This window comes from Pseudomonas sp. GW823-FHT02F05, assembly GCF_058797315.1.
The window spans coordinates 112,497-170,167 of the sequence record NZ_JBXAJM010000006.1 but is presented as its reverse complement, the minus strand read 5'-3'; the positions used below and the strand labels follow the sequence as shown (position 1 = coordinate 170,167).

Below are 57,671 nucleotides of genomic sequence, written 5' to 3'. Positions count from 1 at the left end.
TCCCTGGAAGTCTGGGGCGGCGCGACCTTCGACGCCTGTGTGCGCTTCCTCAAGGAGGACCCGTGGGAGCGCCTGCGCCAACTGCGTGCCGCACTGCCCAATACGCGCCTGCAAATGCTGCTGCGCGGCCAGAACCTGCTGGGCTACCGCCATTACAGCGACGACGTGGTCAAAGCCTTCGTGGCCAAGGCGGCGGTCAACGGTATCGACGTGTTCCGCATTTTCGATGCAATGAACGACGTGCGTAACCTGCGCGTGGCCATTGAAGCGGTGAAAGCCGCTGGCAAACATGCACAAGGCACTATCGCCTACACCACCAGCCCAGTGCATACCGTGGAAGCGTTCGTGGCCCAGGCCAAGCAATTGGAAGCCATGGGCTGCGACTCCATCGCGATCAAGGACATGGCCGGCCTGCTCACGCCCTACGCCACTGGCGAACTGGTCAAGGCACTCAAAGCCGAGCAGAACCTGCCGATCTTTATCCATTCACACGACACCGCCGGCCTGGCCGCGATGTGCCAACTCAAGGCCATCGAAAACGGTGCCGACCACATCGATACGGCCATCTCCAGCTTTGCCTGGGGCACCAGCCATCCGGGCACCGAGTCGATGGTCGCAGCCCTTAAAGGCAGCGAGTTCGACACCGGCCTCGACCTGGAACTGCTGCAAGAGATCGGCCTGTACTTCTACGCCGTGCGCAAGAAGTACCACCAGTTCGAGAGCGAATTCACCGCCGTCGACACCCGTGTGCAAGTCAACCAGGTGCCGGGCGGGATGATCTCCAACCTGGCCAACCAGCTCAAAGAGCAGGGCGCTCTGAACCGCATGAGCGAAGTGCTGGCCGAGATTCCACGAGTGCGTGAAGACCTCGGCTTCCCGCCACTGGTAACGCCGACCTCGCAGATCGTTGGCACCCAGGCGTTCTTCAACGTATTGGCCGGCGAGCGCTACAAAACCATCACCAACGAAGTGAAGCTCTACCTGCAAGGCGGTTACGGCAAGGCGCCGGGCACGGTGAACGAAAAACTGCGCCGCCAGGCCATCGGCAGCGAAGACGTGATCGACGTGCGCCCGGCGGATTTGCTCAAGCCGGAAATGACCAAGCTGCGCGGCGAAATCGGCGCATTGGCCAAGTCCGAAGAAGACGTGCTGACCTACGCCATGTTCCCGGACATCGGGCGCAAGTTCCTCGAAGAACGCGACGCCGGCACCCTGGCCCCTGAAGTGTTGTTGCCGATCCCGGAAACGGGCGGCGTGGCCCGTGCTGGCGGTGAAGGTGTACCGACCGAATTCGTTATCGACGTGCACGGCGAAAGCTACCGTGTGGATATCACCGGTGTCGGTGTAAAGGCCGAAGGCAAGCGTCACTTCTACCTGTCCATCGACGGCATGCCGGAAGAAGTGGTGTTCGAGCCGCTAAACGAATTTGTCAGCAGCGGCGGCAGCAAGCGCAAGCACGCGACCGAACCGGGCCATGTCAGCACGGCGATGCCGGGCAATATCGTCGATGTGCTGGTCAAGGTCGGCGACGTGGTCAAGGCCGGCCAGGCCGTGTTGATTACCGAAGCCATGAAGATGGAGACCGAAGTGCAGGCAGCGATTGCCGGCAAGGTCGCCGCTGTTCATGTGGCCAAGGGCGACCGGGTGAACCCTGGGGAAATCCTGATCGAGATCGAAGGCTGATTACTCAGCCTTCCAACTACCGCTTTAACCTCGGGGGGGCATGTGCCCCCTTTTTTTTGCTGATTTTTTGACCATCAGGCGGTGATTGCCGGGCTCTCCTTGCGTTTGAATTCGACAAAAATGCCCTTCGGGGTGTAGATCAATTCAGGTTCCAGGGTGGTCAGGTTACTGCTGATGGCGCCGAACCTCCCATCAATGGTGGTCGCTTTGGCGATGGGTAGCTGGCGCTTGAGCAACTCGTCGCTCTCTGGCTGTACGTCAAGGTGCAGGGTGGGGTTCCCCAACGTTAATGTGTTGCCGACGTTCAGCACGGAGTGCTGTTGATCCACGCCGATTTTGAAATTCACGCTCGATCCTGGTTTCAGATTCAGATCGTTGGTGATCCTTGTCCGCGCCGTAATCGCGGGGTCGAGCAGCAGGGTGCCGGCTACGTTAAGATTGTCGACGTTACCGCCGGAATAGCTCGCGCCCGGCTCGATATCCATTGTGCCCTTGATCCCACTACGGTTGATCAACGTCGCGTCGCTGTACACCTTGCCTTGTCGGTTGGCGTGCAGTGCACCGGTCAGCTCCCAGGAGCCTTTGCCGACCCACAGATGCTGCATTCTTGTCGCCCCTTCAAAAGTCCCTCCTTCAGCGTCGTCGAGAATCACCTGATTGGTGCCACTGCCCCCATCCACTTCGCCGTTGAAACGGCTGCCTTTCTTGATAATCAACAGATCGTCACCGCCTCCCATGTCGAGGGCTACGCCGTTGCCGCCGGTGATAACGCCCTGATTGGTCACTTCATCGGCTTTATTTCCGTCCAGCTTCACACCCGTGCCTGTTGCACCGGTGATGACCCCTCGGTTATCCAGCCAGACGGAGGTGAGCCCGGAGCTGACCAAGCCATGAACAGGCGCCTTGATCTGTACATCCGGGCTGTTGACGATTTCAACGGCTGTCATGAGGTGGGGGTTAGCCAGATTGGCGTCGCTTTGGGTCAGTTTGGCCAAGTGGTCGATATTCATACCGTGACTGCTCGCTGAGCCTGGGGTAGTCATGAGTTTGATGGTATGGGTATTGAGCAAGCCATTGGACGGTTGGCTATGGGCAGTCTTGAGCTCGCCAGACAACGCTGGCGGGTGTGCAGGTGGCTCTGCTGGTGTGGCCGGGGTGACGGCAGCGGCGAGGGACTGGGTGCCATGGGCAAACAGCATGCCCATGGAAGGGATATACGAGAATGGCGAGATCATGGTTTCCGGCCTCTTCGGTGTAGGAGGCCGGAGTGTAGCGAGCACAATCACCGGCTTAATGTCAGGCGTTGTAACCGGCTTGAGCGTGAAGTTTCCTCAGTTGCTGTCTTAAAACCCCATCTTCCATTCGCCTACCAGCCCATGGTTACGGCTGTTACTGCCGACCTCAGCGGTGTACGCGACGCTCAGTGCCTGATGAGCAGAAAGGCCTATGTCCAACCCCGTGCGCAGGGCCAGGCTGTCGCGGTTCAGCGAGACGCCATCGACGGTGAAATCACTCTTTTCTCCGGTCAGGTCAATCAGTCGGGAAGATTGCTTCACGCTGCTTTGCACGTCGCCGTAGAGGTGCTTCCAGTGGGTGCTCAAATGCGGGGACAGGCTCATGTTGTTATCAAAACGATAAAGGCTGCCCAAGCGAAGCCCCAGGGTGCTGCTGAGGTTTTGCTGGGTTTGCGCACCGACATTCAACGCCGCAAAGCCGCCTTTTTCCTTGAAGCCTTCACGATGGTAGCGCTGGTACCCCAAGCCTGCGAACGGCTCGACGCTTAACGTATCCTTGCCCAGCTGGTAGCCCATTTCGCCAAACACGGTTTGGCTTTGGGCCGTGTATTTGCCTTTGAGTTGCTCGCGATAACCCAAGAAGTCGATATCGACACCGCGTTTGTTTTGCCCGTCATGGTTGCTGTAGATGGCACCCAGGCGCAGAGCCAGCGGGCCGTCCTGGCGTACGGCGTATGCGCCCAGATGCCAGCTGTCGAGCGCTGCTTTGAAACGCTTGTGCTCAAACTCGCTTTCGGATTTGCCTCCCACCACACCGGCACGCCAAGCGTGATCGACTGCCCAGTCGGCGCCCAGAACAACGCCCTTGGTGCTTTGCTGCAACCCGACGCTGCCATATTGGCCGTCAAGTTTGCCGTTGTGGCTGAGGCCTTTTACCCAGATGCGGCCATCGGCATCGTCTGCGACGTTTGCTGGCAGGTCGCGCAGGACCGAGAGCAGCGTGTCGCTGACCTGTTGCGTGCTCATTTGGGTGGCTGCGGCAAGGTTGGCGTTCTGGCTGCCCGCGAGTTGTTCGAGGGCCTGAGCGACCTTCCCCGGTGCGAGGTTATTGAGGTATTCGCCGATATTGCCCAGTTCGTACCTGTCCCAGGGGGTGAGTTTGTCTGATTCAAGTAGCGATTTGACCGCCGCGTCAACGGCCAGGGCCAGGCGCTGGCCGTTGCGAGTGTTTGTGTGTTCGGCCAGGTAAAAATCGACGGGGGCGTCTGTCGAAAGGCGATGCAAGACGCCGTCACGATTGATTGACCCGGTCAGTTCTGTGATCCCGGACCGATCGAACACGTGTTCCACGCTTCCCTGCGCTTGGGCAAATTGAATGCTGCTGGCGGCCAGCCCGAAGGACATGACGAGCACGAGTCGCTGTAAGGTGAATGGCATGCAGTCCCAACCTCTTGATTAATGAGGCCGGGAATTTAGGCGAGGTGAGGGGGGGATAACTGTCAGGCCATCGACCCCTGATTTGCGGGAGTTGTCTCTAGTACGGTGCGATTAAAAACTCATCTGCCATTGGCCGGTCAGTGCATGGTTGCGGCTGTTGCCGCCCACTTCGCCTGTATAGCCCAGGCCCAGGCGATGGCGGGCGGATAAGCCCAGGTCCAGGCCCGCTTCCAGCAACAGGCTGTCCCGATCCAGGGCGCTGCCTTGCACATTGAACGCCGTGCCCCCCGCCAGGAAAGCCTGGCCGGTGGTGCTGTCGACATCGCCATAGGTGTGCTTCCAGCCAACGCTGGCGCGGGGTGTGAGGCTGACGCCGTTGTCCAGCTGGCTCAGGTGCGCCAGGCGCAGGCCGAAGGTGCTGCTGAAGTTGTCCTGGGTCTGGCCCTTGACGTGTAACGCAGCGGCGCCTCCTTTTTCTTTATAACCGTCGCGCTGGTAGCGCTGGTAGCCGAGGTTGGCGAACGGCTCTGCGCTCAAGCGACCTGTGCCAAGGGCGTAGCCCAGTTCAGCAAAAGCCTGCTGGCTGTTGGCGTCATAGTCGCCTTTGGGGCGGTCGTTAAAACCGTTGAAGGCCACCGTGCGTTTACTGTCGCCTTGGTGCCCGCTGTAGGCAGCACCCAGGCGCAAGGCCAGTGGGCCACTCTGGCGCAGGGCATAGACGCCGGCGTGCCAGCTGTCGACGCTGCCGTCCACACCGGCGGTGTCCAGGTCGGTCTTGGAATAACCCCCCAGCACACCCAGGCGCCAGTCGCCGTCCAGCGCCCAATCGGCACCGAGCACTGTGCCCTTGGTGCGTTGGGTCAAACCGTTACTGCCGTGCTCGCCGTCGAGCTTGCCGTAGCTGCCGATACCTTGCAGCCACAGGCGGCCGCGGGCGTTCGGGTCATTGAGGTTGCGCACCTCGGCGGGTACGCCGGTGGCCGCCAGTGCGGGTGTGTCTTTGCCGTCCAGCCCCACCAGCAGTCCCGCACCGCCGCCCACCTGGTGCATGGCGGTGAGCATGCTGTTGCCCACTTGAGCACTGGCATTGAGGGTGGCGCTGGTGAGGCTCGCAGTGCTGCTACCCGCCAGTTGTTCGATGGCTGCACCGGCCGTGGCGGTGGTGGTATTGAGCAGGGCGTTGTACAGCGGATTGTTCGTGCCCAGGCCCGCCAGGCTGCTGGCGGCGCTGGCACCGTTGGCGGTTCTGGCGAACTGGTTGAAGGCGATGTCGTTACGTGTGTACGTGAGGCCGACCTGAGTGGCGCTGTAGTCCAGGGTTGGGGTCAGGAAGGCGTAGTCGCTGGTAACCTTGCCAAACGTGCCGTTGATGCTACCGGCTTGCAGCACGCTGTAATGGCTTTGCCACGGGTAGGTGCCTTCGCCGGGGTTGACCGCCAGGGTCGCGCCATTAAGGTAAGCGGTGCCGCCGACCTTGATCGGTGCGCTACTGCCGTCGGCGTTGACGCCATAGGCGAGGGTCGAGCCGCTGCCCATGCGCAAGTCACGGCTGATGCTGGCGGTACCCAATGCGGTGTTGGTCTGCAGGGTGCCGTTCATCAGCAGGCTGCCCACCGAGCCGCCGCCGGCATACACACCGCCTGCATCGACCGTCACATTACCGGCAATGCCGCCTTGGTTGACCAGCTTGGCACCGCTGGAAATCTCGCCGCCGTCGCTGAAATCACCCTGGCCGGTCAACGTCCAGATGCCTTGCTTGACCTCCAGCCATTCAAGGTTGCGGCTGTCGCCAAAACTGCCCCCTGCGACGTCGTCCAGGGTCAGTCGGTCGTAACCGCTGCCGCCGTCCACTGTGCCGATAAAGCGGCTGCCATTGCGCAAGATCACGTGGTCGTCACCGCCGCCCAAGTCCAGGGCCAGGCCATTGCTGGCACTGATCGTGCCGCTATTGATGACTGTGTCGGCGTAATTGCCGACGAACTTCACACCAAAGCCATCCAGGCCTTGAATCGTGCCGTGGTTCTCCAGGGTGGTAGTCGCAAGCCCGGGCCCGTCGCTGCCGTCGTCCACCAGGATGGCATTGTTGGCACCACTGATCAGCGCGCCCTTGGCGTTGTAGATAGCGCCGCCGCCCAGGGCGATCCCGTCGCTGCCGTTGGCAAAGCCGTTCTTGTCGACACCCCCGGCGCCGACACCCTGGATGACGCCGTAGTTTTCGATATGGGCGATCTTGTCGATGTCCACGCCGTCACCGTCGCCATCCGGTTGCAGCCCGGAGAACGCGCCGGTGATGGTGCCGTGGTTGATCACAGTGCCGTCGCCATCGGAACCAAAGCCCGAGCCGTTGCGGCCGATCACCGTGCCGTAGTTGGTCAGCGTGGCGCCCTCGTCCGTGGTGATGCCATGGCGGCCACCGGAAATCAGGCCGTAATTGGTGACCGTTACGCCGCTGGCGGAGTCGATGTCCACGCCATCGAACTTGTCATCGCGGGAGAAGGTGTTGCCGGTGGAAATCTCGCCGTAGTTAGTGATAGTGGCGTTGGCGCCGGTCTTCATGCCGTCGCTGGCCTCCCCGCGAATCAAGCCACCGGCACGGTTGATGATGGTGGTGGTGACGTTGCTGCTGCGCAGCGCATCCAGGTCCAGCCCTTGGCCGGTGGCCGAGCGAATGGTGCCGCTGTTGTCGATCAGCACGCTGCCGCTGGCAACGTTACTGTTGATGCGCAACGCATCATTGGCGCCTTGGATCACCCCGCCGGCAAGGTTGTAAATGCCGTACCTGCGCTCCCCGCTGACACTTCCTGAACTGTCGATACCCCGACCGCCACTGGAGACCAGCTTGCCCGCGTTAGTCACCACCACCCCCGCACCGCGGGTGCCGTCCTTGAGCGTCACCGCCACCCCAGAGGTTGTAATGCTGCCAGGCGCCGACGTGGTCAACGTATCACTGTCCCCCAAGGTTTGCCCCTGGGTGGTAGGCGTGTCGATCTGCAGGGTTTTGGCTGCGGCTGCTTCGATGAAACCACCGCTGGCCAACAGGGTGATGGCGAGCGCGAGGCGTTGAGGAGACGGGGGCATGCTGGGCGACCTTGTTATGGCAAGCGAGTCGACCTGTATAGCGGAGGGGAGTTGCAGGAATGTGTCGAAAAGATGACGACAATGAATATGCAATCTATTGCAGATCCTTGAGCCTATTCAGCCTGAGCGCTGCAATATATTGCACATTCTGCACGTCAACCGCGCCGCACGTAGCCCTTGCCGAAATGCCGCTCCATCCGCGCCTGGATCAATTCGAGCCCCAGGGACATCACCCAATAAATGATCGCCGCCGTCGTGAGCATCTCGATATAGCGGTAGCTTGAGCGGCCATAGGACTGCGCCAGAAACATCACTTCCCACACGCCCATCACGGAGATCAGCGACGAATCCTTGAGCATCGAGATGAACTGGTTAGTGGCCGGCGGGATGATGGTGCGCATGGCCTGGGGCAGGGTCACGTGCCAGAAGATCGCCCTGTCGCGCATGCCCAGGGCCAGCGCTGCCTCGCGTTGACCATGGGGCACGCCGAGGATGCCAGCGCGGAAAATCTCGCTCAGGTAGGCGCCGTAATTCAGTGACAACGCGATGATCCCGGCGACGATGGCGCCTGGCACCAGCCCCAATTGCGGCAGGCCCAGGTAGATCAACAGGATCTGGATCAGTAGCGGCGTGCCGCGAAAGAACGAGGCGTAGAAACTGGCAATGCCGAACGCCACGGCACTTTTGGACAGGCGCCCCAACGCGGTGATAAAGCCCAGCACCGACGACGCGACAATGGCGCACAGGCACAAGAACAGCGTCAGCGCCGCGCCTTGCAGGAAGCCGTTGGGCGCAAGGTGCAGGCCGACCAGGTTGGGCAGCTTGTCGAGGATGATCGAGAACTTCAGGTCAAAGCTCAGGAAAAAACTCGCAAACAGGGCGAACAGCGCCGCCCAGGTCAGGTAAAGCCGTAGGCGAAAACTCATCGGCTTATATCGGCGCCGATCCATTTTTGCGACAGCGCGCTCAAGGTGCCGTCCTGCTTGAGCTGGGCGAAGACCTCACGCACTTTGCTGTCCCACTGCGGGTCGCCTTTCTCGATGGCCACCGAGTTGGGCTCCGAGTACAGCGGCGCACCGGCGAGCTTGAAACGCGTGTCCTGGGTCAGGCGCGGCTGCGCGGTGACCAGGTTGGTGAGGATCGCATCCAGGCGCACGCCAGCGCCCAGGCCCAGATCCTGGAACGCCACGTTGTCGGTGTCGTACGGGGCGATCTGCACCTCCTCGAACGGGTACTGCAACTGCGTGTCTTCGGCGCCTTCGATCACCAGGTTCTTGTTCAGGTAGCTTTCGTAGCTAGAGGCGCTGGTGAGGCCGACTTTTTTGCCGGTCAGGTCCCGGGCGTCGTGGATGCGGTCGTCCTTGGCATTGACCACGATCACGGCGGGCGAAGCGTAGTACTCCACCGGGAAGTCGAACACCTCGGCGCGTGCCTTGCTTGGGGTCATGGAACAGATGCAGATGTCGTAGCGCCCGCTCCAGCGGCCGGCGGCGATCACGTCCCAGGACGGGGTTTCCAGGCGCAACTTCACGCCCAGTTTTTGCGCCACGGCCTTGGCCACGTCCACGTCGAAACCGTCGAGCTGATTCTGGTCATTGAGAAATGAAAACGGCGGATAGCTTTCCATCAGCACGCCGACCAGCTCTTTCTTCTGCTCGACACGATCCAGCGTGGCACCGCCAAAGGCTTGGGTTGAAGCAGCCAACATCGTCAGGCCCAGGGCCAACAGCGGTCTGAATTTCAAAATCGAACACCTGAATAAAAAAGAGGTTGTTATTAACCGAGCGGTACGCATTAAATAGTTATAAGAACGACTCTCATAGTGAGTTATTTTCATAAGCATATGAGTAAAAAGCATATGGGCGCAGTAAGCACAGTAATTCTCGATGGTGGCATGGGCCGTGAACTGCAACGCCGTGGCGCGCCGTTCCGTCAGCCGGAATGGTCGGCACTGGCCTTGAGCGAAGCGCCGCAAGCGGTGGAGGCGGTGCACGCGGCCTACATCGACAGTGGTGCTAATGTGATCACCAGCAACAGTTACGCGGTGGTGCCGTTCCACATTGGCGAAGCGCGGTTTGCCCAAGAAGGGCAGGCGCTCGCCGCCCTGGCCGGTGAGTTGGCGCGACGGGCGGTGCAGGCCTCCGGTAAAGCCGTGCAGGTAGCCGGCTCACTGCCACCGCTGTTTGGCTCTTATCGCCCAGATCTGTTCCAGGCCGAGCGCGTCAGTGAGTTGCTCACCCCCTTGGTGAACGGCCTGGCGCCGCATGTCGATCTGTGGCTGGCGGAAACCCAGAGCTCAATCGCTGAAGCGCGTGCGATCCATGCCGGGTTGCCGAAAGATGGCAAGCCGTTCTGGCTGTCGTTTACCTTGAAAGACGAAGACACCGACGAGGTGCCGCGCTTGCGCTCCGGCGAACCGGTGGCGGACGCAGCCGAGGCGGCGGCGCAACTGGGCGTGCAGGTATTGCTGTTCAACTGCAGCCAGCCGGAAGTGATCGGCGCGGCCATTGATGCGGCGCGGGCAACTTTCGAACGATTGGGTGTAGCGATTCAGATCGGCGCCTACGCCAACGCTTTCCCACCGCAACCCAAGGAAGCCACGGCCAACGATGGTCTGGACCCGTTGCGCGACGACCTCGACCCGCCCGGCTACTTGCAATGGGCGGCCGATTGGCAAGCGCGCGGCGCTAGCCATTTGGGTGGGTGCTGCGGCATCGGACCGGAGCATATTGCGGTGCTGGCCCAGAAGTTGGCTGGCTGAGCCTAAGTTCCGAGAGTCGCCACCCTCCAATGTGGGAGCTGGCTTGCCTGCGATGGCATCAACTGGTTTGCCTGATACACCGAGGTGTCTGTATCGCAGGCAAGCCAGCTCCCACACATGTGAGTATTAATCCCGACACTCTGTGAGTGTCTTCAACTGGCCCGAACCACTCTGGTTCGCCTGCGACAACCACGCCTCAAACCCGGCACCGACCTTCGGCCATTCCGAATCCAGGATCGAATACCACGCCGTATCGCGGTTCTGCCCCTTGACCACCATGTGCTGGCGGAACACCCCTTCAAAACTGAACCCCAAGCGCTCGGCTGCGTACTTGGACCGCGCGTTGCCGTTGTTGCACTTCCACTCCAGCCGACGGTAGCCCTGCTCGAACGCATACTTGGCCAGCAGGTACACCGCTTCGGTGCTTTTCGGCGAGCGCTGCATGGGTGCGCCGAAGGTGACGTGGCCGATTTCGATACGGCCTTGCGCCGGGACGATGGACATCAGGCTGAGGATGCCCTGAACCTGGCCCGTCGCACGGTCGATCACGCTGAAAAAGTACGGGTCGCTGTGGGCGGCGTGATTGTTCAACCATGCGTCGAAGGCACTGCGCTCGGTGAACGGGCCGTAGGGCAAGTAATCCCACAGCTTCGGATCGGCCCCTGGGCCGTCAAGGGCTTGCCACAGTTGATCGGCATGGCGCGCCGGGTCGAGCTTTTCCAGGTGGATAAAACGCCCTTCAAGCAGTTGCGCAGTCGGCGCCGGGACGCCTTTCCAATCAGCGAGGGAATTGATCATGCAGTGCTCCTTAAAGACCTTTGCGAAATTGGATGAAGCCTGGGCGTTCGGCGATGCGCTCATAGAGCTGGATCGCCGTGGCGTTGGTCTCATGGGTCAACCAGTGCACCTTGCAGCAGCCATCGGCCTTGGCGGTGGCGTAGACGAATTCGATCAGCTTGCGACCGACCCCCGTGCCACGTTGGGCTGGGTCAACCAGCAAGTCCTGCAGGTAGCAGGAGTTCTCGATGCTCCAGTTGGAGCGATGGTAGATGAAGTTGACCATGCCCACCGCCTTGCCGTCCTGCCAGGCCAGTGCCGAATGGGTCGGCTCGCTGGGGTCGATCAGGCGTTGCCAGGTGCTTTGGCTGACGGCGTCCGGCAATTCGGTGTTGTAGAACGCCAAGTAGGCCTGCCATAGCGGCAGCCAGGCGGCTTGGTCGGCGGCTGTGACCTGGCGAATGTCGATCAAGCTCATTCTGAAACTCCTTGGGGAATAAAGCGGGCGAGGGTCTGGTCACGCACATCGGCACTGGCGGCCAGGCCGTCACGGACACCGGCCATGTCGGCGGCGCTGCGGTTCTGGCTGAGTTTGCGTTTGCCCACCAGGCGTTCGATCGGCAGGGCAAAGCCGACAATGGCCTTGAGCATGCCGTCGATGTAGTCCGCCGGTGCGTCGCTGACACGCCAGGGTTGGGCGCGGGCGCTTTCATGGCGGTCGGTGAGGGCGGTGACCACCTTGAGCAAGCGCTCGGCGTCGCTGAATACCGCAGGCGTGCCATAGGCGTGCACGGCGATGTAGTTCCAGGTCGGGACCACTTTGCCGTGCTCGGCCTTGGCGGGGTAAAACGCCGGGCTGATATAGGCGTCGGCACCGGCGAAGATCACCAGCGCTTCACCGCCATTTTGCAGCTCGCGCCATTGCGGGTTGGCCTTGGCCAGGTGACCGTACAGCGTGCCATTGGGCCCTTCATCGGGGTTGAGCAGCAAAGGCAAGTGGCTGGCTTGCAGGCCGTTTTCACCCACGGTTACCAACTGCGCCAGACGGGTGTGCTGGATCAGTTGCTGGATTTCGGGCAAGTCATCGAGAGCAAAGGCGCGGGGTGTGTACATGGAGATATTCCTTGGCGAATGCCTGCATCCTAGGCAGGCTATTGGTTCGTTGTAAGAGCCATCTCGCGCTATTTTCATAGGTCCAATATGCCGCCTGTTTCGCCACCGCTGTCCTTCAACCCCGCCGGTATCGAGCTGGACCGCCGCCAGGGCCTCACGCGCCAGCTTTATGAGGCCCTGCGCCAGCGGGTATTGGATGGGCGATTGGTCAGCGGCACGCGGTTGCCCGCAACCCGAGATTTGGCGACAGCCTTGTCGATTTCCCGCAACAGCGTGGTGCGCGCCTACGACCAGTTGTATGCCGAAGGGTTTATCGAGAGCCGGGTGGGTGATGGCACCTATGTTGCCCAATTGCCGATGCCCCAAAAACTATCCACAAAAGTATCCACAGGGTTGTCAACAGGCTTATCCCCAGGGTTATCCACAAAATGGGCAAATTTACCCGAGGATTTGGATGACGAAGTTATCCACAGTGCCGGGTTGGCGCGGGTAAAAGACCACCACCTGCCTCAGCCGCCTTCGGGGCCGCCTCGGGCATTTCGCGTGGGCGTACCCGCCTTCGATCTGTTCCCGTTTGAGGTATGGGCCAAGCTGAATGGGGCGTTCTGGCGCAAACCCGACCTGGAACAGCTGTGCTATGGCGACCCGGCAGGTGATGGCCGCCTGCGCGGTTTGATCGCCGCGTACCTGCGCAGCTCGCGTGGCATGCAATGCACGGCTGAACAAATTGTGATCACCAGCGGCGCACAGCAGGCCATCAGCCTTTGTGCACAGTTGCTGGTGGAGCCTGGGGATGGCGTGGCGGTGGAAAACCCTGGCTATCGCGCGGCCGGCCATGCATTCGCTTTGGCCGGCGGGCGATTGCACGGCGTGCCGGTGGACGGTGAGGGTATGGATTGCCAGGTGCTCAGTACCCTCAATGATTGCCGCGTGGCGTATGTCACGCCTTCCCATCAGTATCCGCTGGGCGTGGTGATGAGCCTGGCACGCCGCCTGGAATTGCTGGCCTGGGCCGAGCGTTCAGGCGGCTGGATCGTGGAGGACGATTACGACGGCGAGTACCGCTACAGCGGCGCGCCGCTGTCACCATTGGCCGCGCTGGATCGCAGTGGCCGCGTGCTGTACGTGGGCACCTTCGGCAAGGTGGCGTTCCCGGCGTTGCGCCTGGGTTACCTGGTGTTGCCACCGGGCCTGGTGCAAGCCTTCACCCGGCGCCGCGCCGTGGACGTGCGTCACTCCGAAGTCAGCACCCAGGCGGTGATGGCCGAGTTCATGGCGGCGGGGCACTTCCAGCGCCACATTCGCCGGATGCGCCGTGCTGCGTTGAGCCGTCGCAATGCCTTGTTGGCTGGATGGTCAGAGGCATTGCCCGGTGTTGGCCCATTGCCCAACGTTGCAGCGGGACTGCACTTGACGGTGCGTGTCGACAGCGTGTCCCGCGAGCAACAATTGCTAAAGCAAGCTCATGCAGTCGGTGTAGAGATCAACGGCTTGAGCACCTATTGGCTGCCAGACTCCAGCACACCGCCGGACCAACGCGCCGGCCTGGTGCTGGGGTTTGCTGCCGTGCCTGAGTCGGGCATTGCGCAGGCGCTGGAGCGTTTGCGTCTGGCTTGGCTGCCATAAGCCGATCAGGTGTTGAAGAACAGCGATTGGGCCAGTTGGGCGCCGATGCTGCTGCGATGGATTTCAATCATGTCCCAGTCACTGGGGCCGGTGCGCTGATAGGCACCGCCTAGACGTTGTTGCTCGCGGGTCTTGAGGTGATCCTTGGTGAAGTTTTCCAGCGCGGCATCTTTTGTTTCATAGTGAAAGTGCGCGTACCACAGCACAGTGCCGTTTTCTTTGTCGCGAATCTCGTACTCGTCCAGATAGTCCTTTTTGGGCCCCTTGAGGGGGCGGCGGCTGATGACCTTGACGATGCGGATCAACCCTTGGCTGTTGAGCCAGTCAACCCGTTCGGCGGTTGGCGCTTGATGCTTGATCATGTCGATGTAGTGTTTTTTACCAAGCCGATAGAGGCGTTGCGCCGCGTCGTTGAGCTGGCGCTTGGTTGAGGCGGCAGAAGCGTGATCGCTTTCAGTAAGATTGCGCTGGGTCAGGGCTTCTTCGATATCGTTTGAGGCTTTTTCCAGCGCCTTTGCATGATCATCGAACATGTCTTGAATATCCTGCGGCGCATGCCAGGGTTTCCTGGAGAAACCCTGGTATTTACGGGTTTCAGCTTGTTCGCCATCCAATAGCGCTTGCCCCGTGTTGATGCTGGTGTCCAGATCCACAGCTACCGGTGCGCTTGGCTGCGATGGGGCTTTCTGCCGTTTAACCCAGACTCCCGGTGCCTTCTCATGAAACGTGGCGAGCACCTTGCCGGTCATGTGTGCCTTGACGTCGACCAACGAACTGTCTGCTTCGCGGGGCTCACCCATCACCAAGCCGTGATGACGTGTCTTGATCACTTTACGCCTTGGGGCGGGCTCGGCCCTGGAGCTGCCGGGCTTGGGCTGCTGGGCTTTTTTCTCTCGCAGCAGGTAGGCCAGGTCGTGGATGGCCCGTTGGCTGAACTCGCTTATTTGCAGGCGAAAACGTTCGAGGCGGGGTTTGAGCAAGTGCTGCGGGTAATCGGCATGCAGATCCAGCAGGCGTTGGTCGGCGCTGGAAAATTGCTCAACGAGGCTGTTGAGCACCTCGATACGATTATCCAGCGAGGCGCCATTACCGCGTTCAATAATCTCACTGAAACTTTCAACGTTGATTTCGGCTGAATCGACGATCTGGCCCATTCGCTCACGCACGGTGGCTGGAACCTGGCTTTGCGTCTCATCGATACACAAGTAACGGCCCAAGCCAATCTCAAGAGATTTGAGTTCAATGAGCGTGAGCTGCGGCAACTCTCGTATGGTTTTACGAATGATCGCCGCGCCTTCATCTCCCAGGGTTTTAAGTTCGTTGAAGCGGTCGTTGATGAATTCCAGCCGCCTGATGATGCCAAGGTTCTGAGTGGACAGGGTTTTTGCGATTTTTGCCTGGTTTTTATAGTCAATGTCTACCTCCGCATCAAGAACCGGCAACGACGCCGTCAAGGCTTTCTTGTAGCTCTTCACCTGTTGCTCCATGGCTATCTGTGTCAGTTGCACCTGTTGTTTCAGGTAACCGCTCATGTTGCTCTGGTAGGTGGGTACGGTGTCGATGATGCTCAAGGACTTCAGCTGGCTGATCGCTTCGTCGTACGCCGCCAGCCGCCTGTCGACCTTGTCGATGAACGCTGTACGCTGCAGGTCCGTGGACGGCCCCGGGGTAGCGTCCAGCGCGGGCTTTGATTCAAGCACGTCCAGTTGTTGACTGGCGGCGACGGCGTCAAAGGCGTTGAGCTGCCTCTTGAGTGCTGCAATGCGCGCAGGCTGATCGACCTTGACCGCCCGCCGGCGGTTTCTAAGACCGCCGCCGCGCAGTCGCAGGCGGATGTCGACAAACCACTGGCCCGCCAGGTTGCCGATCAGCGGCGGGCCTGTACGCAAGGGAGATTTGGAGTCGATGATAATGACACTGTCGTTGTCATCCACGATGACTTCGAACCAGCGCTCACCAACGGGTGCAAACCACCGATCCGCGAGTGGATAGAGATTGAGGTGGCGGCCGGGGGTTTTATTTTGCTCGCCAAGCTTATCGGGTTTGGCAACATTAAAACTGTCGAGTGTTCTGGCCAGTCCCAGGCGACTATGGCTCAGGGCGCCGCGCGTGTGTACGGCACCTTCATGCTTGGCAGGTAGTTGATTGTCGGGAATATCCGGTTGCTGCACGCAGGTATATTTTTTCTCGGCAACCGGCGGTTTGCTCACCGTTTCGATTGTCGTTTGTTCGGATTCAGGCTCAATCCTGGCCGCATCGAACTGCTTTCGAGGTCGCGGATGGCGCAGGGCTATATGCAGAGTCAGCGCCATTCCCAGGTTGAGGAATACATCCACCAACGCAGTCCAGGCCGTTGAGTGGTCATCCTTGTTCACGGCCTCCTCGGCAGCTTGCAGGTCGTCCATGATTTGCCAGATCCAGGCGGCGACTCCCAGGGTGCGGCCCATGAACGGCAGCGCGGCACTGAATATTTGCCAACCTGCATGTCGAAAGGTCGCCCACCGTTTCTGTACGTTGGATACCGACTGGCGTGTTGCCAATTCGACCATGGCATTGGCATTGGCCTTGAACAGCGTCGCTAACGCGTCATTGCCTATTTCTTCGTTGGTCAGCGTCACGGGGCCGCTCATGTACAGCACGGTAAGCGGCTCGACCAGTGCGCGCACCACGGTCCAGGGCGAGGGAAGGGTGTCGGGGAACACATATTGTGCATAGTTGAAGCGTTGCGCGTCGGGCAGCCAGGCCAGCACTGACTCGCGCAAGGTACGGTCATGTTTGATGGCGTACAGCAGGTTTTGCCGCGATGCAAATTGCATCAGCGTCGGTTCGAGCAGGGGCCGATAAAGCACGCAGGGGCCGGCGTCGGAATGCCTCGGGCCGATCACGAACATATTGGCGACCACGTCTTGCTCATGGCCGGGGCGCAAGGTGGGCACAAAGGCCAGGCAGCGAATGACAATGGGCTGCCCATCTACTTTGCGCTCCTGTTCTTCGTTGTGCATCACCGCGGCGATGTAGCGGTAACCGCGTTCATCGACGCCGCCCTGGCCGCGGATTTTCATCTGCAAGGCCAGCAGTGGCAGTTGCACCTGAAGGTGGCGGGTGTAGATCTGCTGTCGATGGCGCGATTGCAGCGGATCATCGAGCAGTTTTTGTTTGACCAGGGCTGGGTAGTTCTGGCCTATATCAATGTCTTCTATGACGTCTTTCAGAAAGCGGTAAGTCAGCCAGGTGGGTACACCGTTGTCCTTGCCGTTGTAGTGCACGGTCGCGTTGCCGGTAGGCAAGCCGGTAAGGTTTTCCAGGGCCAGGTCGATCAGGTCACGACGAGTGATGTCGACGGCACCCGGAATGACAAATGTGCCCCACAGAACCGGGCTTTCAATCACAACCTCGACCTTATCCAGATTCAGACTCACGCCCTTTTCCGGGACGCGGATATGGCTGTGCAACTGAGTCCGGGCATAGTCACGAATAGACGGAATGCCGTCCTGGAATGTTTCGCCGTGGTAATGGGTGTGCAGTTGGGCCAGGTCGATCATATAGCGGCTGTAGGCGGCGGTATCGGAGTCCGTCGCCGAGGTCAGCCAGTCCGGGAGTTGTTGGTGAATCTGGCGAATATTCGACAACTGGTGATCGCTCATCTCTTCGATGCTCGGCACGATCCGGGCGACAGTTGGGGCGGGCGGCTGATCCTGCAGGCCGGCCCCGCCGAGGCTGCCAATGACCTGGATTTGCAGCGAGATCAGCGTGCAGGCCAGCGCATCGAAGAAGTTGCCATCAGGCTCGTACAAGCGCCATTGCAAGGTAGCGTCCTGCTCTGGTGCATTCAGCCTTGCCGGCAGCGAAGCACCGAACTGGGCCAATGACTCGAACGTCTCATACCCGCTCACAAGCGAGTGCGTCAGCACCATCGGGCGGTTCTCGTGTTCGCCCACCAATACGGTAAGGTCCAGGAAGTAGAGGTGGGTAGACTGGCCATCTTCAAGAATATCCACGTCAACCAGGTAGGCATGGGTTTTATAGGGGTCTTTCAGCGAGCGCCTGGCTCGGTCGGGCTCATGAAAAACCGTGCGGGCCATGGCGCATTCGTGCTCATCCAGACCTTGCTCTTCGGTGATGTTCCACACGTTTCTCAACGCGCTGGAGAAGGCCTGCCAGCGTGGGCAGGCTGCGCCATTGGACGCGTTCCAGAAGTCCAGCTGCTGCTCTTGGAACGCGGCGAACAGCAGGTCTGATAACTCGTTGATCAGACGTGCAATGGCATCGATTTTCACCGCGAGGTGTACGGGAGCCGTAGCGTTGGGTTGTAGCGTGAGGAAGTGTTGACCGTCGAGGTAGGTCACCCTGTCGCTGGACAGTGCCTGATGAGCAAGCACCGAGGTGAGTGATTCCACAGTAGCGGGCGCGCGCTCGACGGCGTTACCGACCACCTCCCATTGAGGGCTGACTACCACGGCCAGATCGGGGTCGATATTCAGGTTGGGATACAGCTCTTTGAGTGCAGAGCGCAGTGTGGCGGCGGCAACTTCCCGGGCGGTGGGGCCGGTGGTTAACTGGGTAAGCAGTTCATAGGTACTGGGCGGGCGGTGATTATTAGCGGTGTCATTGGGCATGTGCAGCTCCTCTGCATTCGATGGCCCGGACGGGCTTCGCAAATGAGCAAAGTAGCGAGCTGCGTTGCGTCGAGGGCGGTAGATACGTCGAGGCGCATCTACGCCCGCCAGTGTTTCACGTGCCGGATTTGATCTTGGTCCAGGCTCTGGTCCTGGCGCGCTCCGCATCACGCCCCAGAGGCTTTAACGTATACAACGTCGCCATCGCCGCTTCGGTCGGGTAGAGGTTGGGGTTGTTGCGAATGGTCGGATCGACTCGTTCGGTCGCGTCCTTGTTAGGGTTGGGATAACCGACAAAATCGCTGATGGGCGCAATAACCTCGGGCTGTAGCAAGTAGTTGATAAAGGTATAGGCGTCCTGTGGGTTTTGCGCGCCCTTGGGGATGGCGAGCATGTCGAACCAGATCGGCGCGCCCTCTTTGGGCAGGCGCATGTCCACGGAGACGCCGTTTTTTGCCTCTTTGGCACGGTTGGCGGCCTGGGAGAAACTGCCGGAATAACCCACCGCGACACAGATGTCGCCATTGGCGATGTCGGCCATGTACTTGGACGAGTGAAAGTAAGTGATGTACGGGCGGATCTTCATCAACAGCGCTTCGGCCTCGTCGTAGTCCTTGGGGTTGCTGCTGTTGGGGTCCAGGCCCAAGTGCTGCAACGCCAGGGGCAGGATCTCCGAGGGCGAGTCCAGCAGTGCGACGCCGCATTGCTTGAGCTTGCTGATGTTCTCTTCCTTGAAGATCAGGTCCCAGCTGTCCACGGGGGCGTTGTCGCCCAGGGCCGCCTTGACCTTGGCTGGGTTGAAGCCGATCAGGATGGTGCCGTACATGTAGGGCACGGCGTATTGATTGCCGGGGTCGTTGGCTTCGATCAGCTTCATCAGTTTGGGGTCAAGATGGTTCCAGTTCGGCAACTGGCTGCGGTCCAAGGGCTGGAACACGCCGGCTTCGATCTGTTTGGCCAGGAAAACGTTGGACGGTACCACCACGTCATAGCCGGAGTTGCCGGTGAGCAGTTTGGCTTCCAGGGCTTCGTTGGTGTCGAAGATGTCGTACACCAGCTTGATCGACGGGTGCTGGGCCTTGAAGTCTTCCAGCGCCTTGGGCGTGATGTAGTCGAACCAGTTGTAGACCTTCAGGGTTTTTTCTTCGGCCTGGGCTGCGCCGCTGACAACCACGGCGCACAGGGCGAGCGACTTGAGTATGTTCATTGGGCTGCTTCCTCGAAACCTTCCAGCACGTTGACGGCGTTGATGCCGATTTCTTCCACCGCGTAGCCGCCCTCCATCACGAACAGCGTGGGTTTGCCCAGGCGGGCAATGCGTGCGCCCATGGTCAGGTAGTCCGGGCTGTCGAGCTTGAACTGCGAGATAGGGTCGTCCTTGAACGTGTCCACGCCCAGGGACACCACGATGATGTCGGCGGCGTAGCACTCGATTTCGGCGCAGGCCTGTTCCAGCGCGGCGCTCCAGGCCTGCCAGCCGGACCCGGCCGGCAACGGATAGTTGAAATTGAAACCCGCGCCTTCGCCTTCGCCATGCTCATCGGCATAACCGAGGAAGAACGGAAACTCTGCCTCCGGATGGCCGTGAATCGAGGTGAACAGCACGTCGCTGCGCGCGTAAAAAATGGACTGCGTGCCGTTACCGTGGTGGTAGTCCACATCGAGGATCGCGATCTTTTTGCAGCCCTGATCAAGGAATGCCTGGGCTGCGATGGCCGCGTTGTTGAGGTAGCAATAACCGCCCATCAAATCGCTGGCGGCGTGATGCCCCGGCGGGCGGCACAGCGCGAAGGCACTGTGGGCGCCTTGGGCGATAGCGGCCTGGGCGGTGAGGGCAACTTGTGCTGCGCTGTAGGCCGCTTGCCAGGTGCCGGCTGTAATCGGCGCACCACCGTCGAAGCTGTAATAGCCCAACTGGCCGTGCAGGCTGGTGGGCATCACGCGGCGCAACGTGCGCGCAGGCCAGGTGTAGGGCAACAGATCGCCGTCCTGGCCGTATTCGGTCCAGCGCTGCCAGGCGCCTTTGAAGAAGTCGAGGTAGTCGCGGCTGTGGATACGTTGCAGCGGTGCCAGGCCGAAGTCCAGCGGTGCTTGCACGGGCCCCAGCTCCCGCGCCTTGACCCGTTGCAGCACATGGTCGGCGCGCGAGGGCATTTCGAAGCAGGGCATCAGTTGCCCGTCCATCAGTTCACAGCGGCCATGGTGCAAATGATGATCGTCCGAGTAGATCGTCAGCATGTTGTTGTTCTCCGAAGGCTCTGGGGTATGCCTTGCAGTGTTGCCAGACGCCGGGTTTTGGAGAACGGCAGGAGCGGCCAAAAGGGGATCGATATGGCCAATGTGTCTGTCCGCTATTCGCCCCTTGCTAAGGCCTGAACTGACTCGGTGCCACACCGCTCCAGCGCACGAACGCATGCCTGAAGCTCGCGGTCTCGCTGAAGCCCAGTTGCTCGGCGATCCGGTAGATCGGCAGTTCATCCTCCCCCAGCAAATGTTTGGCGCGTTCGAAGCGTAGTTCGTCGAGCAACTCCTGATAGCTGCAGCCCAAATCATGCAAATGCCGGCGCAGGGTACGTGCTGAACAGTTCATCTGCCCTGCCAGTCCCTCCAGGCCCGGAGCGGCATTCAGTTGCGCGGCCAGTAACAGGCGCACACGCCCCAGCCAGGCCTGGCGACCGGTGAACTCGGCATTCTGCCGCCGGCAGCGTTCCACCATGGCGCAGTGGGTGACGGCGTCGGCCAGCGGCAGGGGTTGATCGAGCCAGTCACGGTCGAACGCAAAGGCATTGCTGGCGGCGCCAAATTGCAGCGGGCAGTCGAAGCGTTCGGCGTAGCGTGCTCGATAGTCGGGCGCTGGGTATTCAAAGCGCGCGCCGAGTAATGGCAGTGGTTGGCCGAGCAGATCGTCGCCGATGACTTTCAGCGAGAGCAGGCAGAACTCGACATTGAAGGCGTGCAGGGCTTGATCTTCGCGATAGTCACTGGCGCTGAACCAAACACGCTCGCCGTCCTCCTCCAGGCTCAGTTCAAAAAGTGTTCCCAACAGCGCCGGGTAGCGCAGGGCCAGGCGCAAAGCGTCACCGAAGGTGGCACTGGTGAGCAGTGCATAACCGAGCATGCCGTAGGATGACACATGCATGCGCCGGCCCAGTTCCAAGCCGATACCCCGGCGCAACGCCACGGCGTTGGCGCATACGCGCATTTCCTGATGAGTGGTAATACGCGTATCGGCGCGGCCCAGGTCGGCACTGCTGATGCCACTGCCGGCCAGAAGGGTTTGGCTGGGTATGCCGTCAGGCTTGAACGTCTCCAGTATCAGCGAGACCGCATTAAGGGTGGTCAGGTGTGAATGCAGCATGATGGGTTCCAGCCTGGGTTTGCCAGGCTGGAGCAAGTTATGTGCCGTTGCGCGAGGGGGAGGTCAATAGACCTCTGGCGGGAAAAACAAGCGCTGGGCTTGCGTCAGGTTGATGGAGCTGCGGTAGTAGTTGAGTTGTTCCTCTGCGTTCAAGTCGGTGATCGTGTCAGCCACCTCTTTGAGCTGTTGTTCTGCTGGTGTTTTCAACCGTGCATGGAGAAATCTGTTAAGTGAAGCGTGGGCGCTCGAGTATTGGAAATGTGCATACCAGAGGGGTTTGCTGGTAGACAGATCAATGACGGCATACTCATCTTGATAGCTCCAAGTGGCGCCCTTGAGGGGCTGGCGGGTCGTGACCTTTTTGATCGCAATTTCGCGGTGGTTAATGAGCCAGTCGACATGGGCAATGGTCGGCGGCTGTTGCTTGATCAGCTTTGCCACGGTTTCAGTGGCTCGTGCGTAAAGTGCTTTTGTGGCAGCCTTGAGTCGTTTGCGCAGGTCTGCGCTGGATTGCTTGGTTTGTGCCGTGACTTTGGCTTTGATCAATGCCTCGTCAATATCTTGCTCGCTGCGCTCGAGCAACCAAGCGTGCTGGTGAAACATGTACTCGATGCCGATGGCCGTGCGCGAGGTATCGTTGGCTTGTTGGCTGGCGCGTTCTTGAAACTTCGGCAATTGGGCAAGTAGTTTCTCGCCCGCGGTGGTGGCGTCGTGGAGCGTGAGCGTTGCGGATGTGGCCTGTGCCGGGGGCGTTTCGATGTGTTCGACCCACATACCCGGAGTCTTCTCATGAAAGGTGGCCAGGACCTGGCCGGTTATCGGGGTCTTGATATCAACGAACCTTGATACGGTCCCTATGGGGTCCAAGCGGGGTTCGCCAATCAACACGCCGTTGTAGCGTGTCTGGATAAATTTTTTCAGCGGCCTGGGTAGCGCAGGGGGAGGGGTGGGCCTGATTCGCGTCAGTTTCTGTTCTTCGTGCAGAGGGACAAGTGCCGCCTTGGCGCGGTTGGCGAACCCTTGCAGCGATCGACTCAGGCGTTTCAGGGGTTGGGCCTGGATCTGTTCGGAGAACTCTTGAGAAAAGTCCTTCAAGCGCTCATCGATGAACTTGAACTGCTCCACTAGATTGCTCAAGGCATCAATGCGCTCGTCCAGGCGATATTCGCTTCGCTCATCCAGGGTGTCACGCAGGGTCTGTACCGCGACGTCGGCACTGTCGAGCGTGTCGTTGAGCATCTCCCAGGCATGGGGTTCGGTTGCGAGGGATTCAGGGGCCAGGCACAAGTGACGCGCCAACGTCACCTGCAGGGCCCTGAGATCGTCGCTCATATAGCGGGGCAGTTTGCGTTTGCTCTCCCTGATCACGTCGAATCCGGCCGGGCCGAATTTGCGTAGTTCGGTGAAGCGTGACTGAGCGTAATCCAGGCGCTTGATCATGCTGTCGCTCATCTCGACGATCTGTTGGTAGTCCGCGATATCGCTGGTATGAGGTGGCGGTGCATGGATTGGGAGCTGTTCCAGAACGGGCGAAAGTTTTGAAGTAAAGGGGACGAGTTCTTCGTTTACCCCTGCTTCATTGAGCGCCAGTTGGGCCTGTAGATAGCCAATGGCTTTTACTTGGAATTCAGGCTCCGAGGTGAAGACGGCGATGGTCATCAGGTGTTGCCGTGCTTGTTCGTAGTCTTCCGATTGGCCATCGAGCGTGTCCAGGTAGGCCTGGCGTTTGGCTTGGGCACTGGTACTGGGGGCCTCGTCCATTGCTTTGCGGGTTTCTTGCAGTAGGCGCTGCTGGGTTTTCTTCGCGCTTTCAAACGCTTTCAATTTACTGCGCGATGCGTCGGCTTCGGTGATCGCAAGGTCCTTGGCGGTATTTTTCAACCGATCGGTACTGGGTTTGCGCAGGCGCACCCGGTGGTCGACGGACCATTCGCCCTGAGCGTTGTGAATCAGTATGGGGCCGATGCGGTTGGCCTGGTTGGGGTCAATGACAACAATGTTTTTATCGTCGTCCACTTTCACCATGAACCAGTTTTCGCCGACGGGAGCGTAGTGCTGCTCTCCTGACTGATACAGGTAGCGGTCAGCAGCCGGCTGGTCTATGACGGCGCCGAGGTCAGCGGGCTTTTCTGTTTTAAAGCTTTCAAGCATCGAGGTTTCCAGCGCTGGCGTGCGGTTGATTGCGCCGCTCGTGTTCAGTGCGATCTCGTGATCGGGAGGCGGGGCCAGCGAGGTTCGCTCAGGCAGTTGCTCGACGGTGAAGCTTATCGTGCTGGAGGGGCCCGGCGTTTCAGGCGCAAGCTCGGTCGTCTTGACTTTGGTGGGCTCGATCCTGGCCGGCTCGAACTTAGGTCTGCTGCGCTGTGCGCTGTGTAAGGTGATCGCCATACCCAGGTTAAGCAGCACATCGGTCAGCGCAGACCATTGTGCAGGCTTGTCGCCCTCCTCATGGGCCTGGGCAAAAGTTTCCAGCTGTTCGACGATTTGCCAGATCCACGCGCTAGTGCTTGCGACGCGCCCCATAAAGGGCAGTGCGGCATTGAAGAGCACCCAACCGGCCTGCTTTAGCGTGTCCCAGCGGCTTTCGGCATTCGATACCGATTGGCGGTCCGCCAGTTCAATCAGCGCTTTGGCGTTGCTCTCGAACAGCGTCTTGAACATATCCCCGTTGAGGCTCTTCTCACCAAGACTCACGGGACCGCTATAGGTCCATAGCTCGATGGGGTTTACCAGAAAGTCGGCGATGACCCACGGCGACGGCCAATGACTGGTAAAGACATAATTGGCGTAGTGGTTACGCACCGCGTCCGGTAGCCAGCTAATCACCGAATCGCGCAACGTGCGCGACTGGCTGATGGCATACAGCAAGTTTGCCGGTGATGGGTATTGCAGCAACGCGGGTTCAAACAACGGGCGGTATAGCAGGCAAGGGCCGTCTTGAGCATTTTCTGGGCCGATGATGTACATATTGGTGACGTCATCGTTGCCGTTGATGAGCCGGCGCTTGGGGTTGAAGCTCAGGCGTCGCACCATGATGGCTTTGCCGTCGACGTAATGGTCGCCGCTTTCAGGCTGCATCACAGCCACAACGTAGCGGTAGCCGCGCTCGTCAATCCCGCCCATGCGGCGAATCTTGTGCTGTAAGGCCAGCATCGGCAATTGGACTCGCAGGTGATCGCGGTACAGTTTTTTGCGACGTGACGCCTCGGCCGGGTCATCCAGCAGTTTGCTGCGGATCAATGCAGGGTACGTGACACCGATATTACAGCGGCTGATCAGTGTTTCGAGGTAAGCCACGGTTATCCGATCCGGTATGGATTGGCGGATGTCGCTCAGCAACGTTTTATTACCGGTGGGCAGTGCAATCAGGTTTTGCAGGGCCAGTTCGGCAAGGCTGAACGTGGTGGTTTCGAACTGCCCGGGCACGGTGAAAAGGCCCCATACCACCAGGCTCTTGACCTGGATTTTCAGCTTGTCGAGCTTCAGGTAATGCAGCGTCGGGTGGTCCTTGAGCAGCTCGATTTTCAACTGGTCCAAGGCGAACTGATGAATGCTGGGAATACCGTCCTCGTAGGTCTTGCCGGCATTCAGGCTATTGAGCGAGGCCAAGTCCTTGAGGTGGCGTGAATAAAGCGACTGATCGCTGGCAGAGGCATCGGTCAGCCAGTCCGGCAGTTGGGTTTGATACCAGCCTGGGCCCGGCCCTTTGGCGATGGCTTTTTCGGCAGGCATCGGGAGTGTTTGCAGGGGCGGGTGTTTCGCGCTGGGCTGTTTGTAATCCCCGGTTTTGAGGTTTTCCACAGTCTCAAGTTGCAGGGCGATCAGCTTGCAGGCAGCGTGCTCGAAAAAATCGCCGTCAGGTTCATAAAGGCGCCACTCCAGGCGATCAAAAGCCTCCGGTTGCTCCAGGTGATCCTTCAACGAATCGCCTAGCTGTTGGTAGGTGTCGTATTTCTCGTATCCCTTGAAGGGTGAGTAACAGAGGATCAGGGTTTTGTCTTCGAGTTTGCCCTCGAGCACGGTCATGAATACTTGGTCGGTGTGCTGCGTCTTGGAACCTTTTACCAGGTCGGCATCAATCAGATAAGCGCGGCTGCCATAAGGGTTATTGTCTTGGCGAGCGGAGCGGGTGGGTGCATGAAACAGCGTTCGGGCCATCGTGCAGTCTTCGTCGGTCCAGGCATCGACGTGTTGCACATTCCAGGCCCCGCGCAGGCTCTGGGTGAGTGTTTGCCAGCGAGGACCGTTGCCGTTGCTCTGGTTCCAGAACGTTACCAACTGTTCCTGAAAGGCCCGGTAGACCACCGGCGCCAGGGTATTGATCAGATTGGCGATTTCGACAATACGCACGGGCAAATGAAGCGGGGAGGTGGTCAACGGCTTCAGGGTCAGGAAGTGATTGCCCTCGACGCACAGCGTCGGCACCTTGAGGATGGCCTGCCGGGCCAGGATGCTGCTCAAGGTTTCATAGCGTGTTGGCCCTGGCACGATCTGGTCATCGATGAGCTCCCAGGTGGGAGTGCCCATCAGTGTCATGGCCGGGTCGATGTCCAGGTCTGGGTCTTTCTCCAGTAAAGACTGGCGCAGCAGTTCGCGAGCGGCTTCACGAAACGAAGGTCCGACGGACAGTTGAGTGGCCAGTTTGTGTGTTTCAGTGTCTGGAGGCGTTTGCTGCGAGGGTGTGGAGCTGGAGGTCGTCATGCGGGCATCCCTGTCTTGCCGATCAATGGAAAAGCCGAGCGCAGGCTCGGGTTTTCCATGTTAGGTATCAGCAAGCAGGGAATAGCAGTGCTTATGTAGGGCTGTCTTGGGCGTTCAGGCTGGGTTGGTACGCAGGTCCAACTCTACCAGGCGCCGCACTTCCTCGACGGCAAGGCCGGCACCGAGCAGGGCGTGCAACTTGCCGAACGCGGCTTCGCGGGTCATGCCTGCGCCGGACAACACGCCGGCGCCCCGCAAGCGGCTGCCGGCCTCGTAGACATCCAGCTCTACACCGCCTTCATGGCACTGAGTGATGGCGACCACCACCACACCTTGATCTTGCGCACGCTGCAAGCTGGCGAGGAACTGCGGATTATCGCTCGGCCCGGTGCCGCTGCCGAAGCACTCCAGCACCAAGCCCTGAATGCCGCTGCTGATGATTGCGTCTAGCTGTGCAGCGTCGAAACCGGGTATCAGCGGCAGTACGCCGACGTTCGCCAAGGCTTTGGGCTGACGGTAATCCAGCGCTGCCGGCAGGGTTTCGACACGGGCGAAGTCATCCTTGCGTTGCAAGGCCGCAAACGGATTGCGCCCAAAACTGCGAATCTTCGCGCAGCGGGTCGGTGCCATCAGCGCGCCGTGGAAGTACAGGTGCACACCCGGCTCCAACCCTTCGGCCAAGGCTGTCAACGCACCGCTGACGTTTTCCCAGGCATCGCTGTCGGGCACACCGGCGGGCAGCATCGAACCGGTGAACACCACCGGTGCCGGCAGGCCCAGCAGTTGGAAGCTCATGGCCGCCGCGCTGTAGGCCAGGGTGTCGGTGCCGTGCAGGATCAGCACGGCATCGCAGCCGGCGTCTACCGCCTCGACCACGGCGCTGCGCAGGCGCTGCCAGTAAGCGGGGTTCATGTTGGCGCTGTCGATCAGTGGTGACATTTCCCGGAAGCGCCACGCGGGCAGGTCTGCGTCGGCGAACTGTTCACGCATGCGTACTTCAAAACCAGACGCGGGTGCCAGGCCATTGGCGCTGGCCTGCATGCCAATGGTGCCGCCGGTATAGAGCACCATCACGTTATTAGCTGATTGCATCGAAAATCTCCTGAACGAAAAACGCCGCCGGGCCCAGAGCATGCCCAAGGCCGGGCGGCGTGTCATCTAGCCGTGATTAACGTTGCGCTTGAGCGCTCAGTTCAACTGCCGGGGCCGCTTCGGTTTTCACCGGGTTGGCCGGCCAGGCCTTGCGGTCCAGGTCCAGGTCGGGGAACTGGCTGGAATCGAACACCGGGGTCTTGATACCCGCCGCGCGCTGGTTGTCGTAGTCGTTGAGGATGCGCATGGCAATCTTGAACAGGAACGCCAGGGCGAACAGGTTGACGAACGCGAGCATGGTCATGGTGATGTCGGCGAAGGCAAACACCGTGCTCAAGTTCTCGATGGAGCCCCAGAAAATCAGCACCAGCACCAAAGCGCGATAACCCATCAGCACCTTGCGGTTGTTGCCGACCAGGAAGCGCAGGTTGCTCTCGCCCAAGTAGTAGTTGTACATGATCGACGTGAACACGAACAACGCCAGGGCCACCGAGATGAACATGCGGCCCCAGTCACCCACTACTGCCGCCAGGGAGTTCTGGGTCAGGGCAATGCCGTCGCCTTCAAAGCCTGGGGTGTAGAAACCCGACAGCAGGATCAGCAACGCAGTACAGGTGCAGATCACGAAGGTGTCGAGGAACACGCTGAACGCTTGCACCACGCCTTGGGCGATAGGGTGTTCTACCGACGCCACTGCCGCCACGTTAGGCGCACTGCCCAAGCCTGCTTCGTTGGCGAACACGCCGCGCTTTACACCCATGATGATCGCGCTGCCCACCAGGCCACCGAAGGCTTGGTCGAGGCCGAACGCGCTCTTGACGATGGTCGCGAGCATGGCCGGTACGTGGTCGAATTGCAGCACGATCACGTACAGGGTCACGGCGATGTAGACCAGGGTCTTGACCGGCACCAGCAGGTCGGCGATCGAGGCGATACGCTTGATCCCGCCGATGAACACCAGGCCCAGCAACACCGCCAGCGCGAGGCCGGTGTAGGTGGTGTCGAGCCCGAAGGCGTTGTTCAGCGAGTGGGTGACAGCGTGTGCTTGCAGGCCGTTGAAGGCAAAGCCGAAGGTCACCAGCAGCAGGAACGCCATGACCATCCCCAGCCAGCGCTTGTGCAGGCCGTGCTGGATGTAATACGCCGGGCCGCCACGGTAGGTGCCTTCAGCGTCGGTGCGCTTGTACAACTGGCCGAGGGAGCACTCGATAAAGCTCGAAGACATGCCCACCAGCGCGGTGACCCACATCCAGAACACGGCACCCGGGCCACCCAACGTCACGGCAATGCCGACACCGGCGATGTTACCGGCACCCACGCGGCCGGCCAGGCTGAGCATCAGCGCCTGGAACGAGCTGAGTTGGCCGGCGCTGCTCTTGAGGCTGTCTTTAAACACCGAGAACATGTGGAAAAAGTGACGCAACTGCACGAAACGCGAGCGGATCGTGAAATAACCGCCGAGCCCGACTATGAGCACGATCAGTACTTTCCCTGAGAGGAAGTCGTTGATGACTTCGAGCATGGAGTGTTCCTCGCTGATTTTTCTAATGGCAAACGCAGGACGGTCCGACGCATCGCTCGGCACCAGGCAGTGCACGACGCTCGATCCCCATCCTTTTGCGGGTGTTGTTATTCATGCGCTTTCGCGTGGTTCCCGGGCCTCGTTACCGACAGCCGCAGACGCGAAGAGGGGCGGCACTATACCTAGGCGAGCGTGATCCGTCTGCACGGGGCGATTAAAGGTTTCAGCGCGGTCGCGGAAGGGGAGGAAGGTTTGCGGTGCGATATTAGATTTTTTATGGGCGTCATGGAGCAACCTCAAGGCAAAAAAAAGGGCCTGAAGAACGAGCCTTCAGGCCCTCAAAAGGTGAGAGGTGTCTAGTCCCTCAACCTGGTGAGCAGTGCAACAAACGCTTAGGCCTTCAGCGGGACCAAGCGTGGAGCGATCATGTTTTCCGGGCGCAGGATGTCGTCGAGCATGGCGTCGTCGAGCAAGCCTTCTTCACGCACCAGTTCCAGCACGCCGCGCCCGCTTTCAAGAGCGATACGCGCAATGCGGGTGGCGTTTTCATAGCCGATGTACGGGTTCAGCGCGGTGACCAGGCCGATGGAGTGTTCCACCAGTTCGCGGCAGCGCGCTTCGTTGGCGGTGATGCCGACGATGCAGTGCTCGCGCAGCATGTCCATGGCGCGTTGTAGCAGGCGGATCGAGTCGAAGATCTTGAAGGCGATCAGCGGCTCCATCACGTTCAGTTGCAGTTGGCCGCCTTCGGCTGCCATGGTCAGGGCCAGGTCGTTACCGATGACCTGGAACGCTACCTGGTTGACCGCTTCCGGGATCACCGGGTTGACCTTGCCGGGCATGATCGAGCTGCCTGGCTGGCGAGCCGGCAGGTTGATCTCGTTGATGCCGGTGCGTGGGCCGCTGGACAGCAGGCGCAAGTCGTTGCAGATCTTGGACAGCTTCACGGCGGTACGCTTGAGCATGCCGGAGAACAGTACAAAGGCGCCCATGTCGGAGGTGGCTTCGATCAAGTCGGCCGCCGGTACCAGCGGCTGGCCGCTGATGGTGGCCAGGCGTTGTACGGCCAGGGCCTGGTAACGTGGGTCGGCGTTGATGCCGGTGCCGATGGCGGTGCCGCCCAGGTTCACTTCGGTGAGCAGCTCCGGTGCCAGGGTCTTCAGGCGCGCCAGGTCTTCGCCCAGGGTAGTGGCGAAAGCGCGGAATTCCTGGCCGAGGGTCATCGGCACGGCGTCTTGTAACTGGGTGCGGCCCATTTTCAGCACATGGCTGAACTCGGCGCCTTTGGCGGCGAACGCCTGGATCAGGCTGTCGAGGCTGGCCAGCAGCGCGTCATGGCCCAACAGCAGACCCAGGCGGATCGCGGTCGGGTAGGCGTCGTTGGTCGACTGCGCCATGTTCACGTCGTTGTTGGGGTGCAGGTACTGGTATTCGCCCTTCTGGTGACCCATGGCCTCCAGCGCGATGTTGGCGATGACTTCGTTGGCATTCATGTTGGTTGAAGTGCCGGCGCCGCCTTGAATCATGTCCACCACGAACTCTTCGTGGAAATCGCCGCGGATCAGACGAGCACAGGCTTCGCTGATGGCAGCGTGCTTGGCTTCGCTGAGCTGGCCCAACTCGCGGTTGGCGTCAGCGGCCGCTTGCTTGACCATTGCCAGACCGACCACCAATTTCGGGTAATGCGAAATCGGAACGCCCGAGAGGCGGAAGTTATTCACCGCTCGCAGGGTCTGGATGCCGTAATACGCTTGAGCCGGTACTTCGAGTACGCCAAGCAGGTCTTTTTCGGTACGGAATGATGCAGCAGAGGACATGACGGAAATCATCTCAATATGGACCCGGAACTGGCCGGAACGCTGCGAATGCTAGGCTTGTAGAACTTTTTGGGCCAATGCTGTTAAACACTGGCCTATGCACAAACGGCATAATGTGGATGTGACCCGGTTATCTTGGCGGGCGTGTGTGCCAAAATGGTGCATTCCGTGGGAGGCAGTGATGAACCTTGAGAGCAAGTGGTTGGAAGACTTCAGCGCCCTGGCGGCGACGCGTAGTTTTTCCCAGGCGGCTGAGCGGCGCTTTGTCACCCAGCCGGCGTTCAGTCGGCGTATCCGCAGCCTGGAAGCCGCGTTGGGCCTGACGCTGGTCAACCGTTCGCGTACACCGGTGGAGTTGACGGCGGCGGGGCAGTTGTTCCTGGTTACGGCGCGCACAGTGGTCGAACAGCTCGGTGAAGTCCTGCGCCATTTGCATCACCTGGAAGGCGGGCAGGGCGAAGTCATGCAAGTGGCGGCCGCCCACTCCCTGGCCTTGGGGTTCTTCCCGCGCTGGATCGCGCAGTTGCGCAACGAGGGCTTGAATATCGCCACGCGGCTGGTGGCCACCAACGTCGGCGACGCCGTGCACGCCCTGCGCGAAGGCGGTTGCGACCTGATGCTGGCGTTCTACGACCCGGACGCGGCGATGCAAATGGACGCCGAGATTTTCCCGTCGCTGCATCTGGGCAACACCGAAATGCTCCCGGTGTGCGCCGCCGATGCCGAGGGCAAGCCGCTGTTCGACCTGGAGGGCGAGGGCAGCGTGCCGCTGCTGGCCTACAGCGCCGGCGCGTTCCTTGGCCGCTCGGTGAATTTGCTGCTGCGCCAGAGGGCTCTGCGCTTTACTACCATCTATGAAACCGCCATGGCCGACAGCCTCAAGAGCATGGCGCTCGAAGGCTTGGGGATCGCCTGGGTACCGCAGTTGAGCGTACGTGCAGAGTTGGCGCGCGGCGAACTGGTGGTGTGCGGCGGGCCGCAATGGCATGTGCCGCTGGAGATTCGCTTGTATCGCTGCGCGTTGGTGCGCAAGGCGAATGTGCGGTTGTTGTGGAGGAAGCTGGAAGGTGGGGCAGCGCAAAGCGCTTGAGCCCAGCGCAGAACACATGTGGGAGCTGGCTTGCCTGCGATAGCGGTGTGTCAGCCAACCTATTTGGCTCTGATCCACTGCTATCGCAGGCAAGCCAGCTCCCACAGGATTTCGTGGTGTATTCGCTGACTCTTAAGTCAATAAAACCGCCACTTTGCGCCGCTAGACAGATGGTCATCCCAGGGGCTGTTTATCTGGATTATTACGGTATACTGCGCGGCCTTCGGCCGGTCCAAACCGGCCTTAATTCGTACACCAAGCCACGCTGGATTTCCCGCGTGGCTTGTTGTTTTTTGACGCGCCTGCGGGCGCCCAGAGAGAAGAGGCACGACGATGAGTGCATTGGTTGGCGTGATCATGGGCTCCAAGTCCGATTGGTCCACCCTTAGCCACACCGCCGATATGCTGGAAAAACTCGGCATTCCGTACGAAGTGAAGGTGGTCTCCGCCCACCGCACCCCGGATTTGCTGTTCCAGTATGCCGATGAAGCAGAATCCCGTGGCATCGAGGTGATCATCGCCGGTGCCGGCGGCGCGGCGCACTTGCCTGGCATGTGTGCGGCCAAGACTCACCTGCCCGTGCTTGGCGTGCCGGTGCAGTCGTCGATGCTCTCGGGCGTGGATTCGCTGTTGTCCATTGTGCAGATGCCGGCTGGCATTCCGGTGGCAACCCTGGCGATCGGCAAGGCCGGTGCGATCAACGCAGCCTTGCTGTCCGCCAGCATCCTGGGCGCCAAGCACCCGCAGTTTCATGCGGTGCTGAAAAAATTCCGTGCTGAGCAGACAGACAGCGTGCTGGACAATCCAGACCCACGCATCGCCTGAGGTTGTTGACGATGAAAATCGGTGTAATCGGTGGCGGCCAACTGGGCCGCATGCTGGCTTTGGCGGGTACGCCGCTGGGGATGAACTTCGCTTTCCTGGACCCGGCGCCGGACGCCTGCGCTGCGGCCCTGGGTGAACACCTGCGCGCTGACTACAGCGACCCGGACCACCTGCGCCAACTGGCCGATGAAGTTGACCTTGTGACCTTCGAATTCGAAAGCGTCCCGGCCGAAACCGTGGCCTTCCTGTCGCAGTTCGTGCCGGTGTACCCGAGCGCCGAAGCCTTGCGCATCGCTCGCGACCGCTGGTTCGAAAAGAGCATGTTCAAGGACCTGGGCATTCCGACCCCGGCCTTCGCCGATATCCAGTCCCAGGCGGACCTGGACGCGGCGGTCGCCAGCATCGGCCTGCCGGCGGTGTTGAAAACCCGCACCCTGGGCTACGACGGCAAGGGCCAGAAAGTCCTGCGCACCGCGGCCGATGTGGTCGGCACTTTTGCCGAGCTGGGCAGCGTTGCCTGCCTGCTGGAAGGCTTCGTGCCGTTCACTGGCGAAGTCTCGCTGATTGCCGTACGCGCTCGTGATGGCGAAACCCGCTTTTACCCGTTGGTGCACAACACCCACGACAGCGGCATCCTCAAGCTCTCCGTGGCCAGCACCGACCACCCGTTGCAGGCCCTGGCCGAAGATTATTCCAGCCGCGTCCTCAAGCAACTGGATTATGTTGGCGTGATGGCGTTCGAGTTCTTTGAGGTCGACGGTGGCCTCAAGGCCAACGAAATCGCCCCGCGTGTGCACAACTCCGGGCACTGGACCACCGAAGGCGCCGAGTGCAGCCAGTTCGAAAACCACCTGCGGGCTGTGGCGGGCTTGCCGTTGGGCTCCACGGCCAAGGTCGGCGAGAGCGCCATGCTCAACTTCATCGGCTCTGTACCGCCGGTGGAGCGTGTGATGGCGATCGACGATTGTCACGTGCATCACTACGGCAAGGCCTTCAAGGCCGGGCGCAAGGTCGGCCACGCCAACCTGCGTTGCAAGGACCGTGCGACGCTGCAGGCGCAGATCCTCAAGGTTGAAGCACTGATCGCCGAACAATAAGCCTGGCCACGGCGGGAACCATTGGGGTTCTGCGTCTCTCTGATTGCAGGATGCCAAAGCCTGACTAGGCTTTGGCATGACTCATACCAATCAGAGGGAAATGCCATGGGTATCATCGGAACCATCTTTATCGGCTTGATCGTCGGCCTGCTGGCGCGCTTCCTCAAGCCTGGCGACGACAGCATGGGCTGGATCATGACCATCCTGCTGGGTATCGCCGGTTCCCTGGCCGCGACCTACGGCGGTCAGGCCCTGGGGATCTACCAGGCAGGCCAGGGCGCAGGTTTCATCGGCGCGCTGGTGGGTGCCATCGTGTTGCTGGTGATCTACGGCCTGATCAAAAAGAAGTAATCAGCCGACAAAGTCCTCTGCGCTGCGCAGGCGCAGAGGGCTAGAATGCTCGGCACTTGTATTTGCCGAGCCTCTCCATGCGCCGTCTTCTGTTAACGCTTCTTCTGCTGGGCTCTGGCCTGGCGCACGCTGGCGAACTGCCGGAAACCGACTGGCTCGACCTGATGCCGCTGTCGGATCAGAAAGCTCTCGAAGCCATGCCCGAGATCGACCACAACTCCCCCGAAGCTCAAGGCACGTTCACCGAAAAGGGTGGCTTGAAGCAGAGCAAGGGCCTGCCTGCGGTGATGTATTCCACCAAGACCGTAGCGGCCATGAACGGCAAGAATATCCGCATTGGCGGCTATCCGGTGCCGCTTGAAACGGACGCCAAGGGCCGCAGCACATTGTTCTTCCTCGTGCCTTACCCGGGCGCCTGCATACACGTGCCGCCACCGCCGCCTAATCAACTGGTGCTGGTGCGCTATCCCAAGGGGTTGAAGCTGGATGATATCTACACGCCGCTGTGGGTCACGGGCACGCTGAAGGTGGAGAAGGTCAATAACGACTTGGCAGATGCCGCGTATGCGCTGGAGGCGGGGAAGGTGCGGGTGGTGAAGGAGTCTGATCTCTAAAGCTCAGAGCATAATCTGTGGGAGCTGGCTTGCCTGCGATAGCAACGCCTCGGTGTTCCTGATACACCCAGTTGCCTGCATCGCAGGCAAGCCAGCTCCCACATTTGATTGGGTTTACAAGGCCAGTGCCGTGATGCTCACGCCTAGAGTGTGGCTTTCGCCGGGCGCCAGGTTCACGACATCGTCCAGCACGTTGGCCGTCTCGATGCACAACATACTCTGCCAGCCGTCATCGGCCATATCGTCGAAAGCCTTGGCGCGTTCGGTCCAGGGGTTCCAGACCACGGTGGATTTCGAGCCTTCGCTGGTGAGCTGGATACGGCGCTGCCAATCGCTATCGACGATGTTCAACTGGGCCGGCGTATTCAGGTAAATGCGGTCTGTTTCGGCGCTGAAGTGCAGCAGCCCGGCTTGCTGTTTCTCGGCCCACCCGTCGGCGGTATCGATGTAAGCCACGCCATCCAGGCCCTCGACCTGCACCTTGCGCACATCGCTCACGGCGAAGTAGGTGTGCAATGCCTGGCTGAGGGTCACGGCGTCGGCGCCGCGGTTGTGGCTGGTCAGGCGGATGTGCAGTTGGTCATCCAACAGCAGGCTCAGCGTCAGGTCTACCTGATGGGGCCAGCCTGGAAAGCCGCCAGCCGGCACCGGCAATACCAAGTCCACTCGCAGCGTCTGGCCGTCGAGTTCGGTGGTGGCCAGTTCCCAGCGGGCGGTGCGCACAAAACCGTGGGCGCCGGCAGGCTGATCACTCTGGCGCATGGCTTTGACGCTTTGCGGGTTGCGGTCGAACACCCCGAACCACGGCCAGCACACCGGTACGCCGGTACGAATGCCTTTGCCCTGCTTGAACACTGCCTCAGGGTTCGGCCAGATCAGCGGCTGTTCGCCCTCGCGCTGGTAACTGAAGATATGCGCACCCTGTTGGGCCACCATCAGCTCGGCGCCGTTGTGGCGGATGCGCCAGCAGTCCAGCTCGTCGATTTTTACCGTCTCAACGTGGGGCGTAGGCATGACAAAGCTCTCTTAGTGGCAGGCAATGGGGCAATTGACCGTTAAAACCCGGCGAGGTTTAACGCGCCCGTGACGGTACCGAGCGCGTGCGGCCGCTGCCATCGATGGCGACGAACACGAATACGGCTTCGGTCACCTTGCGCCATTCGCTGGACAACGGATCGTCGCTCCACACTTCGACCATCATCTGGATCGAACTGCGGCCGATTTCCAGGGCCTGGGTATAGAAGGAAAGCTGCGCACCCACGGCCACCGGCACCAGAAACGCCATGCGATCAATGGCCACGGTGGCCACGCGCCCACCGGCGACCTTGCTGGCCATTGCCGTGCCGGCGAGGTCCATCTGCGCGACCAGCCAGCCGCCGAAGATATCGCCAAAACCGTTGGTTTCACGCGGGAGCGCGGTGATTTGCAGGGCGAGATCGCCTTGCGGGATAGGATCTTCTTGTTCGAGTTCGATCATGCCGAGGGTGCCTCTGACCCGTGACGCTTCATGGGTATTTCAAGTGGATAGCCGTCTTCTCAGAAAAACGTTTCAGCACCAACATACACCGCTCGATGCGTTTCTCGTAAGGCGAACTAAAGGGAAACTCTGCCAAACCGGCTGGACGGCACCCAACAACGTTTTGGCACAGCAGCCCCTCAAGACAGCGGGTCTGGCGCTTGCACCGGCGAGTATATCGAGACCCTGGCGCCACGACGACCTCCCGACGCTCATTTGGTCGGTAAATAGATGCTGTATCGGGGCTTTTGCGCGCAACTGTGCTCCTGGCGCTGTGCTTTTTCGGGCGATTTGCTATCTTGCCAAACCCGCCGCAAGTCACGGGCGTGCAGTCCTTTACGATGATTACTATAAGAGAAGCCTTGCCATGTCCTCCGTGCCCGCAAGCAGTGCGCAACCCTCGCGCCCGCTGACCCGCAACGACTACAAAACCCTGTCGCTGTCTGCCCTGGGTGGAGCGCTGGAGTTCTACGACTTCATCATCTTTGTGTTTTTCGCCACCGTGGTCGGGAAACTGTTCTTCCCTGTGGACATGCCCGAATGGCTGCGCATGATGCAGACCTTCGGCATCTTCGCCGCCGGCTACCTGGCGCGCCCCTTGGGCGGCATCATCATGGCGCACTTTGGTGACCTGCTGGGGCGCAAGAAGATGTTCACCCTGAGCATCTTCATGATGGCCGTACCCACCCTGATCATGGGGCTGCTGCCCACCTACGCGCAGATCGGCCTGTGGGCGCCGGTCCTGTTGCTACTGATGCGCATCATCCAGGGCGCGGCGATCGGCGGCGAAGTACCGGGCGCCTGGGTGTTCGTCTCCGAGCACGTCCCGCCGCGCCACATCGGCTACGCCTGCGGCACCCTGACCAGCGGCCTCACCGCCGGTATTCTGCTGGGCTCGTTGGTGGCTACCGCCATCAATAGCGCCTATACACCGGAACAGGTCTCTGATTACGCTTGGCGGATTCCTTTCCTGCTCGGCGGCGTATTCGGCCTGCTGTCGGTGTACCTGCGTCGTTGGCTGCATGAAACCCCGATCTTCGCCGAGATGCAGCAACGCAAGAGCCTGGCCGCTGAACTGCCCTTGCGCGCCGTGTTGCGCGATCACCGTGGCGCCATTGTGCTGTCGATGCTGCTGACCTGGCTATTGTCGGCCGGCGTGGTGGTAGTCATCCTGATGACCCCGACCGTGCTGCAAACCATCTACCACTTCAGCCCTACGGTTGCGCTGCAAGCCAATAGTCTGGCCATCGTGACCCTGAGCCTGGGTTGCATCGCCTCGGGTGCGCTGGCCGACCGCTTTGGAGCCGGTCGCGTGCTGGTCACAGGTTGCGCACTGCTGCTGGCGACCTCCTGGACGCTGTATCACAGCCTGATGGCCCACCCGGACTGGCTGTTCCCGTTGTATGCCCTGACCGGCTTGTTTGTCGGCACCATCGGCGTGGTGCCCTACGTGATGGTCAAAGCCTTCCCGCCGGTGGTGCGCTTCAGCGGTCTGTCGTTCTCCTATAACGTTGCTTATGCCGTGTTCGGCGGGTTGACGCCATTGGCGGTGTCGCTGCTGATGAAGGAGAGCCCGATGGGCCCGGCTTACTATGTGGCCGTCCTGTGTGTGATGGGGATGCTGGTGGGCGGGTATCTGTGGAAACGCGGCCGCTGAAGCCTGCACATTCAGATAGTGGCCTTTCATCTAATTGTCATATTTCAGACATAGAGTGTTCACACGGCCTGCCGATACTTGGCCCCGATCCAATTATCCCTATCTGCTAGGAGCAAGGCATGAAACTGAAACGTTTGATGGCGGCAATGACTTTTGTCGCTGCTGGCGTTGCGACCGCCAACGCGGTGGCCGCTGGTGTTGATCCGGCAATCCCGGCTTACGTCAAGACCACTGGTGTGTCGGGCAACCTGTCCAGCGTCGGCTCCGATACCTTGGCTAACCTGATGACCCTGTGGGCCGAGGGTTACAAAAAGGAATACCCGAACGTCAACATCCAGATTCAAGCTGCCGGCTCTGCCACTGCGCCACCTGCGCTGACTGAAGGCACCTCCAACCTGGGCCCGATGAGCCGCAAGATGAAGGACACCGAACTGGCTGCCTTCGAGCAGAAGTACGGCTACAAGCCAACGGCAATCCCGGTTGCGGTGGATGCCCTGGCGGTATTTGTGCACAAGGACAACCCGATCCAGCACCTGACGATGGAACAGGTCGATGCGATCTTCTCCTCGACGCGTCTGTGCGGCGCCAAAGCCGATGTGAAAACCTGGGGTGACCTGGGCGTGACCGGCGACCTGGCCAACAAGCCAGTGCAACTGTTCGGGCGTAACTCGGTATCTGGCACCTACGGCTACTTCAAGGAAGAAGCCCTGTGCAAAGGCGACTACAAGCCAAACGTGAACGAACAACCGGGCTCGGCTTCGGTCGTGCAGTCGATCAGCTCCTCGCTGAACGGCATCGGTTACTCGGGCATCGGCTACAAGACCGCCAGCGTGAAGACCGTGCCATTGGCCAAGAAAGGCAGCACTGACTACATCGAAGACTCCGAAGAAAACGCCCTGAACGGCAAGTATCCGCTGTCGCGTTTCCTCTACGTGTATGTCAACAAAGCCCCGAACAAGCCACTGGCGCCGCTGGAAGCTGAGTTCGTGAAACTGGTGCTGTCCAAGCAGGGCCAGGAAGTGGTGGTCAAAGACGGCTACATCCCGCTGCCAGCCAAAGTCGCCGCCAAGGCCCTGGCTGACCTGGGTCTGAAAGAAGGCAACTAAGCCTGCGATACCTGATGTAGACGCATGCTTTTCTGTGGGAGCGGGCTTGCCCGCGATGCTGGCGACGCGGTTTAGCGTTGAAATCGTGTTGATGGCATCGCGGGCAAGCCCGCTCCCACATAAGCAGTCTGCATCCCTAATTTTTATCCGCTGCCAGCCCTGCTTCGCGGCGGATTTGTTGCGTCACTGCACTGTCATCTTTCTGTCATACAGGATCGCTAGGGTGTGCGCATGAATGATCTGGCCAATTCCACCATGACGACGACTTCCCCTCCCAAGCGCATTGATTTCAATACGCCTGAGCTGCAACGCAAGCGCCGCATCCGCGCGCTCAAGGATCGCTTCACCCGTTGGTATGTGCTGGTCGGCGGCCTCGCCGTGCTGGCCGCCATTACCCTGATCTTCTTCTTCCTCGCCTATGTGGTTGCGCCATTGTTCCAGGGCGCCTCGTTGACCAAGGAAGACGCGTTGACGCCCGATTGGATGCAGGACGCCGGCAAGCCGTTGATGATCTCCCTCGAAGAACAGAACCAGGTCGCCATGCGGGTTTCCGACAAGGGCCAGGCGCTGTTCTTTGCCGTGGACACCGGTGCCGAGCTCAAGCGTGTCGACCTGCCGATTCCGGCCGGTACCAGCGTTGCTTCCATTGGTGAAGATCAGCCGGGCAGCCCGCTGGTGATTCTCGGCTTGTCCAATGGCCAGTCTTTGGTGTTTCGCCACACCTATAAGGTGTCGTACCCGGACGGCAAGAAAACCATCACCCCAGCGATCGAGTACCCCTACGGCGAAACGCCGATCGTGCTGGATGACACCGGTCGTCCCTTGGAACACGTTGCGCTCAACGCCACCGATACCTCCCTGGTGGTGGCAGGTTCCGCCGGTTCGCACTTGAACGTGCTGACCCTGAGCCGTGAAGAAAACATGATGACCGGTGAGGTCACCAGCGAGCAGAAGCGCGTCGAGCTGCCGCAGATGACCGAGCCGGTGAAGGCGATCTTCATCGACCCACGCCAGCAGTGGTTGTATGTGATCAACGGTCGTGCCCTGGCCGACGTGTTCAGCCTGCGCGACAAGAGCCTCAACGGTCGCTACAAACTGTTGGAAGACGCCGACACGGAAATCACCGCCAGCACCCAGTTGGTCGGCGGTATCTCGCTGATCCTGGGTAACTCCAAAGGCGGCCTGGCCCAGTGGTTCATGGCCCGCGACCCCGATGGCGAACAGCGCCTGAAGCAGATCCGCACCTTCCAGATGGGCACCGCGCCCATCGTCGAAATCAGCGCTGAAGAGCGCCGCAAAGGCTTCACCGCCCTGGATGCTGCTGGCCAGTTCGGCGTGTTCCACAGCACTGCCCACCGCACCTTGCTGGTGGACCCGGTGGTCGACGGCCAGGGTCTGTTCGGCATGTCGCCACGGGCCAACCGTGTGATTGTCGAGGCGGGTGGCAAGCTGCAACCGTTGTTGCTCGACAACCCGCATCCGGAAGTGTCGTGGAGCGCGTTGTGGAGCAAGGTCTGGTACGAGAACTACGACGAGCCTAAATACGTCTGGCAATCCACGGCCGCCAACACTGACTTCGAACCCAAGATGAGCCTGGCCCCGCTGACCTTCGGTACCTTGAAGGCCGCGTTCTACGCCATGTTGCTGGCGGCGCCACTGGCGGTTGCTGCAGCGATCTACACCGCTTACTTCATGGCGCCGAGCCTGCGCCGCAAGGTCAAGCCGGTGATCGAGCTGATGGAAGCCATGCCGACGGTGATCCTCGGATTCTTCGCCGGCCTGTTCCTGGCGCCGTATGTGGAAGGGCACCTGCCGGGCATTTTCAGCCTGTTGATGCTGTTGCCGATTGGCATCCTGGTCGCCGGCTTTGTCTTCAGCCGCTTGCCTGAGTCGATCCGCCTGCGCGTTCCCGATGGTTGGGAAAGCGCGATCCTGATTCCTGTGATCCTGTTGGTGGGCTGGCTCTCGCTGTACATGAGCCCGTACCTGGAAACCTGGTTCTTCGGCGGTGACATGCGCATGTGGATCTCCCACGATCTGGGCATTACCTACGACCAGCGCAACGCGTTGGTGGTCGGCCTGGCCATGGGTTTTGCGGTGATCCCGAACATCTACTCCATCGCCGAAGACGCCGTGTTCAGCGTGCCACGCGGCCTGACTCTGGGTTCCCTGGCCCTGGGCGCCACGCCGTGGCAGACCATGACCCGCGTGGTCATCCTCACCGCCAGCCCGGGCATCTTCTCGGCGCTGATGATCGGCATGGGCCGCGCTGTGGGCGAGACCATGATCGTACTGATGGCTACCGGTAACACCCCGGTGATGGAGATGAACCTGTTCGAGGGCCTGCGCACCCTGGCGGCCAACGTTGCGGTGGAGATGCCCGAGTCGGAAGTGGGCGGCAGTCATTACCGCGTGCTGTTCCTCTCGGCGCTGGTGCTGCTGTTGTTCACCTTCATCATGAACACCCTCGCCGAGCTGATTCGTCAGCGTCTGCGCAAGAAATACTCGTCGCTTTAAGAAAGGTAGAAGTCTGTGAAACAGAACTCCCTGAATGGATGGTTCAAGAGCGGCGCCCCCGGCGTCTGGATCAGCGGTGGCGCGGTGTCCATCGCGGTCATCATGACCATTGGTTTGCTGGCTGTGATTGCGGTGCGGGGCCTGGGCCATTTCTGGCCGGCCGACCTGATCCAGGCGAACTACAACGTGCCAGGCCAGGCCAACCACATCGTCATCGGCGAAGTGGTCCAGAAAGAAGAAGTGCCGCGCGAGCGCCTGAAAAGCGCGGGCCTGCCGGTGCCGGACCAAGGCCCGGAATTCATGACCCGTGAGCTGATCAAGGTCGGCAACCGCGACCTGAACGGTAACGACTTCACCTGGATTGTCGGTGAGTGGCTGAAGGACCAGACCAAGCCTGCGAACCTGATGGCCATCGAGCGTCGTGAGTGGGGCAACTTCTACGGCACCCTGGTCAACGTCAAGCAGGACGGCAAGGTGATTGCCGAAGGCGAGGCCGCGTGGCCGGAGCTGCAAGCCCGCGTGGACCGCGTGAACAAGCTGGCCGCTCAGCTCAAGAGCCTGGAAAAAACCGATATTGGCGCAATCAACGCAGGGCTGGAGCGCATCCGCCTGCACGGTCGCAAACTGGAACTGGAAGGCAAGCTCGACGCTGCCGCCCAGGCCGACATGGACGCCGACCGCGCCGAGCTGAACGCCCGCTACCAGGACATCGAAGCGCGCCTGGCCGACCTGCATGCCCAGTTCAACCGCGACGCCCTGACGGCGCGTGACGGCAACGGCAAGGAAGTGGAAATCGGCATCGGCAAAGTGGTGCACGCCTACCAGCCGAACGCCATGGGCACGATGACCAAAATCGGCTTCTACTTCAGCAAGGTCTGGGAATTCCTCAGCGATGACCCACGGGAAGCCAACACCGAAGGCGGGATCTTCCCGGCCATCTTCGGCACCGTGATGATGACCCTGATCATGGCAATGATCGTGACCCCGTTTGGCGTACTGGCCGCGGTGTACCTGCGTGAATACGCCAAGCAGAACACCTTGACGCGCATCATCCGCATCGCCGTGAACAACCTGGCCGGCGTACCGGCTATCGTCTACGGCGTGTTCGGCCTGGGCTTCTTCGTGTATGTACTGGGGGGCTCGGTCGACCGTCTGTTCTTCGCTGAAGCGCTGCCTGCGCCGACCTTCGGTACGCCGGGGTTGCTCTGGGCTTCGCTGACCCTGGCGCTGCTGGCGGTGCCTGTGGTGATCGTGGCCACCGAAGAAGGCTTGGCGCGGATTCCTCGCACCGTGCGTGAAGGCTCCCTGGCGCTCGGCGCGACCAAGGCGGAAACGTTGTGGAAGATCGTGCTGCCAATGGCCAGCCCGGCGATGATGACCGGCATGATCCTCGCCGTGGCCCGTGCCGCGGGTGAGGTGGCACCGCTGATGCTGGTGGGTGTAGTGAAGCTGGCGCCGTCGCTGCCGCTGGATGGCAACTACCCGTACTTGCACCTGGACCAGAAGATCATGCACCTGGGCTTCCATATTTATGACGTCGGCTTCCAGAGCCCCAACGTCGAAGCCGCACGGCCGTTGGTGTACGCCACCGCCTTGCTGCTGGTATTGGTGATTGCCACGCTCAACCTGTCGGCAGTGTGGATTCGTAACCACCTGCGCGAAAAATACAAAGCGCTGGACAGCTAATGCGATCCAATGTGGGAGCTGGCTTGCCTGCGATGGCATCACCGCGGTTTTACTGCAATACCGCGCCACCCGCATCGCAGGCAAGCCAGCTCCCACAGGGCTCGGTGTCAGGCACAGAATTTGAGTAAGCCGCCCCGGCGGTTCAACGAAATGAATTGGTAGCACAGGGAGCATCCCATGCAACACGAAACCCAATCCCACGGCATCAACATGTCCGCCCTGGGTCGCGACAAGCAGAGCCTGAGCCTGGCCCAGGAAACCGTGGCCATCGAAGTCCCCGGCCTGAGCCTGTACTACGGCGACAAGCAGGCACTGTTCGATGTCAGCATGAACATCCCCAAGCAACGCGTGACCGCCTTCATCGGCCCGTCGGGCTGCGGCAAGTCCACGTTGTTGCGTACCTTCAACCGCATGAATGACCTGGTGGACGGTTGCCGTGTAGAAGGTGCAATCAACCTCTACGGCACCAATATCTACCGCAAGGGCGAAGACGTGGCCGAGCTGCGTCGCCGCGTGGGCATGGTGTTTCAGAAGCCCAACCCGTTCCCCAAGACCATCTACGAAAACGTGGTCTACGGCCTGCGTATCCAGGGCATCAACAAGAAACGCATCCTCGACGAAGCGGTTGAGTGGGCGCTCAAGGGCGCGGCATTGTGGGACGAGGTCAAGGACCGCCTGCACGAATCGGCACTCGGCTTGTCCGGCGGCCAGCAGCAGCGCCTGGTGATCGCCCGTACCATCGCCGTAGAGCCGGAAGTGTTGCTGCTCGACGAACCGTGCTCGGCGCTCGACCCGATCTCCACCTTGAAAGTCGAAGAGCTGATCTACGAGCTCAAGTCCAAGTTCACCATCGTCATCGTGACCCACAACATGCAACAGGCGGCGCGGGTTTCCGACTACACCGCGTTCATGTACATGGGCAAGCTGGTGGAGTTCGGCGATACCGACACCCTGTTCACCAATCCGGCGAAGAAGCAGACCGAAGACTACATCACCGGTCGCTACGGCTAGTTGGAGCAGCTGCAAGCCGCAAGTTTCAAGCGGCAAGTAAGAGCAGTTCAACGGAACGACACACATCAGCTTGCAGCTTGTAGCTTGCGGCTTACAGCTTTTGCGGAGCAACCCCATGATTAGCAAAGAAGGCCTTACCCACCACATCTCCGCGCAGTTCAATGCCGAGCTTGAGGAAGTGCGCAGCCACCTCCTGGCGATGGGCGGGCTGGTGGAGAAGCAAGTCAATGATGCGGTCACCGCGCTGATCGAGGCCGACTCGGGCCTGGCTCAGCAGGTGCGTGAGATTGACGAGCAGATCAACCAGATGGAACGCAATATCGACGAAGAGTGCCTGCGCATTCTTGCCCGCCGCCAGCCAGCGGCCTCGGACCTGCGTTTGATCATCAGCATTTCCAAGTCGGTGATCGACCTGGAGCGCATTGGCGATGAAGCCACCAAGATTGCCCGCCGCGCCATCCAGCTGTGCGAAGAGGGTGAGGCGCCCCGTGGCTACGTGGAAGTGCGCCATATCGGCGATCAGGTGCGCAACATGGTGCGCGATGCCCTCGACGCTTTCGCCCGCTTTGACGCCGAACTGGCGTTGTCGGTGGCTCAGTACGACAAGATCATCGACCGCGAATACAAGACCGCGCTGCGCGAGTTGGCCACCTACATGATGGAAGACCCGCGTTCGATCTCGCGGGTCTTGAACATTATCTGGGTGCTGCGCTCCCTGGAGCGTATCGGCGACCACGCGCGCAATATCTCGGAATTGGTGATTTATCTGGTGCGCGGCACCGACGTCCGGCACATGGGCCTCAAGCGCATGAAGGCCGAAGTTGAAGGCACTGCTGATCTAATCCCTAATGTTCCGGGCGAATCTGACGATAAGTAAGGTTGCCCGAGAAATTAACGCCCGGCCTCTGGCCGGGCGTTTTTGTTTGCGGCATCTGAATTTTTTGCACAGCAGGCGCCATAAAGTCCTTCTGTGACCCGCGAGTTTTGGCAAAATGCCATCAGTCAGGCGTTTTGCAGACGTTTTTATAGGATGAAGGGTCGATGAGTAAAGTCAGTGTGTTGGTGGTGGATGACGCCTCGTTTATTCGCGACCTGGTGAAGAAGTGCCTGCGTAATTACTTCCCCGGGATCAAGATCGAAGATGCGGTGAACGGCAAAAAGGCGCAATCCATCCTCATGCGCGAAACCTTCGACCTGGTGCTGTGTGACTGGGAAATGCCGGAAATGTCCGGCATTGAGCTGTTGACCTGGTGCCGCGAGCAAGCGCACCTGAAGGCCATGCCGTTCGTGATGGTGACCAGCCGTGGCGACAAGGAAAACGTGGTGCAGGCTATTCAGGCGGGGGTTTCCGGCTACGTCAGCAAGCCGTTCACCAACGAGCAGTTGCTGAACAAGGTCAAGCAGGCCCTGCACAAGATCGGTCGCCTCGATGCGCTGATTGCCAGCGCGCCGACCAAGATGAACTCAGCCTTTGGCAACGACTCCCTGAGCGCCCTGACCGGCGGCAAACCCGAAGCGGTCAAGCCGGCCCCGGTGGCGGCGCCCAGCAAAGGTCTGCTCAATACACCGCCAGCCAAGGCCCCCGCAGCAGCGGCGCCGACGGGCAGTCGCGGTCAGGGCCAGTTGCGCCTCGCAAGTGGCACCCAGCAATGCGTGATCAAGGCCTTGAGCATCAAGGAAGCGTTGCTGGTGGTAAAGCGTGGCGAGGTCCTGCCACAAGTACTGGAAAGCGCCGTGCTCGACCTTGAACAGGGCGACAACGCCGAAGTCGCACGGCTCAACGGCTACCTGCACGCCATCGTCGCCTACGAGCCCAAGCCCGACAGCGACTGGTTGCAACTGACTTTCCGCTTTATCGACCAGGATGCGCAGAAGCTGGACTACATATCCCGCCTGATCGCCCGTGGCACGGCGCAGAAGCATTTCGTGCCGGGTGCGTGAAGCACCGCGACGCCTATCCCCTGTAGGAGCGAGCTTGCTCGCGAAAAACGCCAACGATAACGCGTGCTTCCTGAATAAACGCGGCGCCTGTGAGTTTTTCGCGAGCAAGCTCGCTCCTACAGAGGGCGTCTACAGTCAGTCCAGCAACAACACCTTGGCCAACACGATCTTCGGCCCTTTCATCTTCTTGATGATGATCCGCAAGCCTTCAACTTCCAGCACTTCTTCTTCTTCCGGCACGCGCTTGAGCGTGTCGTAGATCAGGCCGGCCAGGGTTTCGGCTTCGATGTGGTCCAGGTCGACGCCCAACAGGCGTTCCACCTTGAACAACGGCGTGTCGCCACGCACCAGCAGTTTGCCGGGCTGGTAGGCGAGGATGCCGCGCTCGGCCTTGCGATGTTCGTCCTGGATATCGCCCACCAACACTTCCAGCACGTCTTCCATGGTCAAGTAGCCGATGATCTTGCCGTCGGCTTCTTCCACCAGGGCGAAGTGCGCGCCGCCTTTGCGGAACTGCTCCAGCAGTTGCGACAACGGCATATGCCGCGATACGCGTTCCAGTGGGCGGGTCAATTCGGCCAGGTTGAACGATTCGGGGATATGGTCCAGGGCAGCCAGTTCCAGGAGCAAATCCTTGATGTGCAGCAAGCCGACAAACTCGTTGCGCACCGCGTCATACACCGGGTAACGGCTGAATTTATGGCGACGGAACAGCGCGAGGATTTCCTTGAGCGGGGCGTTGAAGTCCAGGGTCACCAGGTCTTCCCGGGAGTTGGCCCAGTCCACTACTTCCAGCTCGCCCATTTCCACGGCGGAGGCCAGTACGCGCATGCCTTGGTCGCTGGGGTCCTGGCCACGGCTGGAGTGCAGGATCAGCTTGAGTTCTTCGCGGCTGTAATGGTGCTCATGGTGGGGGCCAGGCTCGCCTTGGCCCGCGATACGGAGGATGGCGTTGGCACTGGCGTTGAGCAGGTAGATGGCCGGGTACATCGCCCAGTAGAACAGGTACAGCGGCACGGCCGTCCACAGCGACAGCAACTCGGGTTTGCGAATCGCCCAGGATTTGGGGGCCAGTTCGCCGACCACGATGTGCAGGTAGGAAATCACGAAGAAGGCGGCAAAGAACGACACGCCCTTGATCACTTCCGGCGACTGCACGCCGACCGCGCCCAGCATCGGCTCGAGGATGTGCGCAAAGGCCGGTTCACCGACCCAGCCCAGGCCCAGGGACGCCAGGGTGATACCCAGCTGGCAAGCCGACAGGTAGGCGTCGAGCTGGCTGTGCACGGTACGCAGGATCTGCCCGCGCCAGCCGTTCTTATGGGCGATGGCCTCGACGCGGGTGGCGCGCAGTTTGACCATGGCAAATTCCGCCGCAACGAAGAAACCGTTGAGCAGTACCAGGATCAGTGCAAAAAGAATCATGCCGAAATCGGCGAAGAGTGTAGCGAGGGTAATGCCAGGGGAAGGGTCCATGATGGGGTTTTGCAGGTTCCGTGTGTTCAATAAGGGGTGACAGGTAGGCCTGAAAGGCAGGCGCAAGTCGGCCAATGTAGCGGCTGACGGGGCGCTTGCCTAGTGCCCGCTGCCGGGCGGGGCTGCAAAGTCGTGTCGCAGAACCCGTGTGGGAGCTGGCTTGCCTGCGATGGCGGTCTGCCTGCTACCGATAATTTGGCTGACCCGCCGTCATCGCAGGCAAGCCAGCTCCCACAGTGGGCCGTGCTCACTTCCGCTTAATCATCGGCCTCGACCGCTCGCGAACGGTTTACCTGCGCCGGCGGAAAATGACAGGTAAAGGTACTGCCATGCCCCAGCACGCTGCTTATTTCCAGGCGGGCCCGATGGCGCAGCAGCACATGCTTGACGATGGCCAGGCCCAGCCCGGTGCCGCCGGTGTTGGAGTTGCGGCTGGAGTCGACACGGTAGAAGCGCTCGGTCAGGCGCGGCAGGTGCTTGGCGTCGATACCGATACCCGAGTCCTGCACACTCAGGTGCGCGCCGTGCTCGTCGGCCCACCAGCGAATGCGGATATTGCCCTTGTCCTGGGTGTACTTCACCGCGTTGAACACCAGGTTGGAGAATGCACTGCGCAATTCGCCTTCACTGCCCTTGAGCAATACGGTTGGGTCGGCCTCCAGCGTGATCTGCTGCCCGCGTTCGCCCGAGAGGGCCTGGGCATCGTTCTTGATCGTCTGCAACAGGCTCTGCACCGCCACGGGGTGGTTGTCCGAGGGGTAGTCCGTGGCTTCAAGCTTGGCCAGCAACAGCAGGTCGTTAAGCAGGGTTTGCATGCGCGAGCCTTGCACTTGCATCTGCTGCAGGGCGCGGCTCCAGCGCGGGTTGATCTCATCGACATTGTCCAGCAACGTCTCCAGGTAGCCGCAAATCACCGTCAAGGGCGTACGCAGCTCATGGGAAACGTTGGCGACGAAGTCTTTGCGCATCTGTTCCAGCTGGTGAATACGGGTCACATCACGTACCAGCATCAAGTGCTCGTTGTTGCCGTAGCGAGTCAGGTACAGTTGGATGCGCACGCGGTCGTTGGTGGGCGAGGGGATTTCCAGGGCTTCTTCGTAGTTGTCCTGCTCGAAGTATTCCTTGAAGCGCGGGTGACGCACCAGGTTGGTCACCGGCTGGCCGCTGTCCTGGGGCGTCTTGAGGCCCAGCAGAGTCTCGGCGGCACGGTTCCACCATTCCAGGTTGCCGTCGCTGTCGAGCATGATCACCGCGTCCTTGAGCGCGGCGGTGGACTCCTGCACCCGGTCGATCACCGCTTGCAGGCGCCCGCGTACCCGTTGGTCGCGGCGCTGCAGGTGGTAGATGCTGTCGAACACCTCGCCCCACAGGCCATAGCCATCGGGGGGGGCCTCATCGGGTTTGTGCTGGCGCAGCCATTCATGCAGGCGCAGCAATTGTTTGAGGGTCCAGCCCAGGTACAACGCGATGCCGGCGGCCAGGCTCCAGCCGTAATAGCCACTGATCAGCCCGACCAGCAGGCAGGCAGTGATCAACAGAAGCATGTGGCGGATCAGGGTGCCATGCCAGTTCTGGTTCACTTAAACATGCGTCCTTGTCAGCTGTTAAGGGAGGAGGACTGGCTCAGCCTTTGGTAGAAAACCGATAGCCGGTGCCGCGCACGGTTTGTACCAGATTCTCGTACGCGTCGCCCAAGGCTTTGCGCAGGCGGCGGATATGCACGTCCACAGTGCGCTCTTCCACATAGACGTTGCCCCCCCATACCTGGTCGAGCAGTTGGCCACGGGTGTAGGCGCGCTCCTGGTGAGTCATGAAGAATTGCAGCAGGCGGTATTCGGTCGGCCCCATCTCCGCGGGCTTGCCGTCGATGGTCACGCGGTGGCTGATCGGGTCCAGGATCAAGCCGTCGACTTCGATAGGCGCTTCGCCATCGGTCGGGCCGGCGCGGCGCAGCACGGCTTTGAGGCGCGCCACCAGTTCCCGTGGGGAAAACGGCTTGGTGATGTAGTCATCGGCGCCCACTTCCAGGCCCTGGATCTTGTTGTCCTCTTCGCCCTTGGCGGTGAGCATGATGATCGGGATATCCCCGGTCAGCTCGTCACGCTTGAGACGGCGGGCCAATTCGATGCCCGAGGTGCCGGGCAGCATCCAGTCGAGCAGGATCAGGTCCGGCTTGCGGTCGACGATAATGGCGTGGGCCTGCTGGGAGTTCTCCGCCTCCAGGCAGTCATAGCCGGCCATTTCCAACGCGACGGCGATCATTTCGCGAATGGGCGCTTCGTCGTCAACGATCAGAATGCTCCTGCCAACCATGCTCAATCCTCTTGTCATTTAACTGTCTTGCGCCGCATTAGATAACGGAATTATTGCAGTCGTGTGACAGTAATTTAGTCGCTTGGGCAATTAACGGCACTCTGGGCTACCCTTTGGGTCCGAATCCTGACAACCACAAAAGGAAGGTTCCGATGACTTACAGCACTGTTTCCTGGAAAACCCTGCTGGTATCTGCGGTGTTGGCGCTGCCAGGGCTGGCGTTTGCGGCAGAGCCGGCGATGACCCAAGACGGGATGTTGGTGGATCACAAGGGAATGACGCTCTATACCTTCGACAAGGACGCTGATGGCAAATCAGTGTGCAAGGACCAGTGCGCGACCAACTGGCCACCGCTGAAGGCAGAGTCCACCGACACCAAGACCGGCGATTGGACGGTGATCACCCGCGACGACCAGACCAGCCAGTGGGCCTACAAAGGCAAGCCTGTCTACACCTACAAGGACGACAAGAAAGCCGGTGACAAGACCGGTGATGGCAAAGGTAGCGTCTGGCACATCATCAAGCCTTAAGTCTGCGGCGCTGCTGAGTCCATCGAGGGCAAGCCCCTCCCACATTTTTTTGATGTGCGAATACAATCAAAATGTGGGAGCTGGCTTGCCTGCGATGGCGCCCCAACAATCACCACAGAATCCTCAGCGAACCGCGTAATCCACCACGATCCCGACAAAAATCGCCAACCCCGCCCAGTGATTATGCAAGAACGCCTTGAAGCACTTCATGCGGTCCCTGTCCCGTGTGTACCAGAACTCCCAGACAAAACAGCCCGCTGCCGCCAGCAACCCGAGGTGGAACCACCCGCCCAGCTCGAACCGTGCGCCGGCCAGCAACAGGCACGCCAGCGCCAGGCCTTGCAGGGTGAGGATGATCACGCGGTCAGCGTCACCGAACAGAATGGCGGTGGATTTCACCCCGATCTTCAAATCGTCATCGCGGTCGGTCATGGCGTAATAGGTGTCGTAGCCCACCGTCCACAACAGGTTGGCGATGTACAGCAGCCACGCGGTGGCAGGCAAATGGCCGGTCTCGGCGGTAAACGCCATCGGCATGCCCCAGGAAAACGCTGCGCCCAGCACCACTTGGGGGTAATAGGTGTAGCGCTTCATGAACGGGTAGCTTGCCGCCAGTGCGAGGCCGCCCAGGGACAGCAGGATGGTGCTGGCATTGGTCAGCAGCACCAGCAGGAAACTGATGCCCATCAGCACGGCAAAAAACACCAGCGCTTCCTTCGAACTGATCTTGCCGCTCACCAGCGGACGTTGCTCGGTGCGTTTCACATGGCCATCGACCTTGCGGTCGGCCCAGTCATTGATCACGCAGCCGCCGGCCCGGGTGAGTACCACGCCCAGCACGAAAATCACGATATTGATCAGTGACGGCGAACCCTTGCCGGCGATCCACAGGGCCCACAGCGTCGGCCACAGCAGCAGGTAGATGCCGATGGGCTTGTCCATGCGCGTCAACTGAATGAAATCCCAGGCCCTGGGGTTCAGGCGGTTCAAGGACTTGAGCAGACGTTGGTACATCAGCAGTTCTCCGGATGATCTTGCAGCGCGTGCCAGAAACTCGGCAGGAAGACTTCCGCCACCAGCACGCTCAGCGCCCCGCGGTCGAAGCGCGAGCGGCGCGCCCACAGATTATCGGCCTGGTCCGCTGTCGGCAGCCAGGCACGAGGGTAGTGACACACTTCGATGGCCTGGCGGGTAAAGGCGCGGTCGCAGAACAGCAACTCGCCCAGCGAGCGGCTGCCCAGTTCGTCCATGTGCAGCCCGTCGCCCTGCAAGGCACTGCGGGCCGCCACGCTGCGGGCGAACACCCAAGGCTGGCCGTGCCCGCGCAAATACACCTCGCGTACCCAACCGATACTGGCCGGCGGCAGGTCCAGGGCGGCGCATTCGTCGTCGCGCAACGGTTGCCAGCCTTCGAACAGCGGCGTCACGCTGAAACCCTCGTTGGACAGCCACGTCAGCCGTCGCGTCAGCGAGCCTTCGTCAAACAGCCAGTTGAGGGTCAAGGGCGTGGGCAAGGGGCTCAGAAGGCTCTGGGTCAGCCATTGGCAAGCATCGGGAAGGGCGATTGAGTGCGGCACGGTGAGTCAGTATTGGCAGCAAAAGAGGCGGCGAGCTTACCATGGCACCCTGGGCTTTTGCCGTGCCAAACCCGTCGTTTGCGTCGAACGTGCTTGCATCTGCCGGCCCTGATCAGTACAAAACGCCCTGAGCCGCGCGGCAACGCTGGATCCATCGACCGCCGGCCAACACGCCTGAACCTGAGGAAGCATGTAATGAAGAAGTGGCAATGTATCGTCTGTGGCCTTATCTATAACGAAGCGGACGGCTGGCCGGATGACGGTATTGCACCAGGCACTCTGTGGCAGGACGTCCCGGAAGACTGGCTGTGCCCGGACTGCGGCGTGGGTAAGTCGGACTTCGAAATGATCGAAATCGCGTAATCCCGAATTTAAGAAACGTACTACAAGGAGAAAGGAATGAACGCACCTGTCGTGATCATCGGCACAGGATTGGCCGGTTACAACGTCGCCCGGGAGTTTCGCAAGCTCGACAGCGAGACCCCGTTGCTGCTGATCACTGCCGATGACGGACGCTCCTACTCCAAGCCCATGCTCTCCACCGGCTTTGGCAAGAACAAGGAAGCCGATGGCCTGAGCATGGCCGAACCTGGCGCCATGGCCGAGCAACTCAAGGCCCAGGTGCGCACCCATACGCGCATCAGCGGCATCGATCCAGGCCACAAGCGCCTGTGGATCGGCGAGGAAGCGGTGAGCTACCGCGACCTGGTCCTGGCCTGGGGCGCAGAAACCGTGCGCGTACCGGTCGAAGGCGATGCAACTGAGCTGATTTTCCCGATCAACGACTTGGAAGACTACGCGCGCTTTCGTGCCGCTGCTGCCGGCAAACGGCGCGTGCTGCTGCTTGGCGCTGGCCTGATCGGCTGTGAGTTTGCCAATGATCTGATCCTGGGCGGCTATGAAATCGACCTGGTCGCGCCGTGTGAGCAAGTCATGCCGACCCTGCTGCACCCGGCGGCAGCCGCAGCGGTGCAAGCCGGGCTGGAAGGCATCGGCGCGCGTTTCCACCTGGGCCCGGTGCTCAATCGCCTGCAACGCACGGCTGATGGCCTTGAAGCGCACCTGTCGGACGGTGAAGTGATCCACTGTGACCTGGTGGTGTCTGCCATTGGCCTGCGCCCGCGTGTAGACCTGGCCGCAGCGGCCGGCCTGCAAATCAACCGCGGGATCATGGTGGACCGCCACCTCAAGACCTCCCACGCCAATATCTATGCCCTGGGCGACTGCGCCGAGGTCGATGGCCTGAACCTGTTGTACGTGATGCCGCTGATGAGCTGCGCCCGTGCCCTGGCGCAAACCCTGGCCGGCAATGCCACGGCGGTGAGCTATGGGCCAATGCCCATCACCGTGAAAACCCCGGTGTGCCCGCTGGTGGTCTCACCTGCACCACGAGGCACTGAAGGCGTCTGGAGTGTCGAAGGGCAGGGTGCCGACATCAAGGCCCTGTGCCGCGATGCCAGCGGCCGCCTGCTGGGTTACGCACTGACCGGCAGCGCTGTCATGGATAAACTGGCGCTGAACAAAGAACTTCCGCCGTTACTGGCGTAAATACCACCCGTTCTGTCGCAAACATCACGTTCATACCCCGAGAAAGGCCGCCGCGAGACTGGCGCGGCGCCCGAGGGCATGCCATCCTCACTCCCGTCTGCCGCAGAGTAGAGCCTGCGGCGCCTTGGCGCTGCTCCACCAGAGAGCAGCACGGACATAACAACAAAAAACCGTCAAAGAGGCTTCACATATGCGTAAACCAGATCTCGCAGCCGCCATCGCTGAAAAAGCCGATCTCACCAAAGAACAGGCCAACCGCGTCCTCAATGCCGTCCTCGAAGAAATCACCGGCGCCCTGCACCGCAAGGACAGCGTCACCCTGGTCGGCTTCGGCACTTTCCTGCAACGCCACCGCGGCGCCCGCACCGGCAAAAACCCGCAAACCGGTGAGCCAGTGAAAATCAAGGCGAGCAACACCGTAGCGTTCAAGCCGGGCAAGTCGCTCAAAGACAGCGTCAACCCGTAAGTTAAGCGGTACCGTCTCGAAGGGAGGCGGGGCGGTAAAGAAGATGGGCACGCCGACTGGGTCGGGTGCCCATTTTTTGTTGGGTGCTGATGCGTATGCCAGATTAAGCCAGCTCGCCTAATCGCATTTTCAGAGCGTCGATTTGTTCCTCCACTGCGTTGATAACATCGGCACTGTCGCCCCACATATCAAGAAACCCCCATTCGTCATTGGGCGGATCAATCAGTTGGGTCAGTATTGAAATAGCCTGCTCGATCAGGGGTTTGAGTTGTGCCAGATATTCAGCTGGCCATATATAGGGGTTGCCTAGGGTTTGTAATAGATAACAGGCAGCCCTAAAGGCGTCATAACGTTCTTCAGCGGGATCAAACTGGCTGATTTCGTTGATCAAGACCGCAAAATTTTGTTGCTTCCAGAACTCCTGAAACCAGTCCGCGGCTTCATCGTTTTCCCAAGGGTTGTAATTCCAGGCGCCCATTTTTGACTCCTTAGCCACATTTTCCGAAACGTGATGGTTTAGATTTTTCTGTTGCGACCCAGTTGGGGTTTTTGAATAGCTCACGTGTACCGGCAGGCGCTCGAAGGTTGGAGGTTTTTCCGCCGTCTACGCTCCTGCCGCCATTTCGCACAATTTCACTGGCTTCGACCTTGTAGATTTCCTGGGCGGTGGCCCCGTTCATACTGTGTAACTGTACCGAGCTGATTTTGTCAGCCGGCAGTTTTCCAGAAGCGACATGCTGACTCAGTCTTGAGCCGAAGGTTTGATCAGTAGTGGAACCTACGTAGAGTTTGCCATTTTTGTCAGTAAATCGATAAACACCGACTGATTTTGCATCCGAGCCAAGCGCCTCCAGGAGCGCTGGGTTCAGTCCAAGAGGATCGATCCAAGTCAGTGGGTTCGAGGCATAAGCGTAAAGATTCAAACCACCTGCCAGACCTATAGGGTCAGGTGTCGTAAAACGGCCAACGTCGGGGTCGTAATACCGCAAGGTATTGAAATGCAACCCGGTTTCTCGATCAAGATACTGACCCTGGAATCGCAGGTTTTGCTCCTCGATGAAGTACGCTTCTCGCACTTCTTCAAGGGGCGCGCCCCATGCTTCGTAGCGCGCTTGCCAAACTATGAGCCCATCAGTCTCAGTGAGGTACTCTGGCAGTCCGTTCAGGTCATTGTGGTAATACCGTACGCACTGGTGTTTCCCCGTACCGTCCACTCGAGCTAGCGGGTCATAGCTGTAATTGTCATATAGATAGAGGCTGGTCTGGCTATGCCGATGTTCCTGTAAAAGACGCAAGCCATCCCAGTCGAAGCGTGTTTCTCCCAGGCAGAGCCCATTGGCATCGTGTTCCGTTTTGCCAACACGCCGCCCCAGAGGGTCGTACACCATCCTCACAATCGTGTTCAGCGCGCCTTTCTGGCTATGCACTTTGATCAGGCGATGCTCGGCATTGTAAGTAAACCGTTGCAACCCGCGCGACGTGCTGCTTTTCTCGATCATCCGTCCAAGGGTGTCGTACTTGTAACGTTTGTCTTGATAGGTGAGCAGGCGGTTATGCCTTACCAGGCCGCCTTGGGTCGGGCCGTCGAGCAAATTGGCGGCAGCATCATAGGCGTAGGTTTCGCTGCGTCCTGCTTGGTGGTTGACGAGGATACGTCCCGTACTGTCGTAGCCCAGAAGCTCTTGACGGTCAGTACGACGACGCCCGATCAGGTTATCGCTTGGGTCGTAGCAGTATTCAGTCTCAACCAACGGTGGCAATTGCCACGGTTGGTCAATAATACGACGCTGTCGCGAGCGAACCCGTCCACTTCGATCATAGGCGGTACTCGTTTTGAGTTGGCCCTGAGTGCGTTGCACTTCGCGGTGCAAACGATCCCGCTCGAAGTCGCTAATGACCTTACCATCGAGATTCAACTGATGCAGGTGGCCACTGCCGTAGTACAAGCGATTGAGCCACCGACCATCGGGCAAGCCGGTTTGAATCAGGTTTCCCAGTTCGTCGTAACGATGCTGCACAGAACCGGCCGAGCTTTGTTCCTCTAGGAGCTGCCCCATGGCGTCATAGCTGAAACCGAGTGATTGCTCACTCCCATCAGGCGCTGTGAAAGTGACACCGATCAGTTGGTCGCTCAGGTCGTGGACGTAGCTGGTAGTACCGTCCGCAGTTATTTTGCTGACCAGGCGTCCAACCGGATCTCGCTGAAACTGGTGCGACAATGGGGCTACGGGTTCGCCTTCCGTCCCCGGCAGGTAATCCACGGCGACGACATCAGCCAGCGGATCATAGGTGTAGCGGCGCCGGCTCTGGTCAAGATCCTGCTGCTGTACCATGCGGTCCGCTGCGTCCCATTCAAAGTGATAGCTCTCTCCGTTCTCATTGGTCAGTTTGCGCAGTCGCCCATAGTCGTCATGGTCGAACATCACGCTGCGGTTATGCGCATCCCACCGTTGGTTGACCAAGCCGCGACTATTATAGGCATAGCGTGTGACGGCGCCGCCGGGATCGATGTGAGCAAGCAGATAACCAGTGGCGCTGCGCTGGAACTGTTCCACGCGACCATCCGGAAGCTGGCATTCCAGCAATAGCCCTCGAGGTCCGTACCGGTAGCGCACCGACTCGCCTTCCGCATTGGTCTGCACCACCAGATTGCCGAACGCATCGTATTGATAACGGGTGGGGTAACCCGAGCAATCTACCGCCTCGACCAACTGGTTCCATTCGTCCCAATGCAGTGTCTTGGTTTTTTCAGTGGCGTCGATGATTTGCACCGGCTGCCCGAACCCGTCATACACATAGCGCGTACGGTTTCCCAGTGGGTCGATTTCCTCGACGCAATTGCCACGCTGGTCGTACCGATAATGCCAACTGTTGCCTGCCGGATCGGTTTCCACTTGGGGCAATGCCCAGTGCGCCAGCCATTGCGTGCTACTGGTTCTGGACAGCGGATCGATGACGGCGCTCAGGTTGCCGGACGCGTCATAGTTGAAACGCCACTGGCCTTTTTGCGGATCAATCGCACCGAGCAACTGGCGATCATCGTTCCACTCAAACTGCCACGCATGACCCAGGTTATCGACGTAGCGAGTGATCTGGAACTGCGGGTTCCAATGCCGGGTGCTGACCCGCATCAGGCCGTCGGTCACGCGGGTAATGCCGGCGTCCAGGTCGTAATGGAAGCTGTATTCATCACGCGCATCTGTCCAGTGGCGGCTGACGCGCCATTCCGGGCCGCCTGGCCCAGGTACTTCAGCCCACTGGTAGAAGCAGCGCAGGCCACTCGGCAATTGGTGTTCGACCATTCGCCGGTCATTGTCGTAGGCAAAGCGTCGAAGGGTTGTACCTTGCTCGTCCAGCACTTCAGCCAGATCGCCCACGCTGTCGTAGCGATAACTGACGAGCACATCGCTGCGCGCATCGAAATGGTCCTGGCGCAGGTAGCGCCGCTCGATGTAGCTCACACGCCTAGGGTGTTCAGCCGAGTAGTTCAGTTCTACATGCATCAAATCGTGGGTGTCGCGCAGGCGATACAGT

Annotated in this window: 44 protein-coding genes (2 of these 44 cut by a window edge); 19 read left to right on the top strand and 25 right to left on the bottom strand. The window is 60.2% G+C overall.

Annotation, left to right across the window (positions count from 1 at the left end; all coding sequences use genetic code 11):
- Positions 1 to 1,683, top strand: the 3' portion of a protein-coding gene (gene oadA, locus AC1RAC_RS09930) for a sodium-extruding oxaloacetate decarboxylase subunit alpha (protein ID WP_197900103.1). It extends 126 nt beyond the left edge of the window; 1,683 of the gene's 1,809 nt are visible here — the last part of the coding sequence; its start codon lies off the left edge, out of view; its stop codon occupies positions 1,681 to 1,683.
- Between the two features lie 74 nt (positions 1,684 to 1,757).
- Here the strand turns inward: oadA and AC1RAC_RS09925 are convergent, their stop codons facing one another.
- The 5 genes from AC1RAC_RS09925 to AC1RAC_RS09905 form a co-directional block, all read right to left on the bottom strand.
- Entirely contained in the window at positions 1,758 to 2,918 is a 1,161-nt protein-coding gene (locus tag AC1RAC_RS09925; protein WP_294188525.1) for a hypothetical protein, read from the bottom strand.
- A 108-nt stretch (positions 2,919 to 3,026) separates the two neighbouring features.
- Positions 3,027 to 4,322: an autotransporter outer membrane beta-barrel domain-containing protein gene (locus AC1RAC_RS09920; protein ID WP_232241578.1), complete on the bottom strand. Its 1,296-nt coding sequence runs from the start codon at positions 4,320 to 4,322 to the stop codon at positions 3,027 to 3,029.
- Positions 4,323 to 4,466: 144 nt separating this feature from the next.
- Positions 4,467 to 7,433, bottom strand: a complete 2,967-nt coding sequence (locus AC1RAC_RS09915; protein ID WP_314547430.1) for an autotransporter outer membrane beta-barrel domain-containing protein — start codon at positions 7,431 to 7,433, stop codon at positions 4,467 to 4,469.
- A gap of 155 nt (positions 7,434 to 7,588) precedes the next feature.
- Complete coding sequence (locus AC1RAC_RS09910) at positions 7,589 to 8,359, bottom strand: amino acid ABC transporter permease (protein WP_014720547.1); 771 nt, start codon at positions 8,357 to 8,359, stop codon at positions 7,589 to 7,591.
- Positions 8,356 to 9,177: an ABC transporter substrate-binding protein gene (locus AC1RAC_RS09905; protein WP_259038986.1), complete on the bottom strand. Its 822-nt coding sequence runs from the start codon at positions 9,175 to 9,177 to the stop codon at positions 8,356 to 8,358. Before AC1RAC_RS09905 ends, AC1RAC_RS09910 begins: the two co-directional genes overlap by 4 nt.
- Positions 9,178 to 9,291: 114 nt before the next feature.
- On the opposite strand from AC1RAC_RS09905, the gene AC1RAC_RS09900 reads away from it, so the two are divergent.
- Entirely contained in the window at positions 9,292 to 10,194 is a 903-nt protein-coding gene (locus AC1RAC_RS09900) for a homocysteine S-methyltransferase family protein (RefSeq protein ID WP_034129144.1), read from the top strand.
- A 126-nt stretch (positions 10,195 to 10,320) separates the two neighbouring features.
- Here AC1RAC_RS09900 and AC1RAC_RS09895 read toward each other — a convergent pair whose 3' ends face one another.
- From AC1RAC_RS09895 to AC1RAC_RS09885, 3 genes are read right to left on the bottom strand one after another with little or no spacing between them, the layout of a single operon-like run.
- Positions 10,321 to 10,992 (bottom strand): GNAT family N-acetyltransferase, encoded by a 672-nt coding sequence (locus AC1RAC_RS09895; RefSeq protein ID WP_054916941.1) that lies wholly within the window; start codon positions 10,990 to 10,992, stop codon positions 10,321 to 10,323.
- Positions 10,993 to 11,002: 10 nt separating this feature from the next.
- Positions 11,003 to 11,449 carry a GNAT family N-acetyltransferase gene (locus AC1RAC_RS09890; protein WP_054916939.1) on the bottom strand — a complete coding sequence of 149 codons (447 nt, stop codon included), beginning with the start codon at positions 11,447 to 11,449 and terminating at the stop codon, positions 11,003 to 11,005.
- A complete protein-coding gene (locus AC1RAC_RS09885; protein ID WP_034129141.1) occupies positions 11,446 to 12,084 on the bottom strand; it encodes an FMN-binding negative transcriptional regulator in 639 nt (212 codons plus the stop codon). The genes AC1RAC_RS09890 and AC1RAC_RS09885 overlap by 4 nt, the downstream gene beginning before the upstream one ends.
- An 87-nt stretch (positions 12,085 to 12,171) precedes the next feature.
- Between AC1RAC_RS09885 and pdxR the strand changes: the two genes are divergently transcribed.
- Positions 12,172 to 13,710: a MocR-like pyridoxine biosynthesis transcription factor PdxR gene (pdxR, locus tag AC1RAC_RS09880; RefSeq protein ID WP_492616532.1), complete on the top strand. Its 1,539-nt coding sequence runs from the start codon at positions 12,172 to 12,174 to the stop codon at positions 13,708 to 13,710.
- Positions 13,711 to 13,715: 5 nt separating this feature from the next.
- Here the strand turns inward: pdxR and AC1RAC_RS09875 are convergent, their stop codons facing one another.
- From AC1RAC_RS09875 to aspA, 8 genes are all read right to left on the bottom strand, one after another.
- A complete protein-coding gene (locus tag AC1RAC_RS09875) occupies positions 13,716 to 18,326 on the bottom strand; it encodes a dermonecrotic toxin domain-containing protein (RefSeq protein ID WP_492616531.1) in 4,611 nt (1,536 codons plus the stop codon).
- Positions 18,327 to 18,441: 115 nt separating this feature from the next.
- Entirely contained in the window at positions 18,442 to 19,533 is a 1,092-nt protein-coding gene (locus AC1RAC_RS09870) for a polyamine ABC transporter substrate-binding protein (RefSeq protein WP_492616530.1), read from the bottom strand.
- A complete protein-coding gene (locus AC1RAC_RS09865; RefSeq protein ID WP_089041544.1) occupies positions 19,530 to 20,564 on the bottom strand; it encodes a histone deacetylase family protein in 1,035 nt (344 codons plus the stop codon). Before AC1RAC_RS09865 ends, AC1RAC_RS09870 begins: the two co-directional genes overlap by 4 nt.
- Positions 20,565 to 20,691: 127 nt before the next feature.
- Positions 20,692 to 21,684: an AraC family transcriptional regulator gene (locus AC1RAC_RS09860; RefSeq protein ID WP_197900109.1), complete on the bottom strand. Its 993-nt coding sequence runs from the start codon at positions 21,682 to 21,684 to the stop codon at positions 20,692 to 20,694.
- A 63-nt stretch (positions 21,685 to 21,747) separates the two neighbouring features.
- Positions 21,748 to 26,385, bottom strand: coding sequence for a hypothetical protein (locus tag AC1RAC_RS09855; protein WP_492616529.1), 4,638 nt, complete (start codon positions 26,383 to 26,385; stop codon positions 21,748 to 21,750).
- Between the two features lie 114 nt (positions 26,386 to 26,499).
- Positions 26,500 to 27,477 (bottom strand): asparaginase, encoded by a 978-nt coding sequence (locus AC1RAC_RS09850; protein ID WP_492616528.1) that lies wholly within the window; start codon positions 27,475 to 27,477, stop codon positions 26,500 to 26,502.
- 76 nt (positions 27,478 to 27,553) lie between these two features.
- Complete coding sequence (locus AC1RAC_RS09845) at positions 27,554 to 28,999, bottom strand: alanine/glycine:cation symporter family protein (protein WP_054916993.1); 1,446 nt, start codon at positions 28,997 to 28,999, stop codon at positions 27,554 to 27,556.
- 392 nt (positions 29,000 to 29,391) lie between these two features.
- Positions 29,392 to 30,816, bottom strand: a complete 1,425-nt coding sequence (gene aspA / locus AC1RAC_RS09840) for an aspartate ammonia-lyase (RefSeq protein ID WP_003195657.1) — start codon at positions 30,814 to 30,816, stop codon at positions 29,392 to 29,394.
- A 181-nt stretch (positions 30,817 to 30,997) separates the two neighbouring features.
- Between aspA and AC1RAC_RS09835 the strand changes: the two genes are divergently transcribed.
- From AC1RAC_RS09835 to AC1RAC_RS09815, 5 genes are all read left to right on the top strand, one after another.
- Positions 30,998 to 31,906, top strand: a complete 909-nt coding sequence (locus AC1RAC_RS09835) for a LysR substrate-binding domain-containing protein (protein ID WP_019818139.1) — start codon at positions 30,998 to 31,000, stop codon at positions 31,904 to 31,906.
- A 333-nt stretch (positions 31,907 to 32,239) separates the two neighbouring features.
- Positions 32,240 to 32,731, top strand: coding sequence for a 5-(carboxyamino)imidazole ribonucleotide mutase (gene purE, locus AC1RAC_RS09830; protein WP_003195648.1), 492 nt, complete (start codon positions 32,240 to 32,242; stop codon positions 32,729 to 32,731).
- A gap of 11 nt (positions 32,732 to 32,742) precedes the next feature.
- A complete protein-coding gene (locus AC1RAC_RS09825; RefSeq protein ID WP_054896064.1) occupies positions 32,743 to 33,828 on the top strand; it encodes a 5-(carboxyamino)imidazole ribonucleotide synthase in 1,086 nt (361 codons plus the stop codon).
- Positions 33,829 to 33,933: 105 nt separating this feature from the next.
- A complete protein-coding gene (locus tag AC1RAC_RS09820; RefSeq protein ID WP_005792540.1) occupies positions 33,934 to 34,179 on the top strand; it encodes a GlsB/YeaQ/YmgE family stress response membrane protein in 246 nt (81 codons plus the stop codon).
- A 77-nt stretch (positions 34,180 to 34,256) separates the two neighbouring features.
- On the top strand, positions 34,257 to 34,793 hold the full coding sequence (locus AC1RAC_RS09815; RefSeq protein WP_003195640.1) for a DUF3299 domain-containing protein: 537 nt from the start codon (positions 34,257 to 34,259) through the stop codon (positions 34,791 to 34,793).
- A 114-nt stretch (positions 34,794 to 34,907) separates the two neighbouring features.
- On the opposite strand, the gene AC1RAC_RS09810 is transcribed toward AC1RAC_RS09815, so the two are convergent.
- Positions 34,908 to 35,807 carry a D-hexose-6-phosphate mutarotase gene (locus AC1RAC_RS09810; protein ID WP_492616527.1) on the bottom strand — a complete coding sequence of 300 codons (900 nt, stop codon included), beginning with the start codon at positions 35,805 to 35,807 and terminating at the stop codon, positions 34,908 to 34,910.
- 58 nt (positions 35,808 to 35,865) lie between these two features.
- Positions 35,866 to 36,270: an acyl-CoA thioesterase gene (locus AC1RAC_RS09805; RefSeq protein ID WP_003176975.1), complete on the bottom strand. Its 405-nt coding sequence runs from the start codon at positions 36,268 to 36,270 to the stop codon at positions 35,866 to 35,868.
- Positions 36,271 to 36,676: 406 nt separating this feature from the next.
- On the opposite strand from AC1RAC_RS09805, the gene AC1RAC_RS09800 reads away from it, so the two are divergent.
- The 7 genes from AC1RAC_RS09800 (at position 36,677) to AC1RAC_RS09770 (ending at position 46,227) form a co-directional block, all read left to right on the top strand.
- Complete coding sequence (locus AC1RAC_RS09800; protein ID WP_034129128.1) at positions 36,677 to 37,966, top strand: MFS transporter; 1,290 nt, start codon at positions 36,677 to 36,679, stop codon at positions 37,964 to 37,966.
- A gap of 119 nt (positions 37,967 to 38,085) precedes the next feature.
- Positions 38,086 to 39,072, top strand: coding sequence for a phosphate ABC transporter substrate-binding protein PstS (locus AC1RAC_RS09795; protein WP_003195633.1), 987 nt, complete (start codon positions 38,086 to 38,088; stop codon positions 39,070 to 39,072).
- 483 nt (positions 39,073 to 39,555) lie between these two features.
- A complete protein-coding gene (locus AC1RAC_RS09790) occupies positions 39,556 to 41,589 on the top strand; it encodes an ABC transporter permease subunit (RefSeq protein ID WP_169918798.1) in 2,034 nt (677 codons plus the stop codon).
- Between the two features lie 15 nt (positions 41,590 to 41,604).
- Positions 41,605 to 43,275, top strand: a complete 1,671-nt coding sequence (pstA, locus tag AC1RAC_RS09785; protein WP_034129126.1) for a phosphate ABC transporter permease PstA — start codon at positions 41,605 to 41,607, stop codon at positions 43,273 to 43,275.
- A 177-nt stretch (positions 43,276 to 43,452) separates the two neighbouring features.
- Positions 43,453 to 44,286, top strand: a complete 834-nt coding sequence (pstB, locus tag AC1RAC_RS09780; RefSeq protein ID WP_003195626.1) for a phosphate ABC transporter ATP-binding protein PstB — start codon at positions 43,453 to 43,455, stop codon at positions 44,284 to 44,286.
- A 115-nt stretch (positions 44,287 to 44,401) separates the two neighbouring features.
- Positions 44,402 to 45,163, top strand: coding sequence for a phosphate signaling complex protein PhoU (gene phoU, locus AC1RAC_RS09775; RefSeq protein ID WP_034129125.1), 762 nt, complete (start codon positions 44,402 to 44,404; stop codon positions 45,161 to 45,163).
- Between the two features lie 164 nt (positions 45,164 to 45,327).
- Positions 45,328 to 46,227 carry a response regulator gene (locus AC1RAC_RS09770; RefSeq protein WP_034129124.1) on the top strand — a complete coding sequence of 300 codons (900 nt, stop codon included), beginning with the start codon at positions 45,328 to 45,330 and terminating at the stop codon, positions 46,225 to 46,227.
- Positions 46,228 to 46,362: 135 nt separating this feature from the next.
- On the opposite strand, the gene AC1RAC_RS09765 is transcribed toward AC1RAC_RS09770, so the two are convergent.
- The 3 genes from AC1RAC_RS09765 to phoB all read right to left on the bottom strand — a co-directional run bounded on the left by AC1RAC_RS09765 (position 46,363) and on the right by phoB (position 50,016).
- On the bottom strand, positions 46,363 to 47,703 hold the full coding sequence (locus AC1RAC_RS09765; protein ID WP_003195620.1) for a hemolysin family protein: 1,341 nt from the start codon (positions 47,701 to 47,703) through the stop codon (positions 46,363 to 46,365).
- A gap of 257 nt (positions 47,704 to 47,960) precedes the next feature.
- Entirely contained in the window at positions 47,961 to 49,247 is a 1,287-nt protein-coding gene (gene phoR, locus AC1RAC_RS09760) for a phosphate regulon sensor histidine kinase PhoR (RefSeq protein ID WP_219857405.1), read from the bottom strand.
- 79 nt (positions 49,248 to 49,326) lie between these two features.
- Positions 49,327 to 50,016, bottom strand: coding sequence for a phosphate regulon transcriptional regulator PhoB (phoB, locus tag AC1RAC_RS09755; RefSeq protein WP_003195617.1), 690 nt, complete (start codon positions 50,014 to 50,016; stop codon positions 49,327 to 49,329).
- A gap of 152 nt (positions 50,017 to 50,168) precedes the next feature.
- On the opposite strand from phoB, the gene AC1RAC_RS09750 reads away from it, so the two are divergent.
- Positions 50,169 to 50,546, top strand: coding sequence for a COG4315 family predicted lipoprotein (locus AC1RAC_RS09750; RefSeq protein WP_089041539.1), 378 nt, complete (start codon positions 50,169 to 50,171; stop codon positions 50,544 to 50,546).
- 123 nt (positions 50,547 to 50,669) lie between these two features.
- On the opposite strand, the gene ubiA is transcribed toward AC1RAC_RS09750, so the two are convergent.
- Positions 50,670 to 51,560 carry a 4-hydroxybenzoate octaprenyltransferase gene (ubiA, locus tag AC1RAC_RS09745; protein ID WP_014720511.1) on the bottom strand — a complete coding sequence of 297 codons (891 nt, stop codon included), beginning with the start codon at positions 51,558 to 51,560 and terminating at the stop codon, positions 50,670 to 50,672.
- Positions 51,560 to 52,123, bottom strand: a complete 564-nt coding sequence (locus AC1RAC_RS09740; RefSeq protein WP_034129121.1) for a chorismate--pyruvate lyase family protein — start codon at positions 52,121 to 52,123, stop codon at positions 51,560 to 51,562. Before AC1RAC_RS09740 ends, ubiA begins: the two co-directional genes overlap by 1 nt.
- 195 nt (positions 52,124 to 52,318) lie before the next feature.
- Here AC1RAC_RS09740 and AC1RAC_RS09735 point away from each other — a divergent pair, with 195 nt between their 5' ends.
- From AC1RAC_RS09735 to AC1RAC_RS09725, 3 genes are all read left to right on the top strand, one after another.
- Positions 52,319 to 52,486 (top strand): rubredoxin, encoded by a 168-nt coding sequence (locus tag AC1RAC_RS09735; protein WP_014720509.1) that lies wholly within the window; start codon positions 52,319 to 52,321, stop codon positions 52,484 to 52,486.
- Positions 52,487 to 52,522: 36 nt separating this feature from the next.
- Positions 52,523 to 53,671, top strand: coding sequence for an NAD(P)/FAD-dependent oxidoreductase (locus AC1RAC_RS09730; protein WP_492616526.1), 1,149 nt, complete (start codon positions 52,523 to 52,525; stop codon positions 53,669 to 53,671).
- 190 nt (positions 53,672 to 53,861) lie between these two features.
- Positions 53,862 to 54,137: an HU family DNA-binding protein gene (locus tag AC1RAC_RS09725; protein ID WP_003195589.1), complete on the top strand. Its 276-nt coding sequence runs from the start codon at positions 53,862 to 53,864 to the stop codon at positions 54,135 to 54,137.
- Positions 54,138 to 54,240: 103 nt separating this feature from the next.
- Here AC1RAC_RS09725 and AC1RAC_RS09720 read toward each other — a convergent pair whose 3' ends face one another.
- Positions 54,241 to 54,615: a DUF4259 domain-containing protein gene (locus AC1RAC_RS09720; RefSeq protein ID WP_044269929.1), complete on the bottom strand. Its 375-nt coding sequence runs from the start codon at positions 54,613 to 54,615 to the stop codon at positions 54,241 to 54,243.
- 10 nt (positions 54,616 to 54,625) lie between these two features.
- Positions 54,626 to 57,671, bottom strand: the 3' portion of a protein-coding gene (locus tag AC1RAC_RS09715; RefSeq protein WP_082423351.1) for an RHS repeat-associated core domain-containing protein. 1,325 nt of this gene lie beyond the right edge of the window; 3,046 of the gene's 4,371 nt are visible here — the last part of the coding sequence; its start codon lies off the right edge, out of view; it ends in the stop codon at positions 54,626 to 54,628.

What these genes read in the sequence shown, in the direction of transcription:
- AC1RAC_RS09810 (WP_492616527.1), bottom strand. Translation starts at nt 35,807, where the DNA reads ATGCCTACGCCCCACGTTGAGACGGTAAAAATCGACGAGCTGGACTGC.
- AC1RAC_RS09835 (WP_019818139.1), top strand. Translation starts at nt 30,998, where the DNA reads ATGAACCTTGAGAGCAAGTGGTTGGAAGACTTCAGCGCCCTGGCGGCG.
- AC1RAC_RS09895 (WP_054916941.1), bottom strand. Translation starts at nt 10,992, where the DNA reads ATGATCAATTCCCTCGCTGATTGGAAAGGCGTCCCGGCGCCGACTGCG.
- AC1RAC_RS09815 (WP_003195640.1), top strand. Translation starts at nt 34,257, where the DNA reads ATGCGCCGTCTTCTGTTAACGCTTCTTCTGCTGGGCTCTGGCCTGGCG.
- phoU (WP_034129125.1), top strand. Translation starts at nt 44,402, where the DNA reads ATGATTAGCAAAGAAGGCCTTACCCACCACATCTCCGCGCAGTTCAAT.
- AC1RAC_RS09800 (WP_034129128.1), top strand. Translation starts at nt 36,677, where the DNA reads ATGTCCTCCGTGCCCGCAAGCAGTGCGCAACCCTCGCGCCCGCTGACC.
- aspA (WP_003195657.1), bottom strand. Translation starts at nt 30,816, where the DNA reads ATGTCCTCTGCTGCATCATTCCGTACCGAAAAAGACCTGCTTGGCGTA.
- AC1RAC_RS09870 (WP_492616530.1), bottom strand. Translation starts at nt 19,533, where the DNA reads ATGAACATACTCAAGTCGCTCGCCCTGTGCGCCGTGGTTGTCAGCGGC.
- pstB (WP_003195626.1), top strand. Translation starts at nt 43,453, where the DNA reads ATGCAACACGAAACCCAATCCCACGGCATCAACATGTCCGCCCTGGGT.
- AC1RAC_RS09790 (WP_169918798.1), top strand. Translation starts at nt 39,556, where the DNA reads ATGCAGGACGCCGGCAAGCCGTTGATGATCTCCCTCGAAGAACAGAAC.
- purE (WP_003195648.1), top strand. Translation starts at nt 32,240, where the DNA reads ATGAGTGCATTGGTTGGCGTGATCATGGGCTCCAAGTCCGATTGGTCC.
- AC1RAC_RS09925 (WP_294188525.1), bottom strand. Translation starts at nt 2,918, where the DNA reads ATGATCTCGCCATTCTCGTATATCCCTTCCATGGGCATGCTGTTTGCC.
- AC1RAC_RS09820 (WP_005792540.1), top strand. Translation starts at nt 33,934, where the DNA reads ATGGGTATCATCGGAACCATCTTTATCGGCTTGATCGTCGGCCTGCTG.
- AC1RAC_RS09765 (WP_003195620.1), bottom strand. Translation starts at nt 47,703, where the DNA reads ATGGACCCTTCCCCTGGCATTACCCTCGCTACACTCTTCGCCGATTTC.
- AC1RAC_RS09725 (WP_003195589.1), top strand. Translation starts at nt 53,862, where the DNA reads ATGCGTAAACCAGATCTCGCAGCCGCCATCGCTGAAAAAGCCGATCTC.
- AC1RAC_RS09855 (WP_492616529.1), bottom strand. Translation starts at nt 26,385, where the DNA reads ATGACGACCTCCAGCTCCACACCCTCGCAGCAAACGCCTCCAGACACT.
- AC1RAC_RS09805 (WP_003176975.1), bottom strand. Translation starts at nt 36,270, where the DNA reads ATGATCGAACTCGAACAAGAAGATCCTATCCCGCAAGGCGATCTCGCC.
- AC1RAC_RS09850 (WP_492616528.1), bottom strand. Translation starts at nt 27,477, where the DNA reads ATGCAATCAGCTAATAACGTGATGGTGCTCTATACCGGCGGCACCATT.
- AC1RAC_RS09890 (WP_054916939.1), bottom strand. Translation starts at nt 11,449, where the DNA reads ATGAGCTTGATCGACATTCGCCAGGTCACAGCCGCCGACCAAGCCGCC.
- AC1RAC_RS09865 (WP_089041544.1), bottom strand. Translation starts at nt 20,564, where the DNA reads ATGCTGACGATCTACTCGGACGATCATCATTTGCACCATGGCCGCTGT.
- phoR (WP_219857405.1), bottom strand. Translation starts at nt 49,247, where the DNA reads ATGCTTCTGTTGATCACTGCCTGCCTGCTGGTCGGGCTGATCAGTGGC.
- AC1RAC_RS09860 (WP_197900109.1), bottom strand. Translation starts at nt 21,684, where the DNA reads ATGCTGCATTCACACCTGACCACCCTTAATGCGGTCTCGCTGATACTG.
- AC1RAC_RS09720 (WP_044269929.1), bottom strand. Translation starts at nt 54,615, where the DNA reads ATGGGCGCCTGGAATTACAACCCTTGGGAAAACGATGAAGCCGCGGAC.
- AC1RAC_RS09915 (WP_314547430.1), bottom strand. Translation starts at nt 7,433, where the DNA reads ATGCCCCCGTCTCCTCAACGCCTCGCGCTCGCCATCACCCTGTTGGCC.
- AC1RAC_RS09825 (WP_054896064.1), top strand. Translation starts at nt 32,743, where the DNA reads ATGAAAATCGGTGTAATCGGTGGCGGCCAACTGGGCCGCATGCTGGCT.
- AC1RAC_RS09920 (WP_232241578.1), bottom strand. Translation starts at nt 4,322, where the DNA reads ATGTCCTTCGGGCTGGCCGCCAGCAGCATTCAATTTGCCCAAGCGCAG.
- AC1RAC_RS09910 (WP_014720547.1), bottom strand. Translation starts at nt 8,359, where the DNA reads ATGAGTTTTCGCCTACGGCTTTACCTGACCTGGGCGGCGCTGTTCGCC.
- pdxR (WP_492616532.1), top strand. Translation starts at nt 12,172, where the DNA reads ATGCCGCCTGTTTCGCCACCGCTGTCCTTCAACCCCGCCGGTATCGAG.
- AC1RAC_RS09735 (WP_014720509.1), top strand. Translation starts at nt 52,319, where the DNA reads ATGAAGAAGTGGCAATGTATCGTCTGTGGCCTTATCTATAACGAAGCG.
- AC1RAC_RS09875 (WP_492616531.1), bottom strand. Translation starts at nt 18,326, where the DNA reads ATGCCCAATGACACCGCTAATAATCACCGCCCGCCCAGTACCTATGAA.
- AC1RAC_RS09845 (WP_054916993.1), bottom strand. Translation starts at nt 28,999, where the DNA reads ATGCTCGAAGTCATCAACGACTTCCTCTCAGGGAAAGTACTGATCGTG.
- AC1RAC_RS09885 (WP_034129141.1), bottom strand. Translation starts at nt 12,084, where the DNA reads ATGTACACACCCCGCGCCTTTGCTCTCGATGACTTGCCCGAAATCCAG.
- AC1RAC_RS09795 (WP_003195633.1), top strand. Translation starts at nt 38,086, where the DNA reads ATGAAACTGAAACGTTTGATGGCGGCAATGACTTTTGTCGCTGCTGGC.
- AC1RAC_RS09750 (WP_089041539.1), top strand. Translation starts at nt 50,169, where the DNA reads ATGACTTACAGCACTGTTTCCTGGAAAACCCTGCTGGTATCTGCGGTG.
- AC1RAC_RS09730 (WP_492616526.1), top strand. Translation starts at nt 52,523, where the DNA reads ATGAACGCACCTGTCGTGATCATCGGCACAGGATTGGCCGGTTACAAC.
- AC1RAC_RS09900 (WP_034129144.1), top strand. Translation starts at nt 9,292, where the DNA reads ATGGGCGCAGTAAGCACAGTAATTCTCGATGGTGGCATGGGCCGTGAA.
- phoB (WP_003195617.1), bottom strand. Translation starts at nt 50,016, where the DNA reads ATGGTTGGCAGGAGCATTCTGATCGTTGACGACGAAGCGCCCATTCGC.
- ubiA (WP_014720511.1), bottom strand. Translation starts at nt 51,560, where the DNA reads ATGTACCAACGTCTGCTCAAGTCCTTGAACCGCCTGAACCCCAGGGCC.
- AC1RAC_RS09770 (WP_034129124.1), top strand. Translation starts at nt 45,328, where the DNA reads ATGAGTAAAGTCAGTGTGTTGGTGGTGGATGACGCCTCGTTTATTCGC.